Origin of the sequence: Micromonospora sp. NPDC057141 (assembly GCF_042670805.1) — a bacterium.
In the GTDB taxonomy this organism is placed as follows: domain Bacteria; phylum Actinomycetota; class Actinomycetes; order Mycobacteriales; family Micromonosporaceae; genus Micromonospora.
This window is the reverse complement of sequence record NZ_JBHUVA010000040.1, coordinates 1-55,503: the sequence shown is the minus strand read 5'-3', so window position 1 is coordinate 55,503 and position 55,503 is coordinate 1. Positions and strand designations below refer to the sequence as shown.

General features: G+C 75.2%; 55 protein-coding genes and 1 pseudogene. 9 read left to right on the top strand and 47 right to left on the bottom strand.

Going from position 1 to position 55,503, the window contains the following annotated elements:
- Positions 1-105: 105 nt before the first annotated feature.
- From ACFT41_RS20135 to trpC, 5 genes are all read right to left on the bottom strand, one after another.
- Positions 106-1,293 (bottom strand): FAD-dependent oxidoreductase, encoded by a 1,188-nt coding sequence (locus ACFT41_RS20135; RefSeq protein WP_377586405.1) that lies wholly within the window; start codon positions 1,291-1,293, stop codon positions 106-108.
- Between the two features lie 16 nt (positions 1,294-1,309).
- On the bottom strand, positions 1,310-2,473 hold the full coding sequence (gene lgt, locus ACFT41_RS20130) for a prolipoprotein diacylglyceryl transferase (protein ID WP_377586407.1): 1,164 nt from the start codon (positions 2,471-2,473) through the stop codon (positions 1,310-1,312).
- A 198-nt stretch (positions 2,474-2,671) separates the two neighbouring features.
- Complete coding sequence (trpA, locus tag ACFT41_RS20125) at positions 2,672-3,475, bottom strand: tryptophan synthase subunit alpha (protein WP_377586409.1); 804 nt, start codon at positions 3,473-3,475, stop codon at positions 2,672-2,674.
- 4 nt (positions 3,476-3,479) lie between these two features.
- Positions 3,480-4,715 (bottom strand): tryptophan synthase subunit beta, encoded by a 1,236-nt coding sequence (gene trpB / locus ACFT41_RS20120; protein WP_377586411.1) that lies wholly within the window; start codon positions 4,713-4,715, stop codon positions 3,480-3,482.
- Between the two features lie 71 nt (positions 4,716-4,786).
- Entirely contained in the window at positions 4,787-5,650 is an 864-nt protein-coding gene (gene trpC / locus ACFT41_RS20115) for an indole-3-glycerol phosphate synthase TrpC (protein ID WP_377586413.1), read from the bottom strand.
- A gap of 513 nt (positions 5,651-6,163) precedes the next feature.
- Here trpC and ACFT41_RS20110 point away from each other — a divergent pair.
- Entirely contained in the window at positions 6,164-6,421 is a 258-nt protein-coding gene (locus ACFT41_RS20110) for a hypothetical protein (protein WP_377586415.1), read from the top strand.
- A gap of 105 nt (positions 6,422-6,526) precedes the next feature.
- On the opposite strand, the gene ACFT41_RS20105 is transcribed toward ACFT41_RS20110, so the two are convergent.
- The 4 genes and pseudogenes from ACFT41_RS20105 to ACFT41_RS20090 all read right to left on the bottom strand — a co-directional run.
- Positions 6,527-7,111: a Trp biosynthesis-associated membrane protein gene (locus tag ACFT41_RS20105; protein WP_377586417.1), complete on the bottom strand. Its 585-nt coding sequence runs from the start codon at positions 7,109-7,111 to the stop codon at positions 6,527-6,529.
- On the bottom strand, positions 7,108-8,661 hold the full coding sequence (locus ACFT41_RS20100) for an anthranilate synthase component I (protein ID WP_377586419.1): 1,554 nt from the start codon (positions 8,659-8,661) through the stop codon (positions 7,108-7,110). The genes ACFT41_RS20105 and ACFT41_RS20100 overlap by 4 nt, the downstream gene beginning before the upstream one ends.
- On the bottom strand, positions 8,658-9,092 hold the full coding sequence (gene hisI, locus ACFT41_RS20095) for a phosphoribosyl-AMP cyclohydrolase (protein ID WP_377586503.1): 435 nt from the start codon (positions 9,090-9,092) through the stop codon (positions 8,658-8,660). Before hisI ends, ACFT41_RS20100 begins: the two co-directional genes overlap by 4 nt.
- A 228-nt stretch (positions 9,093-9,320) precedes the next feature.
- Positions 9,321-9,644, bottom strand: a pseudogene (locus ACFT41_RS20090) (phosphoribosyl-AMP cyclohydrolase); the annotation flags it as partial.
- A 659-nt stretch (positions 9,645-10,303) separates the two neighbouring features.
- Between ACFT41_RS20090 and ACFT41_RS20085 the strand changes: the two are divergent.
- The 3 genes from ACFT41_RS20085 to ACFT41_RS20075 are packed head-to-tail and all read left to right on the top strand — an operon-like array spanning position 10,304 to position 12,424.
- Positions 10,304-11,053 (top strand): ABC transporter ATP-binding protein, encoded by a 750-nt coding sequence (locus tag ACFT41_RS20085; RefSeq protein ID WP_377586421.1) that lies wholly within the window; start codon positions 10,304-10,306, stop codon positions 11,051-11,053.
- A complete protein-coding gene (locus ACFT41_RS20080) occupies positions 11,050-11,805 on the top strand; it encodes an ABC transporter permease (RefSeq protein WP_377586423.1) in 756 nt (251 codons plus the stop codon). Before ACFT41_RS20085 ends, ACFT41_RS20080 begins: the two co-directional genes overlap by 4 nt.
- A gap of 19 nt (positions 11,806-11,824) precedes the next feature.
- Entirely contained in the window at positions 11,825-12,424 is a 600-nt protein-coding gene (locus ACFT41_RS20075) for a TetR family transcriptional regulator (RefSeq protein ID WP_377586425.1), read from the top strand.
- A gap of 85 nt (positions 12,425-12,509) precedes the next feature.
- On the opposite strand, the gene ACFT41_RS20070 is transcribed toward ACFT41_RS20075, so the two are convergent.
- From ACFT41_RS20070 to ACFT41_RS20060, 3 genes are all read right to left on the bottom strand, one after another.
- On the bottom strand, positions 12,510-13,262 hold the full coding sequence (locus ACFT41_RS20070; protein WP_377586505.1) for a DUF2470 domain-containing protein: 753 nt from the start codon (positions 13,260-13,262) through the stop codon (positions 12,510-12,512).
- A gap of 115 nt (positions 13,263-13,377) precedes the next feature.
- Positions 13,378-15,153: an ABC transporter ATP-binding protein gene (locus ACFT41_RS20065; protein ID WP_377586427.1), complete on the bottom strand. Its 1,776-nt coding sequence runs from the start codon at positions 15,151-15,153 to the stop codon at positions 13,378-13,380.
- Positions 15,150-17,027 (bottom strand): ABC transporter ATP-binding protein, encoded by a 1,878-nt coding sequence (locus ACFT41_RS20060; RefSeq protein WP_377586429.1) that lies wholly within the window; start codon positions 17,025-17,027, stop codon positions 15,150-15,152. Before ACFT41_RS20060 ends, ACFT41_RS20065 begins: the two co-directional genes overlap by 4 nt.
- 149 nt (positions 17,028-17,176) lie before the next feature.
- On the opposite strand from ACFT41_RS20060, the gene ACFT41_RS20055 reads away from it, so the two are divergent.
- Positions 17,177-17,806 carry a TIGR03085 family metal-binding protein gene (locus ACFT41_RS20055; protein WP_377586431.1) on the top strand — a complete coding sequence of 210 codons (630 nt, stop codon included), beginning with the start codon at positions 17,177-17,179 and terminating at the stop codon, positions 17,804-17,806.
- Positions 17,807-17,964: 158 nt separating this feature from the next.
- Positions 17,965-19,791 (top strand): AMP-dependent synthetase/ligase, encoded by a 1,827-nt coding sequence (locus tag ACFT41_RS20050; protein WP_377586433.1) that lies wholly within the window; start codon positions 17,965-17,967, stop codon positions 19,789-19,791.
- Between the two features lie 172 nt (positions 19,792-19,963).
- Here ACFT41_RS20050 and ACFT41_RS20045 read toward each other — a convergent pair whose 3' ends face one another.
- Positions 19,964-21,421: a PLP-dependent aminotransferase family protein gene (locus ACFT41_RS20045; protein WP_377586435.1), complete on the bottom strand. Its 1,458-nt coding sequence runs from the start codon at positions 21,419-21,421 to the stop codon at positions 19,964-19,966.
- Positions 21,422-21,479: 58 nt separating this feature from the next.
- Here ACFT41_RS20045 and ACFT41_RS20040 point away from each other — a divergent pair, with 58 nt between their 5' ends.
- Both ACFT41_RS20040 and ACFT41_RS20035 read left to right on the top strand, forming a co-directional pair.
- Positions 21,480-22,148 carry a YitT family protein gene (locus ACFT41_RS20040; protein WP_377586437.1) on the top strand — a complete coding sequence of 223 codons (669 nt, stop codon included), beginning with the start codon at positions 21,480-21,482 and terminating at the stop codon, positions 22,146-22,148.
- A gap of 85 nt (positions 22,149-22,233) precedes the next feature.
- Positions 22,234-22,695 carry a hypothetical protein gene (locus tag ACFT41_RS20035; RefSeq protein ID WP_377586439.1) on the top strand — a complete coding sequence of 154 codons (462 nt, stop codon included), beginning with the start codon at positions 22,234-22,236 and terminating at the stop codon, positions 22,693-22,695.
- Between the two features lie 258 nt (positions 22,696-22,953).
- Here ACFT41_RS20035 and hisF read toward each other — a convergent pair whose 3' ends face one another.
- The 12 genes from hisF to hisD all read right to left on the bottom strand — a co-directional run bounded on the left by hisF (position 22,954) and on the right by hisD (position 31,127).
- Entirely contained in the window at positions 22,954-23,721 is a 768-nt protein-coding gene (gene hisF / locus ACFT41_RS20030; protein ID WP_377586441.1) for an imidazole glycerol phosphate synthase subunit HisF, read from the bottom strand.
- Between the two features lie 27 nt (positions 23,722-23,748).
- Complete coding sequence (locus ACFT41_RS20025; protein ID WP_377586443.1) at positions 23,749-24,747, bottom strand: NADP-dependent oxidoreductase; 999 nt, start codon at positions 24,745-24,747, stop codon at positions 23,749-23,751.
- Positions 24,748-24,839: 92 nt separating this feature from the next.
- Entirely contained in the window at positions 24,840-25,259 is a 420-nt protein-coding gene (locus ACFT41_RS20020) for an organic hydroperoxide resistance protein (RefSeq protein WP_377586507.1), read from the bottom strand.
- Between the two features lie 5 nt (positions 25,260-25,264).
- The gene (locus tag ACFT41_RS20015) at positions 25,265-25,711 is read right to left on the bottom strand and encodes a MarR family winged helix-turn-helix transcriptional regulator (RefSeq protein ID WP_377586445.1); all 447 of its coding nucleotides are present in this window, start codon (positions 25,709-25,711) and stop codon (positions 25,265-25,267) included.
- A gap of 89 nt (positions 25,712-25,800) precedes the next feature.
- Complete coding sequence (locus ACFT41_RS20010) at positions 25,801-26,190, bottom strand: RidA family protein (RefSeq protein ID WP_377586447.1); 390 nt, start codon at positions 26,188-26,190, stop codon at positions 25,801-25,803.
- Positions 26,187-26,912, bottom strand: a complete 726-nt coding sequence (gene priA / locus ACFT41_RS20005; protein WP_377586449.1) for a bifunctional 1-(5-phosphoribosyl)-5-((5-phosphoribosylamino)methylideneamino)imidazole-4-carboxamide isomerase/phosphoribosylanthranilate isomerase PriA — start codon at positions 26,910-26,912, stop codon at positions 26,187-26,189. Before priA ends, ACFT41_RS20010 begins: the two co-directional genes overlap by 4 nt.
- A gap of 31 nt (positions 26,913-26,943) precedes the next feature.
- Positions 26,944-27,267: a hypothetical protein gene (locus ACFT41_RS20000; protein WP_377586451.1), complete on the bottom strand. Its 324-nt coding sequence runs from the start codon at positions 27,265-27,267 to the stop codon at positions 26,944-26,946.
- A gap of 42 nt (positions 27,268-27,309) precedes the next feature.
- Positions 27,310-27,954, bottom strand: coding sequence for an imidazole glycerol phosphate synthase subunit HisH (gene hisH / locus ACFT41_RS19995; protein WP_377586453.1), 645 nt, complete (start codon positions 27,952-27,954; stop codon positions 27,310-27,312).
- Positions 27,954-28,124, bottom strand: a complete 171-nt coding sequence (locus tag ACFT41_RS19990; protein WP_377586455.1) for a hypothetical protein — start codon at positions 28,122-28,124, stop codon at positions 27,954-27,956. The genes hisH and ACFT41_RS19990 overlap by 1 nt, the downstream gene beginning before the upstream one ends.
- Positions 28,125-28,126: 2 nt before the next feature.
- Positions 28,127-28,738, bottom strand: a complete 612-nt coding sequence (hisB, locus tag ACFT41_RS19985; RefSeq protein WP_043967336.1) for an imidazoleglycerol-phosphate dehydratase HisB — start codon at positions 28,736-28,738, stop codon at positions 28,127-28,129.
- Positions 28,738-29,808, bottom strand: a complete 1,071-nt coding sequence (locus ACFT41_RS19980; protein ID WP_377586457.1) for a histidinol-phosphate transaminase — start codon at positions 29,806-29,808, stop codon at positions 28,738-28,740. The genes hisB and ACFT41_RS19980 overlap by 1 nt, the downstream gene beginning before the upstream one ends.
- Positions 29,805-31,127, bottom strand: a complete 1,323-nt coding sequence (gene hisD, locus ACFT41_RS19975) for a histidinol dehydrogenase (protein WP_377586459.1) — start codon at positions 31,125-31,127, stop codon at positions 29,805-29,807. The genes ACFT41_RS19980 and hisD overlap by 4 nt, the downstream gene beginning before the upstream one ends.
- Positions 31,128-31,264: 137 nt before the next feature.
- Here hisD and ACFT41_RS19970 point away from each other — a divergent pair, with 137 nt between their 5' ends.
- Positions 31,265-31,966, top strand: coding sequence for an LON peptidase substrate-binding domain-containing protein (locus ACFT41_RS19970; protein ID WP_377586461.1), 702 nt, complete (start codon positions 31,265-31,267; stop codon positions 31,964-31,966).
- Here ACFT41_RS19970 and ACFT41_RS19965 read toward each other — a convergent pair.
- The 22 genes from ACFT41_RS19965 to ACFT41_RS19860 form a co-directional block, all read right to left on the bottom strand.
- Positions 31,881-32,750: a DUF2567 domain-containing protein gene (locus tag ACFT41_RS19965; protein WP_377586463.1), complete on the bottom strand. Its 870-nt coding sequence runs from the start codon at positions 32,748-32,750 to the stop codon at positions 31,881-31,883. The genes ACFT41_RS19970 and ACFT41_RS19965 overlap by 86 nt on opposite strands.
- An 86-nt stretch (positions 32,751-32,836) precedes the next feature.
- A complete protein-coding gene (locus tag ACFT41_RS19960) occupies positions 32,837-34,456 on the bottom strand; it encodes an AAA family ATPase (protein ID WP_377613948.1) in 1,620 nt (539 codons plus the stop codon).
- Positions 34,457-34,532: 76 nt separating this feature from the next.
- Entirely contained in the window at positions 34,533-35,441 is a 909-nt protein-coding gene (locus tag ACFT41_RS19955; RefSeq protein WP_377586467.1) for a hypothetical protein, read from the bottom strand.
- A 3-nt stretch (positions 35,442-35,444) separates the two neighbouring features.
- Positions 35,445-36,389 (bottom strand): RluA family pseudouridine synthase, encoded by a 945-nt coding sequence (locus tag ACFT41_RS19950; RefSeq protein ID WP_377586469.1) that lies wholly within the window; start codon positions 36,387-36,389, stop codon positions 35,445-35,447.
- Positions 36,386-36,997: a signal peptidase II gene (gene lspA, locus ACFT41_RS19945; RefSeq protein ID WP_377586471.1), complete on the bottom strand. Its 612-nt coding sequence runs from the start codon at positions 36,995-36,997 to the stop codon at positions 36,386-36,388. Before lspA ends, ACFT41_RS19950 begins: the two co-directional genes overlap by 4 nt.
- Positions 36,998-37,059: 62 nt before the next feature.
- Positions 37,060-37,479: a TraR/DksA family transcriptional regulator gene (locus tag ACFT41_RS19940; protein ID WP_043969309.1), complete on the bottom strand. Its 420-nt coding sequence runs from the start codon at positions 37,477-37,479 to the stop codon at positions 37,060-37,062.
- Positions 37,480-37,701: 222 nt separating this feature from the next.
- Positions 37,702-39,207 carry a potassium/proton antiporter gene (locus ACFT41_RS19935; RefSeq protein ID WP_377586473.1) on the bottom strand — a complete coding sequence of 502 codons (1,506 nt, stop codon included), beginning with the start codon at positions 39,205-39,207 and terminating at the stop codon, positions 37,702-37,704.
- Positions 39,208-39,229: 22 nt separating this feature from the next.
- Entirely contained in the window at positions 39,230-39,529 is a 300-nt protein-coding gene (locus ACFT41_RS19930) for a DUF167 domain-containing protein (protein ID WP_377586475.1), read from the bottom strand.
- Positions 39,530-39,534: 5 nt separating this feature from the next.
- Positions 39,535-40,152: a hypothetical protein gene (locus ACFT41_RS19925; RefSeq protein ID WP_377586477.1), complete on the bottom strand. Its 618-nt coding sequence runs from the start codon at positions 40,150-40,152 to the stop codon at positions 39,535-39,537.
- 72 nt (positions 40,153-40,224) lie between these two features.
- Positions 40,225-41,028: a DivIVA domain-containing protein gene (locus tag ACFT41_RS19920; protein WP_377586479.1), complete on the bottom strand. Its 804-nt coding sequence runs from the start codon at positions 41,026-41,028 to the stop codon at positions 40,225-40,227.
- Between the two features lie 55 nt (positions 41,029-41,083).
- Entirely contained in the window at positions 41,084-41,383 is a 300-nt protein-coding gene (locus ACFT41_RS19915) for a YggT family protein (RefSeq protein ID WP_377586481.1), read from the bottom strand.
- Positions 41,384-41,412: 29 nt separating this feature from the next.
- Entirely contained in the window at positions 41,413-42,147 is a 735-nt protein-coding gene (locus tag ACFT41_RS19910) for a cell division protein SepF (RefSeq protein ID WP_377586483.1), read from the bottom strand.
- A 189-nt stretch (positions 42,148-42,336) separates the two neighbouring features.
- On the bottom strand, positions 42,337-43,098 hold the full coding sequence (locus ACFT41_RS19905) for a YggS family pyridoxal phosphate-dependent enzyme (RefSeq protein WP_377586485.1): 762 nt from the start codon (positions 43,096-43,098) through the stop codon (positions 42,337-42,339).
- Between the two features lie 9 nt (positions 43,099-43,107).
- Positions 43,108-44,220 (bottom strand): cell division protein FtsZ, encoded by a 1,113-nt coding sequence (gene ftsZ / locus ACFT41_RS19900; RefSeq protein WP_377586487.1) that lies wholly within the window; start codon positions 44,218-44,220, stop codon positions 43,108-43,110.
- A 321-nt stretch (positions 44,221-44,541) separates the two neighbouring features.
- Positions 44,542-45,360 carry a cell division protein FtsQ/DivIB gene (locus tag ACFT41_RS19895; protein ID WP_377586489.1) on the bottom strand — a complete coding sequence of 273 codons (819 nt, stop codon included), beginning with the start codon at positions 45,358-45,360 and terminating at the stop codon, positions 44,542-44,544.
- Complete coding sequence (gene murC / locus ACFT41_RS19890) at positions 45,357-46,823, bottom strand: UDP-N-acetylmuramate--L-alanine ligase (protein WP_377586491.1); 1,467 nt, start codon at positions 46,821-46,823, stop codon at positions 45,357-45,359. Before murC ends, ACFT41_RS19895 begins: the two co-directional genes overlap by 4 nt.
- 34 nt (positions 46,824-46,857) lie before the next feature.
- The gene (gene murG, locus ACFT41_RS19885) at positions 46,858-47,964 is read right to left on the bottom strand and encodes an undecaprenyldiphospho-muramoylpentapeptide beta-N-acetylglucosaminyltransferase (RefSeq protein ID WP_377586493.1); all 1,107 of its coding nucleotides are present in this window, start codon (positions 47,962-47,964) and stop codon (positions 46,858-46,860) included.
- A complete protein-coding gene (locus ACFT41_RS19880) occupies positions 47,964-49,370 on the bottom strand; it encodes an FtsW/RodA/SpoVE family cell cycle protein (protein ID WP_377586509.1) in 1,407 nt (468 codons plus the stop codon). Before ACFT41_RS19880 ends, murG begins: the two co-directional genes overlap by 1 nt.
- A 219-nt stretch (positions 49,371-49,589) precedes the next feature.
- Entirely contained in the window at positions 49,590-50,726 is a 1,137-nt protein-coding gene (gene mraY, locus ACFT41_RS19875) for a phospho-N-acetylmuramoyl-pentapeptide-transferase (protein WP_377586495.1), read from the bottom strand.
- Positions 50,723-52,123 carry a UDP-N-acetylmuramoyl-tripeptide--D-alanyl-D-alanine ligase gene (gene murF / locus ACFT41_RS19870; protein WP_377586497.1) on the bottom strand — a complete coding sequence of 467 codons (1,401 nt, stop codon included), beginning with the start codon at positions 52,121-52,123 and terminating at the stop codon, positions 50,723-50,725. The genes mraY and murF overlap by 4 nt, the downstream gene beginning before the upstream one ends.
- Positions 52,120-53,643 carry a UDP-N-acetylmuramoyl-L-alanyl-D-glutamate--2,6-diaminopimelate ligase gene (locus ACFT41_RS19865; protein ID WP_377586499.1) on the bottom strand — a complete coding sequence of 508 codons (1,524 nt, stop codon included), beginning with the start codon at positions 53,641-53,643 and terminating at the stop codon, positions 52,120-52,122. Before ACFT41_RS19865 ends, murF begins: the two co-directional genes overlap by 4 nt.
- Before the next feature lie 91 nt (positions 53,644-53,734).
- On the bottom strand, positions 53,735-55,503 hold a 1,769-nt coding region (locus ACFT41_RS19860), incomplete at its 5' end, for a peptidoglycan D,D-transpeptidase FtsI family protein (RefSeq protein ID WP_377613947.1).

The following is a 55,503-nucleotide window of genomic DNA, read 5'->3' as shown; positions in this document are numbered from 1 at the left end:
GGCGGTATCCGGGCGGCCGGATACCGCCATGTCGCCGACATGCTGCCCGGCCCGGCCCCGGCCGGCCCGGCCGGGCGAGCCCCGGACGCAGCCGGTGCCGGCCCGTCAGGACGGGGGACGCCACTGGGCGGCGGAGGCCGCGGCGCCGGAGAGCAGGCGGGGACTGATCGCGCCGAGGGCGGCGTCGCGCGCCCGCAGGGCGAGCCGGCCCCGGGCCTGGAGCACCGCCGACATCCGACGGGTCTGCCGCACCATCGTCGCCGCGCGGGGCCGGCGCAGCCGGTCGTACGCGACCACCGCGTCCGGCAGGCGGTGCTCGCGCAGCAGCGAGGCGAGGGTGGCGGCGTCCTCGAAGGCGAGGCAGGCGCCCTGGCCCAGGTGCGGGGGCATGGCGTGCGCGGCGTCGCCGAGCAGCACCACCCCGCCCGGCCCGGCCGGGAAGCCGTACGAGCGGGGCAGCGGGCGCAGCTCGCGGATCTCCTGCTGGACCAGGTCGGCCGGGTCGGTGGCGTCGAGCAGCTCGCCGACCGGCGCGGGCCAGCCGGCGTACCAGCGGCGCAGCAGGGTGAGCTGGGTCTCCGGCGGCTCCGGGCGGGGCGCGCCGGCGGCGGTGGCCACCCAGTAGATGCCGCCCCGGCTCGACCCGCCCGACGAGCCGCGCTCGCCCAGCGAGGCGGCCACGAAGCGGTAGCCGGCCCCCAGCGTCTCCCCGCCCACCGGCCGGTCGGCCGGCAGCCGGGGCGCCCGGTACCAGGGGATCACCGCCCGCCAGGCGGCGCAGCCGGAGCTGACCACCCGGGACTCGGGGGCCAACTGCCGGCGGATCTCGCTGTCGGTGCCGTCGGCCGCGACGATCAGGTCGGCCTCGAAGCGCTGCCGGCCGTCGCCGACCGACGGGCGCTGGCCCGCCTCGGCCCGCACCGTGCGCACGGCCACGCCGGTGCGCAGCTCCACCCGCTCGCCGAGGCCGGCGATCAGGGCGTCGTGCAGGTCCTCCCGGTGCACCACCACGGGCATCCGGTCCGCCGGGGTGGGTCGGGGCTGCACCAGCCACTGCCCGTCGGGGCGGCGCACGCCGCCGTCGGGCAGCGGCGTGGCGATCGCGTCGAGCCCCGCGCCGAGGTCGAGGGCGCGCAGCGCGCGTACCCCGTTGGGCCAGAGCACGACGGCCGTCGGGTCCGGGCGGACCCGGTCGGCGCGCTCCAGGAGGGTGACCTGCCAGCCGGACCGGGCCAGCGCGCCGGCGACCGCCAGGCCGCCGATCCCGGCGCCGACCACCACCGCGGTACGCATGCCGCCCCCTCCCCGCTCAGCTCTCGCGGTCGGCGGCGCGCGAGCCGGTGGCCCCGGCCGCCTCGTCGGCCGCCTCACCGGCCCCGTCGGTCCCGGCTTCGTCCCGGTCGGCGTCGCCGGCCACCTCGTCGCGGGTCGCGTCGGGGCCGGCGGCGTCCGGGTCGTCGGGGACGGCCCCGGTCTCCCGGTACGCGCGGAACTGCTCCTCGCTCACCACCCGGTAGCCCTCCGGAGCGACGGCCCGCGCGCCGGCCTCCCGCTCGGACAGGTCGAGCTGGGACACGTCGCCCCCGGTCGGGGCCGGCACGGGGGCGGGGCCGCCGATCGGGACGAGGTATTCCCGGGGCCCGCGCACGCGCAGGAAGTAGATCAGCGCGCCGACGAAGACCAGGGCCGCCGTCCAGACGTTGAGCCGGAGGCCGAGGATGTGGTTGGCCTCGTCGGTGCGCATCAGCTCGATCCAGAACCGGCCGGCCGTGTAGCCCATCACGTAGAGCGCGAACGCCCGCCCCCGGCCCAGCCGCAGCCGCCGGTCGAGGACGAGGACGAGGGCGGCGACGCCGACGTTCCACAGCGCCTCGTAGAGGAACGTCGGATGGTAGAGCCCGGGCAGCAGCACCGGCTCGCCGTCGACCGTCCTGGCGTGACCCGGGTTACGCGGATCCATGTCGTGCACCTGTAGCCCCCACGGCAGGGTCGTCAGGCCGCCGTAGAGCTCGTTGTTGAACCAGTTGCCGAGCCGGCCGACCGCCTGCGCGAGCGGAAGCCCCGGGGCGAGCGCGTCGGCCACCACCGCGAACGGGATGCCGAGCTGGCGGGCGGCGATCCACGCGCCGAGCGCCCCGCCGGCCACCGCGCCCCAGATGCCGAGGCCGCCCTCCCAGATGGCGAACGCCTTGAGCGGTTCGCCACCGTCGCCGAAGTATTTCTCCGGCGAGGTGATCACGTGGTAGATCCGGGCGCCGATGATGCCGGTCGGCACCGCCCAGACGGCGATGTCGAGCACCGCGCCGGGGGCGACGCCGCGCTGGCGCAGCCGGCGCTCGGTGACCACGCAGGCCACCGCGATGCCGGCGATGATGCAGAGCGCGTACGCCCGCAGCGGCAGCGGGCCGAGCTGCCAGACGGCAGTGCTGGGGCTCGGCAGGGCCGCCTGGGGGATCGTGGAGACGAGGGTCACGGGTGCACACGCTACCGCCGCCCACCGCCCCGGCGGCACCCCGGGCTGGATGCAAGGAAGGGCCCCTTGTTAAGGCCTACGGTAGAGAAGGCCCCCTTCTCACCCCGCGCCCCGCGAGGCGGGTGCGCACGGGGCGCGCACGGGAGGCGAGCCGGAGAAGGCGGGAGCGGGCCGGAGCGAAGAGGGCCGGCGGGAGGGTCAGCGCCGCGGCTGGCGGACGCCCTCGGCCAGCTCGGCGCTCAGCGCCCGCAGGGCGGTCAGGCCGGCGGCCGGGTCGGGCGTGTCGAGCAGGCAGCGGATCAGCGCGCTCCCGACGATCACCCCGTCGGCGTACCCGGCGACGGTGCCGGCCTGCGCGCCCGTGCCGACGCCGAGCCCGACGCCGACCGGCAGGTCGGTGACCTCGCGCAGCCGGGAGACCAGGATCGGCGCGGCCTCCGAGGTCTGCGACCGGGCGCCGGTGACGCCCATGATCGCGGTGGCGTAGACGAAGCCCCGGCAGTGCTCCACGGTCATCCTCAGCCGCGCGTCCGTCGAGGACGGGGAGACCAGGAAGGTGCGGTCCAGCCCGTGCGCGTCCGACGCGGCCAGCCACTCGTCGGCCTCGTCGGGGATCAGGTCGGGGGTGATCAGGCCCGTGCCGCCGGCCGCCGCGAGGTCCCGGGCGAACGCGTCGACGCCGTACTGCTCGATGGGGTTCCAGTAGGTCATGGTGACCACCGGCGCGCCGGTGGCCGCGACCGCCTCGACGATGCGCAGCGTGTCGGCGGTGCGTACGCCGCCGGCCAGGGCGATGTCGCTGGCCTTCTGGATGACCGGGCCGTCCATCACCGGGTCGGAGTAGGGGATCTCCACCTCGATGACGTCCACGCCGGCGTCGACCATGGCGGTCATCGCGGCGATGCTGCCCTCGACGGTCGGGAAGCCGGCCGGCATGCAGCCCACCAGCACGGCCCGCCCGTCGGCACGGGCCTTGTCGAACGCGACCCCGATGCGGCTCACGGTCTCACTGCTCCTTGTCGAGGATGCCGAAGTATTCGCCGGCGGTGTGCACGTCCTTGTCGCCCCGGCCGGAGAGGTTGACCAGGATGACCGGCTCCCGGCCCAGCTCCTCGGCGAGCCCCGGGGCGATCTTGCGCGCGCCGGCGAGGGCGTGTGCGCTCTCGATCGCCGGGATGATCCCCTCGGTGCGGCAGAGCAGCTCGAACGCGGCCATCGCCTCGGCGTCGGTCACCGGCAGATAGGTCGCCCGGCCGCTGTCGTGCAGCCACGCGTGCTCCGGCCCGACGCCCGGGTAGTCCAGGCCGGCCGAGATCGAGTGCGACTCGATGGTCTGCCCGTCGGCGTTCTGGAGCACGTACGTGCGGGCGCCGTGCAGCACCCCGGAGGAGCCGCCGGTGATGCTGGCCGCGTGCCGGTCGGTGTCCACGCCCTCCCCGCCGGCCTCGAAGCCGTACAGCCGCACGCCCTCGTCGGGCACGAAGGCGTGGAAGATGCCCAGCGCGTTGGAGCCGCCGCCGACGCAGGCCGCGACGGCGTCCGGCAGCGCGCCGGTCAGGTCGAGGCACTGCGCGCGGGCCTCGACGCCGATGCCCCGGACGAAGTCCCGGACCAGCTCCGGGAACGGGTGCGGGCCGGCGGCCGTGCCGATGAGGTAGTGCGTCTCGTCGACGTTGGCGACCCAGTCCCGCATCGCCTCGTTCATCGCGTCCTTGAGGGTGCGCGAACCGGTGGTGACCGGGACGACGGTGGCGCCGAGCATCCGCATCCGGGCCACGTTGAGCGCCTGCCGCTCGGTGTCGACCTCGCCCATGTAGACCACGCAGTCGAGGTCGAACAGGGCGGCGGCGGTCGCGGTGGCCACGCCGTGCTGGCCGGCACCGGTCTCGGCGATCACCCGCCGCTTGCCCATCCGCTTGGTCAGCAGCGCCTGGCCGAGCACGTTGCGCACCTTGTGCGCGCCGGTGTGGTTGAGGTCCTCCCGCTTGAGCAGCACCCGCGCGCCGATCTGGGCGGAGTATCGGTGCGCCGGATAGAGCAGCGAGGGGGTGCCGGCGTAGTCGCGCAGCAGCGCGCCGAACTCGGCGAGGAACGACTCGTCGGACATCGCCTTGCGGTACGCGGCGTCCAACTCGTCGAGCGCCGCGACCAGCGCCTCCGGGACGAACCGGCCGCCGAACCGGCCGAAGTGACCGGCGGCGTCGGGAAGCTGACCGGCCGGGGCCGGTTCGGTGGCGCTCATGGCGGTGTCCTCTCGCTGCTGACTTCTCGCCCCGGGTTGCCCAGCGCGCCGGGCGGGACGCCCGGCGTGGCTCAGCGCGCCGGGCGGGGCGTCGCCGGGTGGTTGCCTGCGTTGACCAGGGCGGCCACCGCCTCGCGGGGGCTGGACTGGGTGACCAGGCCCTCGCCGACGAGCACGGCGTCGGCGCCGGCCGAGGCGTACCGGATCAGGTCGTGGGGGCCGCGCACGCCGGACTCGGCGATCTTGACGACGTTGCTGGGCAGGCCGGGGGCGATCCGCTCGAACACCGACCGGTCGACCTCCAGGGTACGCAGGTCGCGGGCGTTGACCCCGATCACCTGCGCCCCGGCCTCCATGGCCCGGTCGGCCTCCTCCTCGGTGTGCACCTCGACCAGCGCGCACATGCCGAGGGACTCGATCCGCTCCAGCAGCCCGACCAGCGCGTTCTGCTCCAGCGCCGCCACGATCAGCAGGACCAGGTCTGCGCCGTGCGCGCGGGCCTCGTGCACCTGGTAGCTGGAGACGACGAAGTCCTTGCGCAGCACGGGGACCTTGACCGCGGCCCGGACGGCGGCCAGGTCGTCCAGCGAGCCGCCGAACCAGCGCCCCTCGGTGAGCACGCTGATCACCCGCGCGCCCCCGGCGGCGTAGTCGGCCGCGAGGACGGCCGGATCGGCGATCTCGGCCAGCTGGCCCCTGGACGGCGACGAGCGCTTCACCTCGGCGATCACCGCCACGCCGGGTCGACGCAGGGCCGCGTACGCGTCCAGCGGCGGCGGCGCGGCGGCGGCGAGCTCCCGGATCCGCTCCAGCGGAACCTGCTCCTGCCGCCGGGCGACGTCCTCGCGGACGCCGGCCAGGATCTCGTCGAGGACGCTTCCGGACGCCGCCGGACCGACCCCGTCCCCCTCCGCGTGCGCATGCTCAGCAGTCACCAACGGACTCCCCTCTCCGGGTGTCATGGGCCGATGCTAGGGGGCGCCACCTGGCAGCACGTGCCGGGGGTATGGCGCTCCTCACGAAATGGGCTGCGGCATAATGGCCGACTTCCGGTGAACAGTGGATCACCGAGCGCGATCACCCCCATCGATCGCGGTGACGCCACCGCAGACCAATCCATCGACGACCACCCATCTCCATCGGAGCATTGTCCGCCGGAGCCGCGCTTCGCGCACGCCCGGTCGGTGCCCGCGCACGTCGGCCGATGCCGCGTACCGGTCGATCCCGCGCGCACGCCGGTCGATGTTGTGACGAAGCTCAAGGCTGAACGGCCCTGCCCAGGTGGCCGGGCCCGGCGGACAGTTGACGTGGCGGTGACCACGGCGAAACGTGAGCCGGGCATCGTGGGACTCGGGCAGACTCGACGAGGGGCCTGCCCGCAGCCCATCGGGCGGTCGCGGCGAGCAGCCGCCCGAGCCGTCGGAACGATCTTCGTGCGGGGTGACCAGATGAGCACTGCCGGGCCCAACCCGACCATCGGACTGACCACCATCTCCCGGACCGTGGCGTCGCTCGCCGTCGGGGTGGTGCACACCCTGGAGCGGGCCGTCGTGGGCGACGCCCGGGTGCGCACCGCGCGCGGCAACGCCTGGGAGGCCGTCTGCGCCGACCGGGCCCGCGCCGACCAGCGCGCCGAGCTGGACCGCCTGGTGGCCGAGCTGGCCGCCGCCCGCGCCACGACGCGGGACCGCCAGCCGGTCGGCTGACCCGACCGCCCGTCCATCCCGCAGCCCTGCCCGCCGGCCAAGCGGGGCCGCCGGCCAAGCGGGGCCGCCGGCCAAGCGGGGCCGTCAGCCGGCCCGCTCCGCTGGTCAGTCGGCCGTCGGGTCCTCGCCCCGGTCCAGCGCGTCCCACACCTCGGTGGTGCGCCGCCCGGTCACCGGGCCGGCCTGGGCCGCTCCCGGGGTGCCGGCGCCGCCCCGGGCCGGCCGCTCGTAACGCGCCCCCATCGCCGGCCAGCCCGCGCCGCGCAGCGCGACGAGCCCGCCGCCGACGGCGACGATCAGGCCGCCGACCAGGCAGAACGCCGGCCACTGCCGGTTCACCGCGCCGTCGAACGCGGCCACCAAGCCATAGCCGCCGCCGGCCGCCACGGCCGCCCCGAGCGCCAGCAGCAGGACACCGACCAGCCGGCGCGGCACCCCCCGGGTGGCCAGCACCACGCCGCCCCCGGCCAGCCCGACCACCGCGAGCGCGGGCAGCCAGGGCAGCAGGCCCGCCCCGGTGCGGGCCGCGCGCACCGGGGGCAGCGGCGTCGGCCGGGCGGCCAGCTCCACCGCCCAGGTCCGGGTCGAGGCCCACAGCGCCAGGCCCGCGCCGGCCAGGCAGAGCAGCACCGCGTACGTCAGCTCGCGCCGCCCCCGCGCGGCCGGCGCACCGGCCCCGGGCGAACTCACCGGGCCGGCCGCAGCGTCTCGGCGGCGGCGATGGCGGCGAGCACGGCGGCGGCCTTGCTGCGGGTCTCCTGGTCCTCGGCGGCCGGGTCGGAGTCGGCCACCACTCCTGCGCCGGCCTGCACGTACGCGCGACCGTCGCGGATCAGCGCGGTGCGGATGGCGATCGCCATGTCCAGGTCCCCGCCGAAGCCGAAGTAGCCGACCGTGCCACCGTAGAGGCCGCGCCGGACCGGCTCCAGCTCCTCGATGATCTCCATGGCCCGGACCTTCGGCGCCCCGGACAGGGTGCCGGCCGGAAAGGTCGCGGCCAGCGCGTCGAACGCCGTCTGCTCCGGGCGCAGCTCCCCGACCACGGTCGAGACGATGTGCATGACGTGGCTGTACCGCTCGATGGTGGCGAACTCCGGCACCTCCACGGTGCCGGGCCGGCAGACCCGGCCCAGGTCGTTGCGGCCCAGGTCGACCAGCATGACGTGCTCGGAGCGCTCCTTCGGGTCGGCGAGCAGCTCGGCGGCGAGCCGGGCGTCTGCCTCCGGGGTGCCGCCGCGCGGGCGGGTACCGGCGATCGGGTGCAGCAGCGCCCGGCGCCGCCCGTCGGGGCCGGCGCTGACCTTCAGGTGCGCCTCCGGCGACGAGCCGACGACGTCGAAGCCGTCGAAGCGCAGCAGGTACATGTACGGGCTCGGGTTGGTCGTGCGCAACACCCGGTAGACGTCCAGCGGGTCGGCGCCGGTGGGCCGCTCGAAGCGCTGGGCCAGCACGATCTGGAAGCACTCCCCGGCCCGGATCGCCTCCTTGGCCGCCTCGACGGCCTTCGGGTAGCCGCCGGGGTCGGTGCGGCTGACCACGTCGCCGACGGCCGGCCGACCGACCGTGGAGATCATCGGCGGGATGGGCCGGGACAGCGCCGTGGTCATCGCGTCCAGCCGGCCCACCGCGTGGTGGTACGCGGCGGCGACCAGGGCCCCGCGATCCGGCTCGTCAGCCGGCGGGAGCACCGCGTTGGCGATCAGGATCGCCGAGCCGTCGTAGTGGTCGAGGACCACCAGGTCGGTGGCGAGCATCATGCCCAGCTCGGGCAGGCCGAGGTCGTCCTCGGTCAGCTCGGGCAGCCGCTCGAAGCGGCGGACCAGGTCGTACCCCAGGTAGCCGACCATGCCGCCGGTCAGCGGCGGCATGCCGCTGGCCGGGTCCCACGCCGGGCCGGCGAGGGCCTCGACGGTCTCGCGCAGCACCCGGACCGGGTCGCCACCGGCGGGCAGCCCGGCCGGCGGCTGGCCGGTCCAGCACGCCGACCCGTCGCGCTCGGTGAGGGTGGCGCTGCTGCGCACCCCGATGAACGAGTATCGCGACCAGGCCATCCCGGCCGAGCCGGCCCCCTGCTCGGCGGACTCCAGCAGGAACGTGCCCGGACCGCCGGCCAGCTTGCGGTAGACGCCCACCGGGGTCTCCGCGTCGGCGAGCAGCCGCCGGGTGACCGGGACGACCCGCCAGCGGGCCGCCAGGTCGGCGAAGGTGGCCTGGTCGGGGCTGACGACGCCGTCGGTCATGCGGGCTCCCCCGTGGCGGCGACCGGCAGTTCGGTGAAGAAGCAGGTGCGCTCGCCGGTGTGGCAGGCCGCGCCGACCTGGTCGACGCTGACCAGCAGCGCATCGCCGTCGCAGTCCAGCGCGACCGAGCGGACGTGCTGGAGGTGGCCGGAGGTGGCCCCCTTGACCCAGTATTCCTGCCGGCTGCGCGACCAGTAGGTGGCCCGGCCGGTGGTGAGGGTGCGGTGCAGCGCCTCGTCGTCCATCCAGGCGACCATCAGCACCTCGCCCGTGTCGTGCTGGCGCACCACGGCGGCCACCAGACCGTCGGGGGTGCGGCGCAGCCGCGCGGCGACGGCCGGGTCGAGCCGGGACGGTCGGGCCGGGCCGGGCGTCGCCGGCGGGGTCGGGCGGGCGTGGGCACCGGTCACCGGCGCGTCAGGTACGGGCACAGTAACCCATTCTCCCGCACGCGGCGAGGGCACCGGCGACGGCTCCCGCCGGAGGGCCGGCGCCGACACGGACGCTGCGGCCCGCACCGGCTCGGGCACGGCGGCCGGCATCGGCTCCCGTCCGCCGGTGAGCTGCGCGAGGTAGCGGTCCAGCCGCCCGTCGGACAGGGCCTCGGCGAGGTCCGCGCCGGCGACGGCGGCGATCTCGTCGGCGTACGGGCGGATCAGCGGGACGGTGCCGGTGACCAGCCGCCCGGCGGCGGCCCAGAGCTGCCCGGCGGAGCCGGGGCGCACGCCGAGGCAGAGCAGCATGTCGTCGCGGTATCCGGGCGGGGCGACCGGCAGGTCGAGGGCGGCGGCGAACGCCGCCCGCCGGGACACCACCCGCACCGACGGGTTGGCCAGCCGCAGCACGGACGGGCAGAGCCGGGCCAGGTCGGCGGCGGCCAGCCGGACGCCGAGGTGGTCGCCCCGGGCCCGGGCCCCAGCGACCTTACCGAGCGTGGCGATCAGCTCCTCCAGCCGCGGCTCGTCGGCGGGCTGGCAGAGCACCGGCAGGTCGATGCGGGGACGCCACTGCTCGTCGGCCCAGAGCAGCCGGATCGGCGCGGTGACCGGCAGCCCGAACGCCCAGTCGGCCGGCTGGGCGAGCCGGTCCAGCCAGGAGCGGACGTCACGGACGGCCACCGAGACGTGGGTGAGCCGGCCGCCGGTCGCGGCCAGGTAGGCGCGGCGGGCGGCGTACGGGGCGTCGATCGGCGGGTCGGGCGGGCGGGCCGGCGTGGCGTCGGTGACGAGCACGTCGAGGTCGACGTCGCTGTGCGCCGTGGCGGCCCGGCGGGCGTGGCTGCCCCGCAGCAGGATGCCGACGACGGGGCGCTCGGCCCCCTGCCGCAGCCGGGCGGCCCAGTCGTCGAGGAACCCATTTTCCGGTAACGCAGCGTGACCCACCGCGCCATCGTGCCGTACGCCCGATCGGGGCGCAATGCCCGATGCCGAACGCGCTGTCCGGTCAGAAGGCTGACGCCCGGTCCGAAGGCTAGTGCCCGAGGGTTCTCTTTCCTATCCCGGAGCCCCTTTCGCCGGGTCTCGGGCCCCGCCCCGCCCGGTCCCCACCCGGGCCGACCGGTCCACCCGGCGACCCCTTGCGGTGGGCCGGAAACTCATCTAGCGTTGAGTTCATCGGTTGATGAATTCTTTCGGAGGTGAAGATGGACCACGCGATCGCGGTCCGCGACCTGGTCGTGGACCGGGGCCGGCGGCGGGTGCTGCACGGCGTGACGTGCGCGGTGCCGCGCGGCGCGGTCACCGGCCTGCTCGGGCCCAGCGGCAGCGGCAAGACCACCCTCATGCGGGCGGTCGTCGGGGTGCAGACGGTCCGCTCGGGCTCGGTGACCGTGCTCGGCCGGCCGGCGGGCTCCCCCGCGCTGCGCGCCCGGGTGGGCTACCTGACCCAGGCCCCCAGCGTCTACGCCGACCTCACCGTCGCCGAGAACGCCCGCTACTTCGCCGCCCTGCACGGCCGGGGCCGGGCCGAGGCGGACCGGGCCGTGGCCGACGTCGGGCTGACCGACGCTGCCCGCCAGCTCGTCGGCTCCCTCTCCGGCGGGCAGCGCAGCCGGGCGTCGCTGGCCTGCGCCCTGGTCGGCGAGCCGGAGCTGGTCGTCCTCGACGAGCCGACGGTGGGGCAGGACCCGGTGCTGCGGGCCGACCTGTGGGCCCGGTTCCACGCCCTCGCCGCCGCCGGGACGACCCTGCTGGTGTCCAGCCACGTGATGGACGAGGCGGCCCGCTGCGACCGGCTGCTGCTGATCCGGCAGGGCCGGCTCATCGCCGACGACACCCCCGACGCGGTCCGCGCCGCGGCCGGCGTCGACGACCTCGACGAGGCGTTCCTGCGCCTGATCCGGGCCAGCGAGGCAGCCGCCGGGGAGACCGCCGCCGCCGGGGAGGCGTCGTGAACCCGCGATTCCTGGCCGCCACCACCGGCCGCGTCCTGCGCCAGCTGCGCCACGACCGGCGCACCATCGCCCTGCTCGTGCTGGTGCCGGCCCTGCTGCTCACCCTCGTCTACTACATGTACGCCGACCAGCCCACCCCACCCGGCCAGCCGAGCATGTTCGACCGGGTGGCCCTGGTGATGCTCGGCGTCTTCCCCTTCGTGATCATGTTCCTGGTGACCAGCATCGCGATGCTGCGCGAGCGCACCTCCGGCACCCTGGAACGGCTGCTCACCACCCCGCTCGGCCGGCTCGACCTGCTCTTCGGCTACGGCATCGCGTTCGGCCTCGCCGCCGCCGGCCAGGCGGCGATCGCCTCGGCGGTGGCGTACTGGGTGTTCGGGCTGACCACCGCCGGCAGCAGCGCCCTGGTGATCGCGATCGCCGTGGTCAACGCCGTGCTCGGCGTCGCCCTCGGCCTGCTCTGCAGCGCGTTCGCCCGCACCGAGTTCCAGGCCGTGCAGTTCATGCCGGTCGTGGTGCTCCCCCAGCTGCTGCTGTGCGGGCTGTTCGTCGCCCGCGACGAGATGGCCGGCTGGTTGCGGGCGGTCAGCGACGCGCTGCCGCTGTCGTACGCCGTCGAGGCGCTGCAGGAGGTCGGCGCGCACGCCGAGCCGACGGCCACCATGTGGCGCGACCTCGGGGTGGTGGCCGGGGCGGTGCTGCTGGCACTGGCGCTCGCCGCGGCCACCCTGCGCCGCCGCAGCGGCTGACGCGCGGACGGGGGCGCGGATGGCGACGACGCGACGCACCGGACGGCGGCCCGGCAATCCGGGCACCCGCGAAGCGATCCTCGACGCGGCGCGCGCCGCGTTCGCCCAGCGGGGCTTCGACGCGGCCTCGATCCGGTCGATCGCCGCGGCGGCCGGGGTCGACCCGGCGCTGGTGCACCACTACTTCGGCAGCAAGGACCAGCTCTTCGTGGCCGCGATGGGTGCCCCGCTCGACCCGGGCGAGTTGCTGCCCCAGGTGCTGGCCGGCGACGCCGACGGCGTCGGCGAGCGGCTGGTGCGCACCTTCCTCGGGGTCTGGGACTCCCCGGCCGGCACCGCAGGGGTCGCCCTGCTGCGCTCCGCCGTGAGCAACGAGTGGACGGCCCGGCTGCTGCGCGAGTTCCTGGTCACCCAGGTGCTGCGCCGGGTCCTGCACCACCTCGACGTCGACCCGGCGGAGCTGCCGCTGCGCGGGTCGCTGGTGGCCAGCCAGCTGATCGGCCTGGCGCTGATGCGGCACGTCGTCCGGCTGGAACCGGTCGCCTCCGCCCCGCCGGAGACCCTGGTCGCGGCGGTGGGCCCCACGATCCAGCGCTACCTGCGCGGGGAGCTGGGGTAAGGACGGGCCCCTTGTCAACGCATCCGGTAGCCAGGGGTACCCCACTCACCCATGGTGCGCGGCTCGCACCCCCGGGGCACGGTTCTCACCCGCGGGGCGCGGCGGAACGCGGGTGCTGGCAGAGCATCGGGTGCAGCAGCCGGGCCAGCTCCCGGTGGTCGGCCACCGGGCGCGGGAAGGCCAGCCGGGCCCGCCGCCGGGCGCCGGGCCGGCCGAGGGAGACCAGCAGCCCGTACCGGTCGACGCGAACCACGCGCGGCGAACCGTCGGGGCCGGACTCGACCAGGCCGAGCTGACGCCGGACGTACGCGGCCATCTCCCGGCCGTGGTGCACCGCCAGCTCGGTCAGCAGCTCCGTCTCCACCGGGTGCAGGGGGTCCGGCTCCGCCTCGGCGTAGTCGACGGGGTCGATCCGCAGCAGCCCGTCGGGGCGCTCCAGGCGGGCCTCGGCCACCTCGAAGCGGTACAGCCGGAAGCGGGTGCCCACGTCGAGCAGGTCGCCGGTCGGGTCAATCTCGGCGAAGTCCAGGGCGGCCCGGCGGGCCGCGTCGCCGTGCAGCGCGGCGGCCCACCCGGAGACCCAGGCGCGGCCGAGCGACGGGGCACCGGTGGCCGGCGGCAGGTCCAGCACGTCGAGCGCCACGGCGACGTCGGAGCCCGCGCCCCGGGGCAGCGCCGCCGCCAGGTCGCTGTGCACCCCGACGAGGAGCAGCACCCGCCCGTCGGCGTCGGTGGCGTGCCGGACGTGGAACGGGCCGGGCCGTTGGGCCAGGTGGACCATGGCCGGGAGTCGGCCGGCGACCAGCGTCCGGACGGTCTCGGCGGGCGTGGGGCGCAGGGCGGGACTGGGGCGCATGACCCACCTCCGAAGGTTAGGCTTACCTAAGCAGCACGGTAGACCATGCGCGCCCCCGCGTCCACCGGCTCGCCGGTTGTCCCCACGCGCTGCCCGATCAGCGGGTCTGCTCCAGCCAGGAGGCGTGCAGCAGGCCGTAGACCGAGTCGGGGTCGCGGATCAGCTCGTCGTGCGGCCCGCGCTGCACGATCCGGCCCCGGTCCACCACGACCACCTCGTCGGCGGCCTCGGCGGTGGAGAGCCGGTGGGCGATCGCGAGGGTGGTCCGGCCCCGGGTCACCGCGTCCAGGGTGCGCTGGAGGCGCACCTCCGTCGCCGGGTCCACCGCGCTGGTCGCCTCATCCAGCACCAGCAGGTCCGGGTCCGCCACGTACGCCCGCGCCAGCGCCACGAGCTGCCGCTCCCCCACGCTCAGCGCCTCGCCCCGCTCGCCGACCGGAGTGTCCAGCCCGGCCGGCAGTCCGGCCAGCCAGTCCGCCAACCCCAGCTCGGTGAACGCGGCCGTCAGCTCCGCGTCGGTCAGCTCCGGCCGGGCGAAACGGACGTTCTGCCCGACCGTGGCGTCGAACAGGAAGCCGTCCTGCGGCACCATCACCACCCGGGAGCGCAGCGAGGCGAACCGGACCTCGGTCAGCGGCACGCCGGAGAGCAGCACCGCCCCGCCGGTCGGGTCCATCAGCCGGGTGAGCAGCTTCGCGAACGTGGTCTTGCCGCTGCCGGTCTCGCCCACCACGGCGACCCGGCTCTTCGCCGCGATGTCCAGGGTCACCTCGTGCAGCACCGGCGGCCCGCCCGGGTAGGCGAAGCCGACCCCGGCGAAGCGGATGTCCAGCGGCCCCGCAGGCAGGTCCCGCCCCTGCTCGCCGGGGTCGGCCACGTCCGGGGCGACGTCCAGCACGTCGAGCACCCGCCGCCAGCCGGCGATCGCGTTCTGCGCCTCGTTGAGCACCTCGGTGGCGATCTGCACCGGCTGGATGAACAGGGTGACCAGGAACAGGAACGCGGTGAGCTGGCCGATCGACAGGGTGCCGTCGACCCCGAGCAGCACCCCGAGCACCACGACGCCGGCCAGGGCCAGCCCGGCGGCCAGCTCCCCCACCGAGCTGCCCAGAATGCTGATCCGGATGGCCCGCTGCTGGGCCCGCTGCTGCCCCTCGATCGCCGCGTCCAGCCGGCGGGCCGTCCGCCCGGCGATCCCGTACGCCCGGATCACCGGCGCGCCGACGACGCTCTCGCCGATGGTGCCGAGCAGGGCGCCCATCCGCTGCCGGACCACCCCGTACGCCCCGGCGAGGCGGCGCTGGAGCTGCCGGATCACCAGCACCGCCGGCGCGAACGCGCCGAGCACCACGAGGGTCAACTGCCAGGAGTACGCGAGCATGACGGCCGTCGTCACCACGAGCTGGCCGAGGTTGACGATCAGGATCACGCCGCCCCACTGGAGGAACTGGGTGATCTGGTCGACGTCGCTGGTGACCCGGGAGACCAACGAACCGCGCCGCTCGGACTGCTGGTGCAGCATCGACAGGTCGTGCACGTGCCGGAACGCCCGGGTGCGCACGTTGGCCAGGGCCGTCTCGCTGACCGTGAACAGCCGGCGCATCATCAGGTACCCGCAGGTCGTGGTCACCACCAGCACGGCGGCGGTCGCCGCGACGACATTCCACACCACGCCCAGGTCGGGCCCGTCGACGATGCCCTTGTCGATGCCCTGCTGCACGGCGACCGGGACGGCGACCCGGCCCACCATGTAGACCAGGGCCAGCGCCAGGGTGCCGGCCAGGCCGGTGCGCAGCTCCGGCGAGAGGGCCAGGCCCCGCCGCAGCGTGCGCCAGGTGTTCTCCGCCGGCCGCTCGGCCTCCACCACACTCACCGGTCCACCTCGACTTCCAGGCCGGAGGTCAGCGGGGCGACCTCGTCGTACGGGCGGGGCGGCTGCTCTCCGTCGGTCTCGGCCTGCTCGTAGGCGGTGACCAGGTCGGCGTAGCCGGAGACGGTGGCGAGCAGCTCGGCGTGGGTGCCCCGGGCGACCACCCGCCCCTGCTCGAGGTAGATCACCTCGTCGGCGAGCGCGATGGTGGCCCGCCGGTAGGCCACCACGAGGATCGAGGCGGCGGGGCCACCGGCGGCCGGCGCGCGCAGCCCGGCGAGGATGGCCGCCTCCACCCTCGGGTCGACCGCGCTGGTGGCGTCGTCGAGGACCAGCAGCCGGGGCCGCCCGGCCAGGGCCCGGGCCAGGGTGAGCCGCTGCCGCTGCCCGCCGGAGAGCGAGGTGCCCCGCTCGCCGACCATGGTGTCGAGCCCCTCGGGGAGCGCGGCGACGAAGCCGTCGGCCTCGGCGAGCCGCAGCGCGGCCCAGACGTCGTCGTCGGTGACGCCGGGCCGGTCCAGCGCGATGTTCGCCCGGACCGTGTCGTCGAAGACGAACGGCACCTGGGCGACCAGGGCGGCGGTGCCGGCCAGCGAGGCGGCGGTGAGCCGGCGGACGTCGACGCCGTCGAGGCTGACCGTGCCGGCGCGCGGGTCGACCAGCCGCACGGCCAGCGCGGCGACGGTGGACTTGCCCGAGCCGGTGGGCCCGACCAGGGCCACGGTCTTCCCGGCTGGAACGGTGAAGGTGACCTCGCCGAGCACCTCGGTGCCGGGCAGGTGCGCCTCGGCGGGCTCGTACGCGAAGCCGACGCCGGCGAAGGTGAGCGTGGCCGGCGTGGGGTCGGCCGGATCGAGCGCGGCGTCCCCGTACGGCATCTCGCCGGTGGCGTCGAGCACCCGGCGCACCCGGTCCCAGCCGGCGACGCTGCGCGGCAGCTCGGCCAGCACCCAGCCGATGGCCCGCACGGGGAAGGCCAGCACGGTGAACAGGAAGGCCACGCTGACCAGCTCGGTGACGGTGATGGCGCCCTGCCGGAGCCGGAACGCGCCGACCACCAGCACCGCGAGGGTGCCGAGGCTGGGCAGGGTCTCCAGCATCGGGTCGAAGACGCCGCGCAGCCGGCCGACGGAGATCAGCGCGTCGCGCAGCTCACCGGCCCGGGCGGCGAACCGGGCGGTCTCCTGCGCCTCACGGCCCATGGTCTTGACCACCAGGGCGCCGTCGAAACTCTCGTGGGCGATGCCACTGACCTCGGCGCGCAGCCGCTGGGCGCGGGCCTGACGGGGCGCCATCCGGCGGGAGTAGACCACGTTGAGGGCGAACAGGGCGGGGAAGACCGCGAGCCCGACCAGGGCCAGCGCCCAGTCGGTGGCGAACAGGGAGGCGATCGCGCCGACCAGCATGACCACGGTGCCGACGGCGAAGGGCAGCGGGGCGATCGGGTACCAGGCCGCCTCGACGTCGGAGTTGGCGTTGGACAGCAGGGTGCCGGTGGCGTTGCGCTGGTGCCAGGACAGCGGCAGGTCCAGGTAGCGGCGGGTGACCTGCCGGCGGTAGGCGGCCTGGAGCCGGAACTGCATGTAGCCCGCGCCGAGCCGGCGGCCGAAGATGCCGACCACCCGCAGCACGCTGATGCCGAACAGCGCGCCGGCGGCGAGGGCGAGGGCCGCGACGCCCACCGACCCGCGCGCGATCGCCGGCACCACGACGTCGCCGACCACCGCCCCGACGACGTACGCGCTGGCGATCACCAGCCCGCCGAACAGCACGCTGCCGCTGACCGCCACCGCGAAGATCCGGGGCTGTTCCCGGATCGCCCGGCCGAGCACGGACAGCCCCCTGCGGAGCACGTCCCGACTTGTCCTGCTGGTCACGCTCTCCCCCGCCGTAAGTTGCAATTATCTCCCTCATCCTTACCGGACGGGCCCCACCCCGCTGTCCGCAAACCCTATGTCGGCCATCACGTCGACCGTTGTCGTCGCCGTGACGGGCCGACCGCGGCGGACCGGCCTACGATCGGGCCATGCCGCGGTATGCCCGGTCGGAGCGCGAGGCGCTCGCCGACCTCATGCAGGAACTGGGTCCGGACGCGCCGACCGTCAACGAGGGCTGGTCGGTCCGGGACCTCGCCGCCCACCTCGTCGTGCGGGAGCGGCGGCCGGACGCCGCCGGGGGGATCGCGCTGCCACCGCTGCGCGGGTACGCCGAACGGGTGCGCCTGCGGCTCGCGGCGCGGCCCTTCGACGAGCTGGTGGCGCTGGTGCGCCGGCCGCCACTGTGGAGCCCGCTGAGCAACCCCGTCACCGACGAGCTGGTCAACACGATGGAGTTCTACATCCACCACGAGGACGTCCGGCGGGCCCGGGCGGGGTGGCGGCCGCGCGACCTGCCAGCGGGGCTGGACGCCGTGCTGTGGCGCCGGGCCGCGGTGCTGGGGCGGCTGGCACTGCGCCGCTTCCCGGCCGACCTGCTGGTGCAGGCCCCCGGGCGCGGCGAGCTGTCGGCGGGGCGGGGCGGGCAGCGCGTCCGCGTGGTCGGCGCGCCGGGCGAGCTGGTGCTCTTCCTCACCGGCCGGCAGCGGGTCGCCCGGGTGCAGCTGGAGGGGGCGGCTGCGGTCATCGACCGGCTCCGGGCCGCCCGGCTCGGCATCTGACCCGCCGCCGGCAGGGGTGTTGAGCCCCGAAGCAGCCCCGCTCGGGTACGGTGTGCCGCCGCGAGGGCTAGCCGATGCGCGGTGCAGGCAATACTCTTCGGTAACCGCAAACGACGTGACCCCCGTCACGCCTCCACCCCCCGAAGGCGGCTACAACGATGGCTCTCGATGTACCGTACCGTTCCATCCCCGACATGTTCCTCAGGCGCGTGGCGGCCACCCCCGACCGTCCCGCGTTCGCCCATCCCGCCCCCGACGACTCCGGGCCGGTCTGGCTGACCTGGGCCCAGGTCGGGCAGCGGGCCCGGGCGGTCGCGGCGGGGCTGCACGGGCTCGGTGTCGGCCGCGAGGACCCGGTGGCGATCCTGTCGGGGACCCGGCTCGACTGGGTGATCGCCGACTTCGGCATCATGTGCGCGGGCGGCGCCACCACCACCGTCTACCCGACCACCGAGCCCGACGACGCGACGTACATCGTCGCCGACTCCGGCTCCCGGGTGCTCTTCGCCGAGAACCCGGCCCAGGCCGCGAAGATCGCCGGCGCGCACCTGCCTGCGCTGACCCACGTGGTGCTCTTCGACGGCACGCCCGACCCGGCGGCGGCCGTGCCGCAGCTGACCCTCGCCGAGCTGGAGCAGCGGGGCAGCCGGGCGCTGACCGACGACCCGGAGCTGGTCGAGCGCCTGACCGCCGACCTCGGGCCGGAGCACCTGGCCACCCTCATCTACACCTCCGGCACCACCGGCCGACCCAAGGGCGTGGAGCTGCTGCACGGCGGCTGGTGCTGGGAGGGGGTCGCGCAGGCCGAGATGGGGCTGCTGCGCGACGACGACCTGCAATACCTCTGGCTCCCGCTGTCCCACTCGTTCGGCAAGACCCTGCTCTGCGGGGCGACCCACGTCGGCCTCCCCACCTACGTCGACGGCCGGGTCGAGAAGCTGGTCGAGCTGCTGGCCATCGTGCGGCCGACGCTGATGTGCGGGGCGCCCCGGGTCTTCGAGAAGGTCTACAACAAGGCGGTCACCACCGCGCAGGACGCCGGTGGCGCGAAGGCGAAGATCTTCGCCTGGGGCGTGCGGGTCGGCAAGGAGAAGGTCGCGCTGGAGCAGACCGGCCGGCCCGTCCCGGCCGGGCTGAGGCTGCGGTACGCGCTGGCCGAGAAGCTGGTGTTCAGCAAGCTCCAGGCCCGCCTCGGCGGGCAGATCCGGGTGCTGGTCTCCGGCGCCGCGCCGCTGAGCAAGGAGATCGCCACCTTCTTCGCCGCCGCCAACCTGCCGATCTCCGAGGGGTACGGCCTCACCGAGACCAGCGCCGGCAACTTCGTCAACCCGCCCGACGGCCTGCGCATCGGCACCGTCGGCCGGGCGATGGGCGACCTGGAGTGCCGGATCGACACCGACGGGGAGATCCTGGTCCGGGGCCGGCCGGTCATGCGCGGATACCACAACCTCCCCGAGGAGACGGCCGCCGCGTTCACCGACGACGGCTTCTTCCGCACCGGCGACATCGGCAGCCTCGACGACGACGGCTACCTGCGCATCACCGACCGGAAGAAGGACCTGGTCAAGACCTCCGGCGGCAAGTACGTCGCCCCCTCGCACATCGAGGGCATGTTCAAGGCGCTGTGCCCGTACACGTCGCAGGCGGTCGTCATCGGCCAGGCCCGCAACTACTGCACCATGCTGGTCAGCCTCGACCCGGACGCGATCCGGGGCTGGGCGGCCGGCGGCCCCCTGGAGGGCCGCGACTACGCCGAGATCGCCGCGTCCGACGAGGCCCAGGCCATGGTCGAGGAGTACGTCGCCCAGCTCAACGCCAAGCTCAACCGCTGGGAGACGATCAAGAAGGTGACCGTCCTGCCCCGCGACCTGACCATCGAGGACGGCGAGATGACCCCGTCGCTCAAGATCAAGCGTCGGGGCGTGGAGAGCAACTTCGCGGCCGAGATCGACCGGATGTACGAGGGCAGCCTCGCCGAGATCTGATCCCCGACCGACCGACGGCCCCCGACCCACCGACGGCCGTGCCCCACCGTCCCGGGGCACGGCCGCCGGTCCCTCAAGGTGCTCGCCGCGCCACCTGCTCGCCGCACCCCGCCCGCCCGGCCCCGCCGCCCACCCCGCAGTCTCCCAACTCGGGCGGCCGGGTTCGGCCGGATCAGGCGATGACCGCCGGTTCCTGCCAGCGCGGGCGGCCGGCGCGGTCCAGGTCGTACCGGACCGCGGCCAGCCGGCCCACCGCCTCCGCCAGGTCCGTGGCGGGCAGGGTGAACGGCAGCCGCAGGAAGCGTTCGAGGGTGCCGTCCAGGCCGAACCGGGGGCCGGGCGCCAGCCGTACGCCGACCTCCTCGGCGGCGCGGGCCAGCGCGCTGGAGATCGGGCCGTCCAGCTCCACCCAGAGCGTCACGCCGCCGCGCGGCGCGGTGACCCGCCAGTCGGGCAGACGCCGCGCGAGCGCGTCGGTCAGGGCGTCGCGCTGGGCGGCGAGCTGGGTGCGGCGGGCGGCCACGATGGCCGGCGCCTGGGCGAGCAGGTGGACCGCGACGAGCTGGTCGAGCACCGGGCTGGCCATGTCCACCCCGACCCGGGCGGCGGCCAGCCGCTGCACCTGCGGGGCGGACGCGCGGACCCAGCCGATGCGCAGGCCGCCCCAGTAGGGCTTGCTCATCCCGCCGATGGAGATCACCCGGGAGTGCCGGTCGAAGGTGGCGACGGGCGGGGGCAGCTCGGTGCCGTCCAGCGGCAGGTCCACGAACGACTCGTCGATCACCAGGTCGGTGCCGGCGGCATGGGCCGCGCCGACCACCCGCTCGCGCAGCTCGACCGGCATCAGGTGCCCGGTCGGGTTCTGGAACTCGGGGATCAGGTACGCCAGCTTCGGCCGCCCCTGACGCAGGCTGCCCAGCAGCAGGTCGGCGTCCCAGCCGGCGGCGTCGGTGGCCAGGCCGTGGGTGGTGATCCGGGCCCGGCGGGCGGCCAGGGCGGCGAGGGCGTTCGGGTACGTCGGTGACTCGACCAGGACGTTGCCCCCGGGTGCGAGGGCCAGCCGCAGCACCAGGTCCAGCGCGTGCTGGGTGCCGCTGGTGACCATGATCTGGTCGGGTGAGGTGGGCAGGCCCCGCGCCGTGTAACCGGCGGCGACCGCCTCGCGCAGCTCGATGATGCCGGTCGGGTGGTAGCCGGCCCCGCCCAGGTAGCGGGGCAGGTCCTCGGCGGCGGCCCGGGCGGCGGGCAGCAGCTCGGGCGGCGCGGCCAGCGCGGCCACCCCGAGGTCGATCATGTCGCGGTCGTCCAGCGGGGTCCACAGGCCGGTGCTGGCCACCCGGTGGGTGCCCGGGAGCATGGTCCAGCTGCCCGCCCCCCGGCGGCTGGCCAGGTGGCCGCTCTCCCGCAGCTGCCGGTACGCGGCGGTCACCGTGGTCCGGCTGATCCGCAGCGCCTCGGCCAGCTCCCGCTCCGCCGGCAGGCGTACCCCCAGGGGCAGGCGACCGTCGGCGAGCAGCCCTCGGACGGCGCCGGCGAGCGCGGCGTAGTCCGGGCTGCGCCGGCGGCCCGGCAGCGCGTGCCACTGCCCAAGCAGCCGAGCCAATTGGCCCCCACGCACCTGACTCGTCATAGCCACCCTCCCGATATTGGCTCTCCCGCCCGCCGGATTGGCACCTAGGGTGGCATGCATGGTGGCAATTGGCAATCTACGACACCGGCCCGCCCGGCGGCTGGTCCAGCTCTACACGGGGCTGGTCCTCTACGGCGTCAGCATGGGGCTGATGATCCGCTCCGGTCTGGGCCTGGACCCGTGGGACGTCTTCCACCAGGGCGTCGCCCGGCGGACCGGGCTGTCGTTCGGCACCGTCACCATCGCCGTCGGCGCGCTCGTGCTCCTGCTGTGGGTCCCGCTACGGCAACGCCCGGGCCTCGGCACGGTCAGCAACGTGCTGGTGATCGGCCTGGTGGTCGACGCTACCCTGGCCGTGCTGCCCGGTGGCGCTCCGCTGGTCGGGCGGGCGGCGCTGCTGGTCGTCGGGATCGTCGCCAACGGCGCCGCCACCGCCCTCTACCTGGGCGCGCGGCTCGGCCCCGGCCCCCGCGACGGCCTGATGACCGGGTACGTGGCACGTCGCCCCGGGCGGTCCGTCCGGCTGGTCCGCACCGTCATCGAGGTCACCGTGCTGGCCCTCGGCTGGCTGCTCGGCGGCACCGTCGGCGTCGGCACCGTCGCGTACGCCCTCGCCATCGGGCCGCTGGCCCAGCTGTTCCTGCCCCTGTTCACGGTCGGGGCGGGGTCGGTCGAGGTGGGGCCGGTCGAGGTGGGGGTCGCCGAGCCGCGCCCCGCCGCTCCGTAACCGCACAGCCGCGCTGAGCTGCGGCGATGCCCCTATCGAAAAAGTAGGTGTTTCCTCCGGGGGCGGCGCACGGCATCATTCCTGCATGGGGGAGAGCGGATGGCACTGGACCGACGCCTGGATCTTCGTTTCACTGGTGATCGCCAACGGCGCGGGCCGGCACCGCAGGTCGGCGTCCACCCGGCGTCCCGAGGGCGTCCGGCTCGCTGACGTGCTCTCCACAGCCGACCATCTCAACCACGCCATCCCCGAGCGGCACGACGTGGAGACCGCGGTCCGCCGGCTCGTCGGCGCCGGCCTGGTCAGCGTCACCGACGGCTGGTTCCGGCTCACCCCCGACGGGGAGAAGCTCTGGCGCACCCGCCCGAGCGCCGGCCTGGCCACGGCGGTCGACACGGTGCAGGGCGTGCTGAGCCGACGACACACCCCGGGCAGCGCCGACTGGACCCTCCCCGAGGACGAGCACGCCGCCGCCGTGCAGGAGTACACCGTCCGCTCGATCCCGGCCCCGCGCCGCTCCCCGGAGGGCCACTCCGGGCGCCCCTGACGGGGCCCGGCCGGACGGGGGGTGCGCAGCCAGCGCGACCGCCGCCCAACCAGCGCGACCGCCGCCAAGAGGTGATCGAGCAGGTCCTTGGCAGCTGCCCCGTTCATGCGCCCGGCTCACCACCCGGCCGTGCCGCCGTCGTGCTCGCGTTCGTGCTCGCGGCAGCGCCCCGCTGTGCGGGCGGCTGCCCAGGGGCCCCCGGACCGCACCGGCACCGACAGGGCCAGACCGGATCGCCCGGAGCAGCACCGGGCGGGGTCAGCGCACGGGGTGACCCGAGCCGCGCAGGGCGTCCTTGACCTCGGCGACGGTCAGCTCGCCGAAGTGGAAGACGCTGGCGGCGAGCACCGCGTCGGCCCCGGCGGCGATGGCCGGCGGGAAGTGGGCCACCTCGCCCGCACCGCCGCTGGCCACCACCGGCACGTCGACGACGGCACGGACCGCGCCGATCAGCTCCAGGTCGAAGCCGGCCTTGGTGCCGTCGGCGTCCATCGAGTTGAGCAGGATCTCTCCCGCGCCCAGCTCCGCGCCGCGCCGCGCCCACTCGACGGCGTCGATCCCGGTGCCCCGGCGCCCCCCGTGGGTGGTCACCTCGAAGCCGCTCGCGGTGGTGCCGGCCGGCGCCCGGCGTACGTCGAGGGAGAGCACCAGCACCTGCCGGCCGAACCGGTCGGCGATCTCGGCGATCAGCTCGGGCCGGGCGATGGCGGCGGTGTTCACCCCGACCTTGTCGGCGCCGGCCCGCAGCAGCGTGTCGACGTCGGCGACCTGCCGCACGCCGCCGCCCACGGTGAGCGGGATGAACACCGACTCGGCGGTGCGCCGCACCACGTCGAGCATGGTGCCCCGGTCGCTGGAGGAGGCGGTCACGTCCAGGAACGTGAGCTCGTCCGCGCCCGCCCGGTCGTACGCCGCCGCCAGCTCCACCGGGTCGCCGGCGTCGCGCAGGTCGAGGAAGTTGACCCCTTTGACCACCCGCCCGGCGTCCACGTCCAGACACGGGATCACCCGCACCGCCACCGTCATGCCGCGAAGCCTATCGCCCCTACCCGCCTACAAGCGCACCAGCATCTTGCCGAGGTTCTCGCCGCGCAGCAGGCCGAGGAACGCCTCCGGGGCGGCGGCTATGCCGTCGACGACCGTCTCGTCGTACGAGAGCCTGCCGTCGCGCAGCCAGCCGGCGACCTCCTGGACGAACTGGTCGCGCAGGTGGCCGTGGTCGCCGACGAGGAAGCCGCGCAGGGTGAGCCGCTTGCCGATGAGCAGCGCCAGGTTGCGCGGCGCGGCCGGCGGCTCGGTGGCGTTGTATTGCGCGATCATGCCGCAGACGGCGGCCCGGCCGTGCAGCCGCAGCGCGCCGATGGCGGCCTCCAGGTGCTCGCCGCCGACGTTGTCGAAGTAGACGTCGATCCCGTTCGGGGCGGCGGCCTTCAACTGGTCCCGCACGGGGCCGTCGTGGTAGTCGAACGCGGCGTCGAAGCCGAGCGCCCTGAGCCGCTCGACCTTGGCCGGCGAGCCGGCGCTGCCGACCACGTGGGCGGCGCCCCGCAGCTTGGCGATCTGGCCGACCATGCTGCCCACCGCGCCGGCCGCGCCGGAGACGAAGACGCTCTCGCCCGGCTGCATGGCCGCCACGTCGAGCAGGCCGGCGTACGCGGTCAGCCCGGTCATGCCGAGCACGCCCAGGTATGCGCTCACCGGGGCCAGCGACGGGTCGACCTTGCGGGCGCCCCGGGCGTCGAGCAGGGCGTACTCCCGCCAGCCGAGGCCGTGCAGAACGGTGTCACCCGGGACGATCCCGTTGCCCTCGCCGGCCACCACCTCGCCGACCGCGCCGCCGTCGAGCGGGGCGTCGAGGGCGAACGGCGGCACGTACGACTTGACGTCGTTCATCCGCCCCCGCATGTACGGGTCGACGGACATGAACTGGTTGCGGACCACGAGCTGGCCGGGGCCCGGGGTCGGCACCTCGGTCTCCACGAGGCGGAAGTTGTCGGCGGTCGGCCACCCCTCGGGGCGGGCGGCCAGGTGGATCTCACGGTTGACGGTCATGGTGTCGTCGTCCTCTCGGTCGCTGGTCGGGGCTGCACGGTGGAGCGGCGCGCGGCGGCACGCGGGTGCGGGACGCCGCGCGCGACGCGTGCTCAGGCGGCGAGGGCCTCGCGGACGGTGAGGGTGACCTCGATGTTGCCCCGGGTCGCGTTCGAGTAGGGGCAGACCTGGTGGGCCTGGGCGACGAGCTGCTCGGCGACGGACCGGGGGACGGTCGGCAGGTCCACCACGAGGGCGGCGGTCAGGCCGAAGCCGCCGCTGCCGTTCGCGCCGATGCCCACCTCGGCCTCGACGACCGAGCCGGTCACGTCGGCCTTGGCCGCCCGGGCCACCCTGCGCAGGGCCGAGTGGAAGCAGGCGGCGTACCCGGCGGCGAAGAGCTGCTCCGGGTTCGCGGCGCCGCCCGCGCCGCCCAGCTCCTTCGGGATCGCGAGGTCGAGCTCGAAGGTGCGGACGTGGCCGTCGCGGCCGTCGCCGGTGGCGCGGGCGTTGGCGGTGTAGAGGACCTGCATGGTGATCATTTCTCCTTCTGTCGGTGGATCGTCTCGGTGACCCGGGTGAGGGTGTCGCGCAGCCCGATCAGCTCGGCCTCGGTGAGCCCGGTGGCCAGGGCCACCCGCAGCGGCACCCCGCACATCCGCTCGCGCAGCCCGCGGCCGGCGTCGGTGAGGCGCACCTCCACCCGCCGCTCGTCGGCCGCCGACCGGGACCGGACCAGCGCCCCGGCGGCCTCCAGCCGCTTGAGCAGCGGGGAGAGCGTGCCGGAGTCCAGCCGCAGGGCGGCGCCCAGCTCGGAGACCGCAGGCGCGTCGTCGCCGCGCTCCCAGAGCACCAGCAGCACCAGGTACTGCGGGTAGGTGAGGCCGAACTCGTCGAGGATCGGCCGGTAGACGTCGGTGACGGCGCGCGACGCCGCGTAGAGCGCGAAGCACACCTGCCGTCCCAGCACCAGATCGTCGGTCACGGAAGAAACGTAGTGCGCGATTAAATTGCGCACAACCTAATCGGCCGCACTGTGCCCCGACTCACCCCGCCCGGCGGCGGGGCGAGGGTTCAGCGGTCGCCGAGGTACGCCTCCAGCTCCACCTCGACCAGGTGTTCGGGGTCGAGCAGGGCAGCCACCACGACCAGGGTCGCCGCCGGCCGCACCGCCCCGAACACCGCGCTGTGGGCCCGGCCCACCTCGTCGGCGTACGCGCGGTCCGTCACGTACATCCGGGTGCGCACCACGTCACCGGGCTCCGCGCCGACCTCGGCGAGGGCCGCCAGGCCGATCCGCAGCGCCTGGGCGGTCTGCGCGGCGGCGTCCCCCACGTGCACCACCCGGCCGTCGACCGTCGCCGTGCAGCCGGCCGTGACGGCCCGGTCGCCGGCCCGGACGACCCGGGAGTAGCCGTACCGCGCCTCCCAGGGGCCGCCCGAGCCCAGCCGGGTGACGGTCACGCGGCGGCGAGCACGTCGAGGGCCTGCCGCACGGTGAACGCGCCCGCGTACAACGCCTTGCCGGCGATCACACCCTCCACGCCGACCGGCTCCAGGGTCGCCAGGGCGCGCAGGTCGTCCAGCGTCGAGACGCCGCCCGAGGCGATCACCGGGGCGTCGGTGCAGGCGCAGACCTCGCGCAGCAGGTCCAGGTTCGGCCCGCGCATGGTGCCGTCCTTGGTGATGTCGGTCACCACATACCGGGAGGCGCCCGCCTTGTCGAGCCGCTCCAGCACCTCGTACAGGTCGCCGCCGTCGCGGGTCCAGCCCCGCGCCGAGAGGGTACGGCCCCGCACGTCCAGCCCGATGGCGACCCGGTCGCCGAACTCGCCGCAGACCCGGTCACACCACTCGGGGTCCTCCAGCGCGGCGGTGCCGATGTTGACCCGCGCCGCGCCGGTGCCCAGGGCGGCCCGCAGCGACGCGTCGTCCCGGATCCCGCCGGACAGCTCCACCCGCACGTCGAGCCGGCCGACCACGTCGGCCAGCAGCGCGGCGTTGGAACCCCGGCCGAACGCGGCGTCCAGGTCCACCAGGTGGATCCACTCCGCGCCGTCGCGCTGCCAGGCCAGCGCCGCCTCCAGGGGGTCGCCGTAGGCGGTCTCGCTGCCGGCGGCGCCCTGCACGAGCCGGACGGCCTGGCCGTCGGCGACGTCCACGGCGGGCAACAGGGTGAGGCTCAACGCTCTTCTCCTCGCATCGATAACTTGCGCGTCAGGACCGGCGGCCCAGGGCGATCACCACGGCCGCCGGCAGCACCAGCAGCAACAGCACGACCAGCACCACCCGCAGCGCCAGGTCGTCGACGAAACTCCAGATGGCGACCACCGCCACCCCGGTCAGGCCGACGATCGCGGCCCGCTCGCCCCGGGAATGGCGGGCCAGCCGGCCGGTGCGGCGGCGCGGCCAGCGGGGCGTCAGCCGGCGTACCACCGCGCGGCGGCGCTCCCGGCGGGCCACCCGGCGGCGGCGCGCGGCCCGCTCCCGCTCCAGCTGGGCCTCGCGGGCCTGGCGCCGGCGGGCCCGCTCCTTGCTCACGCCGCGCCTCCCGGCCCGGTGCCCCGGCCGCGCGGGCCCCGCTCAGCCACCGGCGGGCACGGTGCCGAGCCAGTTGCGCAGCAGCGCCGCGCCGGTGTCGGCCGACTTCTCCGGGTGGAACTGGGCGGCCGAGAGCACGCCCCGCTCCACCGCCGCCACGAAGTCCGCCTCGTGGTGCGCGGTGGTCACCGCCGCGCCCGTAGCCGTCAGCAACGCCGGGTCCACCACCCCGTAGGAGTGGACGAAGTAGAAGCGGCTGCCGGCGGGCAGGCCCGCGAAGAGCACCGACGACGCCGGGGGCCGCACCGTGTTCCAGCCCATGTGCGGCAGCCGGGCGGCGGGCAGCCGCGTCACCGCGCCCGGCAGCAGCCCGAGCCCCTTGGTGACCACGCCGTGCTCGTCGCCGTGCTCGAAGAGCACCTGCATGCCCACGCAGATGCCCAGCACGGGCCGGCCGGCGGCGACCCGCTCGGCGATGACCGGGCCCGCGCCGAGCGCCTCGATCCCGGCCATGCAGGCGGCGTACGCGCCCACGCCCGGCACCACCAGGCCGTCCGCCCCGGCGGCGGCGGCCAGGTCGTCGGTCACGGTCACGTCGGCGCCGGCCCGCGCCAGGGCCCGCTCGGCCGAGCGCAGGTTGCCCGAGCCGTAGTCGAGCACCACGATCCGCTTGGTCCGATCGCTCATCAGCCCTCCCCGGGCAGCAGCCAGAGCACCCCACCGGCCGTGGCCAGCACCGCGAGCAACGCGGCGACCACCACCGCGCCGCGCGACGCGCCCTGGCGGTGCAGCGAGAACGCCCCGCCGACCAGCACCCCGGCGAGGATCAGCAGCAGGGTCGGCAGCACCCCGCCCACGGCTACAACGCGCCCTTCGTGCTGGGGATCGCGCCGGCCGACCGGGGGTCGAGCGCCGTGGCCTCGCGCAGGGCGCGGGAGACCGCCTTGAACTGGGCCTCCACCACGTGGTGGGCGTCGGGGTGGCCGCCGGGGCGGGCCGCGCGCAGCACGTCCACGTGCAGGGTGATCCGGGCCGCCTGGCCGAAGGACTCCCAGATGTGCCGGGTCATGCTGGTCGGGTAGACCGGCCCGATGTACGGGGCGAGCGCCGGCTCGTCGTGCACCACGTACGGGCGGCCGGACAGGTCGACGGCCGCCCGGACGAGGACCTCGTCCATCGGTACGGTCGCCGAGCCGTACCGCCGGATGCCGGCCTTGTCGCCCAGCGCCTGGTCGAACGCGGCGCCCAGGGCGAGCGCCGTGTCCTCCATCGTGTGGTGGGCGTCGATCTCCAGGTCGCCGACGGTGCGCACGGTCAGGTCGAAGCCGCCGTGCCGGGCGATCTGGTGCAGCATGTGGTCGTAGAAGCCGACGCCGGTGCCGATCTCGGCCCGGCCGGTGCCGTCGAGGTCGATCTCGACGAGGACCTTGGTCTCCTTGGTGATCCGCTCGACCCGGGCGGTGCGGCTCATCACAGACTCTCCATCGCGGTGAGGAAGGCGTCGGTCTCGGCGGGGGTGCCGGCGGTGACCCGCAGCCAGCCGGGCAGCCCGACGTCGCGGACGAGCACCCCGTGCTCCAGCAGGGCACGCCAGGCCACCGCCTGGTCGCCGCCCACCTGGAACAGGACGAAGTTGGCGTCGCTGTCGGCGACCCGGTGGCCCCGGGCGCGCAGCTCGGCCACGATCCGGTCCCGCTGCACCATGATCGCCTCGACCGTGGCCAGCAGGGCGTCGCGGTGCGCCAGGGCCGCGCGGGCGGCGGCCTGGGTGAGCGCCGACAGGTGGTAGGGCAGCCGCACCAGCTGCACCGCCGCTACCACGGCCGGGTCGGCCGCGAGGTAGCCCAGCCGGCCCCCGGCGAAGCCGAACGCCTTGCTCATCGTGCGGGTCACCACCAGCCTCGGGTGGCCGGGCAGCACCGCGAGGGCGCTGACCGTGCCGGGACGGGCGAACTCGGCGTACGCCTCGTCGACCACCACCATGCCGGGCGCGGCGTCGAGGACGGCGGCGACCACCGCCGGGTCCAGCGCCGTGCCCGTCGGGTTGTTCGGCGAGCAGAGGAACACCACGTCGGGGCGGTGCGCGCGGACCTGGGCCACCGCCTCGTCGGCGGGCAGCCCGAAGTCGGCCCCGCGCGCCGCCGGCACCCACCCGGTGCCGGTGCCGAGCGCCAGCAGCGGGTGCATCGAGTACGCCGGCGTGAAGCCGAGCGCCGTGCGCCCCGGCCCGCCGAACGCCTGCAACAGCTGCTGCTGGATCTCGTTGGAGCCGTTGGCCGCCCACACCTGCCCGACGGTGAGCCCGTGCCCCAGGTAGGCCGCCAGGTCGGCGCGCAGCGCCACGGCATCGCGGTCCGGGTAGCGGTTGAGGTCACGAAGCTCGGCGGCGAGGGCCTTGCCGATCGCGTCGGCCACCGCCTCGGGCACCGGGTAGGAGTTCTCGTTGGTGTTCAGCCGCACCGGCACGTCCAGCTGCGGCGCCCCGTACGCCGACAGGCCGCGCAGGTCGTCGCGGATCGGCAGGTCGTCCAGCGTCGTCACCGCGCCTCCCCCGGGAAGCGGACGGCGACCGCCTGGCCGTGGGCCGGCAGGTCCTCGACCCCGGCCAGGGTCACCACGTGCGGGGCCACCTCACGCAACGCCTCCTGCGAGTATTCCACCAGGTGGATGCCGCGCAGGAAGGACTGCACGGACAGCCCGGAGGAGTGCCGGGCGCAGCCGCCGGTGGGCAACACGTGGTTGGAGCCGGCGCAGTAGTCGCCGAGCGACACCGGCGACCACGCGCCGACGAAGATCGCCCCGGCGTTGCGTACCCGCAGCGCCCACTCGCGGGCGTTCTCGGTCTGGATCTCCAGGTGCTCGGCCGCGTACGCGTCGACCACCCGCAGGCCGTCCGCCAGGTCGTCGACCAGCACCACGCCGCTCTGCTCGCCGGTCAACGCGGTGGTGACCCGGTCGGCGTGCTTGGTCGCCGGGACCTGCCGGCCCAGCTCGGCCTCGACCGCGTCGGCCAGCGCGACCGAGCAGGTGACCAGCACGCTCGCCGCGAGGGGATCGTGCTCGGCCTGGCTGATCAGGTCGGCGGCCACGTGCGCCGGGTCGGCGGTGTCGTCGGCCAGGATCGCGATCTCGGTGGGGCCGGCCTCGGCGTCGATGCCGACCACGCCACGCAGCAGCCGCTTCGCGGCGGTGACCCAGATGTTGCCCGGACCGGTGATCATGTCGACGGGATCGCAGCGCTGCTCGCCGTCGGGGTCGACCGTCGCGCCGTAGGCCAGCATCGCCACCGCCTGCGCGCCGCCGACGGCGTAGACCTCGTCGACGCCGAGCAGCGCGCAGGCCGCGAGGACCCGGGCGTCGGGCAGGCCACCGTTCTCCTGCTGCGGCGGGCTGGCCACGACCAGCGACCGGACGCCGGCCGCCTGGGCGGGGACCACGTTCATCACCACGGTCGACGGGTACATCGCCAGGCCACCGGGGACGTAGAGGCCGACCCGGTCCACCGGCACCCAGCGCTCGGTGACGGTGCCGCCGGGCACCACCCGGGTGGTGTGGTCGACGCGGCGCTGGTCGTCGTGCACCCGCCGGGCCCGGCTGATCGACTCCAGCAGGGCGGCGCGGACCTGCGGGTCGAGCGTCCCCTCGGCCTCGGCGATCGCCTCGACCGGCACCCGCAGCCGCTCCGGCGAGACGCCGTCGAACCGCTCGCTCGCCTCGCGGATCGCCGGGTACCCATGCTCGCGGACCGCCTCCACGAGGGGGCGGATCCGCTCGACCGCCACGGAGACGTCGAGCTGGGCACGGGGCAGCAGGCGGCGGGGGTCACGGACGCCGCCGCGCAGGTCGATCCGATTCAACACGCCTGCGAGTCTAGGCGGCCGGGCCGGCGGCGGCCCGCGCCGCCCGCACGCCGGGACGGTGAGCCGAGCCACGCCGGCCAACGAGCGGGCCGAAACGGGCTCCGCCGGGACGGCGCGGGCGGGCTAGGCTCGGTCCCGTGACTGCACGGTTGCCGATCTTCCCCCTCGGGACGGTGCTCTTCCCCGGCCTGGTGCTGCCGCTGCACATTTTCGAGGAGCGCTACCGGGCCCTGGTGCGCCACCTCACGGGCCTGCCCGAGGGCGCCCCCCGGGAGTTCGGCGTGGTGGCCATCCGGGCCGGCTGGGAGGTGGCCCCCGGCACGCCGGGGCGGCCCGTCCCCGGGGTCGGCGGCGTCACGCTGCACGAGGTCGGCTGCACCGCCGAGCTGCGGCAGGTGACCGAGCTGGACGACGGCGGCTTCGACATCGTCACCGTGGGGCGGCGACGGTTCCGCGTCGCGCAGCTCGACGAGACCACCGAGCCCTACCTGACGGCCGAGGTGCAGTGGCTGCCCGAGCCGGGCGGCCCGGACGAGGCCGCCGCCCTGCTCGCGGCGCGGGTGATCTCGGTCTTCCGGCAATATCTCGGGCTGATCCGCCCCGACCCGGAGGACATCTCCGAGCAGCTGCCGGAGGACCCGACGGTGCTGTCCCACCTGGTCGCCGCGACCGCCATGCTGACCGTCGACGACCGGCAGCGGCTGCTCGCGGTCGACGACACCGCCGCCCGGCTCCGGGCCGAGCTGCGGCTGCTCAACCGCGAGGCGGCTCTGCTGCGCCAGGTGCGGGCGGTTCCGGTGCCGCTGTCGGAGCTGGCGAACCCGCCGGCTCCGAACTGACCCCCGGCCCTGCGGCGGGCGGGGCGGCGTAGACCCAGGACAGGTCGGGCTCGGGCTCGGGCTCCGGGCGCAGCGACGGCCAGCGCGACCAGCCGGCCAGCAGGGTGTACGTCACGGCCACGCCGAACGTCGGCAGCAGCAGGTTCCCGTACGGCAGGGGCAGCACGTCGAGGAGTCGGTGCAGGCCCCCGGCGCGCAGGTCGGCGGGCTTGGTGAACGCCTGCCCGTCCGGCGCGGCCGCCAGCAGCCGCTCGTACGTCGACAGGCCGACCCGCCGGCCCACCTGCCAGGCCACCAGCGCGGCGCCGAGGCCACCGGCCGCCCCGGCGAGCAGCCCGACCGGGCCGCGCCGCCGCCGCAGCAGCACCCACAGGCCCAGCGCGGCGAGCACGCCGAAGCCGAGCCCGAGCAGGCTGAACCAGCCGTCGGCGGCGATCGGCTGCTCCGGCTGCGGCTGGGCGTAGACGGCCCCTTCGGCGGTCTTGACCACCGGCGTGTCGGGGGCGACGGCCGCCCAGAGCAGGCCCAGCGGGACGCCCAGCGCGGTCAGGACGGCCGCCGCGCCCAGCGCCACCCCGGCCACCCGGCCCCGGCGGCGCTCGGGCCGGGTCACGTCGGCGGGGACCGGCGCGGTGGGCAGCTCAGCGGGCAGGTGGTGGGGCGGCCCGGCGAACGGACCGGCAGGCGGCACGGGGACCGGACCGGCAGGCGGCACGGGGACCGGCCCGGCGGGCGGGTCGGGACGGGGCGCGGGGCGGTCGGCGTCGGAGGTGTCCGGGCTCACCCGATGATCCTTACAGACCGGGGGCGTCCCCGGGTCGTCGGTGCCGCCGCCACAGCCGCTCGGTCGGCGCAGCGGGCTCGGCCGCCTCAGCGGGCGAAGGGTTCCAGCATGACCGACGCCGCGCGCAGCCACGCCTGCCGGGTCTCCGGCTGGAGCTGGTGGTATTCGATCGAGGAGCCGGTCTCCAGCGCCGGGTCGTAGGGCACCACGGCCACCGCCCGGGTGCGGGTGGCGAAGTGCCGCTCCAGGTCGTTCTGCAAGGGTGAGCGGCCCGGCGTCGGGCAGGAGATCAGGGTGACCGCGTTGTCGGCCAGCTCGCCCATGCCGACCTCGTGCAGCAGATCGAGCATCCAGTCGGCGCTGAACGCGGCGTCCTCCCGGGGCACCGTGGTGACCACGAGCTGGTCGGCGGCCTGCATCACCGTGCGCCAGTTGGGGCTCTCCACGTTGTTGCCGGTGTCCACGCAGACCACGTCGTGGGTGCGCCGCAGCAACTCCAGCACCCGCTTGACGGTGAACTGGTCGAGCCGCTGGGCGAACCGGGGGCTCTCCTCCCCGGCCAGCACGTCGTACGAGCCGTCGGCGGCGTGCCGCAGGTAGTCGTCGAGGCTGCCCAACAGGGAGGAGCCCTCCAGGATCTCGATCTGGGCGAGGTCGTGGATCAGGTGCCGGATCGTCCGGGCGTGCCGGGCACTGCCGGCGCGCAGCCCGAGGGTGCCGCGCAGCTCGTTGTCGTCCCAGGCGAGCACGCCCCGGCCGCGCACGCTGCCGACGGTGGCGGCGGCCAGCACCGTGGCGGTGGTCTTGTGCACCCCGCCCTTGGGGTTGGCGAAGGCGAGCACCCGGGGGGTGCCCAGGTCGCGGCGGAGCACCCCGGCGGCGCGTTCCAGCTCGCTCTCGGCGCTCTGCGCCCGCCACTCGATGCGGGCCGGATAGCCCCGCTCGACCACCGCAGGCGGCCCCGGCGGTGGCTGGTAGACCGGCTCAGCCACGGGCTGGTACGCCGCCTCGGCCCGGTAGACCGGCTCCGCCTGGGGCGGCGGGTAGGCCGGCTCGGGACGGTAGCCGCCGTTGTCGAGCAGCGAGTAGCGCGACTCGACCGGCGACGGCTCGGGACGGTAGCCGCCGTTGTCGAGCAGCGAGTAGCGCGACTGGGCGGGCGGGGCCGGGTCGGCGCGGCGCGGCGGCTCCGGGTCGAGGTGCCCGGGACCGGGCCGCCACGACGGCTCGGCCTGATAGGTCGGCTCGGGCGGGTAGCCGGCAGGCGCGGGCTGGTAGCCCAGCGGCTCCGGCTGATAGCCCGGCGGCTCCGGCTGATAGCCCGGCGGCTCCGGCTGATAGCCCGGCGGCTCCGGCTGGTGACCCGGGTCGATCCGGCGGGCCGGGTCCACCCGGTAGCTGGCCCCGGACCGGTAGCCGCCGCGCGCCGGCTCGGCCGGGTAGCCGGGCTCCGCGCCGTACGACTGCTCGCCCGGCGGGCCGATCGCCGCCGCCCGCCCGGCGTAGCCGTTGCCGGACGCGCGCCGGGGCAACGGCTCCGGCGCCGCGCGGGGCGCTTCCTCGGCGTTGCGGTCGACCTCGGCCTGCTCCGCGGTGCGACCGCCGAGCCGAGCCCGGTCGAGCAGCGCCCGCCACCGCGGTGCTGGTTCGGCCGGCCGACCCCAGCTGGTCTCCGTGCCGTCCAAGGCTCGCCCTCCCAGCGCCATCGATCTCCGCCTGACAGGCTACGAACGAAACCCTATTCGGACCACACCGGTCTGCGCACATCCTGATTCGGCTTTGTCACTTCTCCACCACCGTTCGGCTGCTCCTGGACGCGTCCGGGGAGGTCGCAGCGGCCGACGGGGCGGCACCGGGCACCGTCGAGGCTACGCCGGGTGCGGGTCCCGTCGCCGTCGGTGCCGCTTCCGACGTTTCGCCCACCCCCGGCGTCGGGCCGGCGTCGGCCGGCGGCCGGGCCACGTCGCGCTGCTCGGGCAGCGGCGGGGTCACCACCGCCCGGTCCAGCCGACGCAGCTCCGGGGCCGGGTCGACGGCGCGGACCCCGGGCCGGGCGGCCAGGGCCCGCAGCGCCTCGGGCGCGGCCCGCACGAGCGCCGCGTAGGCGCAGCCACACCCCGCCCGGTACGCCGCCGCCTCCCCCGCCGCGACCAGCGCCCCGGTCTCGTACGCCCGGCGCAGCTCGGTGTCGTCGGCGGCGGCGGCCCGGGCCCGCTGGTCGGCGGCCTCGCGGTCCTTGCGCCCCGCCACCCCGGCCATCCCCGCGACCACGTCCTGCGGGAGCCGCTGGGCCGACAGCCGGACGATCTCGGTCTGCCGGCCGGGCAGCGGCGCCCGCACCACCACCTCGGCCACCGCGACGCCGGCGAGGGCTTCGGCCAGCCGGCCCGGCGCGAGGTAGTCCGCGAACGACACCAGCGCGTACGTGTCGGACGGCGACCCGCCCGCCGGCAGGGCCGCGAGCTCGGCGGCGGCGGCACGCAGGTAGCCGGGGATCGGCTCGCCGGGGAGCACCCCGAGCCGGGTCACCTCGCCCACCGTGCGGTCGCCCACCGGCCGGTCGTGGCGACCGGCCCAGCCCGCCGTGACCAGCACCGCCGCCACCGACAGCAGCGCGGCGACCGTGAGCGCGCGGGGCCGCTGCCACGTCGGCGCGGGCCTCCCCGCCTGCCCGGAATCTCGGCTGGTCACCGGTCAGTCGCGGAGGATCCGCAGCGCCCGGTCCAGGTCGTCCGGATAGTCGCTGACGAAGGTGACCTCGTCGCCCGTGCGCGGATGCTGGAAGCTCAACGACCGGGCGTGCAGCCACTGCCGGGCCAGGCCGAGCCGGGCCGACAGGGTCGGGTCCGCGCCGTAGGTGACATCGCCCACGCAGGGGTGGCGCAACGAGGAGAAGTGCACCCGGATCTGGTGGGTACGGCCGGTCTCCAGCCGGACGTCGAGCAGGCTCGCCGCCGGGAACGCCTCCAGCGTGTCGTAATGGGTGATGCTCGGCTTTCCGCCGGAGACCACCGCCCACCGGTAGTCGTGGTGCGGGTGCCGGTCGATCGGGGCGTCGATGGTGCCGCGCGACGGGTCCGGGTGCCCCTGCACCACGGCGTGGTAGCGCTTCTCCACCTCGCGGTACTTGAAGGCCCGCTTCAGCGCCGTGTACGCCTGCTCGCTCTTGGCCACCACCATGATCCCGGTGGTGCCCACGTCGAGCCGGTGCACCACGCCCTGCCGCTCGGCCGCGCCGCTAGTGGAGATGCGGTGCCCGATCCCGGCCAGCCCACCGATGACGGTCGGCCCGGTCCAGCCGGGGCTGGGGTGGGCGGCGACGCCGACCGGCTTGTCCACCACCACGATGTCGTCGTCGGCGTACACGACGGTGAGGCCGGGCGCCGCCTGCGGCACCACGGTCGGCGGGGCGACCGGGGCGGGCAGCGTCACCTCCAGCCAGGAGCCGGCCTTGACCTTGTGCGAGTTCGGCCGGACGACGCCGTCGACGAGCGCGTCCCCGGCGTCGACCAGGTTCGCGGCGGCGGTGCGGGAGAGCCCGAACAGCCGGGACACGGCCTGGTCGAGCCGCATCCCGTCCAGGCCGTCGGGGACCGGCAGGGAACGGTGGTCGCCGGCGGCGGCGAACGCGGCCGTCACGCCCGCTCCCGCTGCTCGACCGGGGCTGCCTCGGCGGCGGCCTTGTCCCGGCCGAGCCGGGAACCGTCGCGCTGGCGGCCCGTCAGCTCCAGGAACACGGCCAGCACCACGCCGCAGACCAGCGCGCTGTCTGCCAGGTTGAACACCGGCCACACCTGCCCGTACGGGTCGAAGAGGCTGATCATGTCGACCACGTGGCCCACGAAGTGGCCGGGGGCGCGGAAGATCCGGTCGGCCAGGTTGCCCAGCGCCCCGCCCAGCACCAGGCCGAGTGAGACCGCCCACGGCACCGAGCGCAGCCGCAGGGCCATCCAGCCGATCCAGCCGATCACCGCCATGGTGATCAGCGGGAAGATCCAGGTGTGGTCGCTGCCGATGCTCCACGCCGCCCCGCTGTTGCGGGTGAGGCTGAGGTAGACCGCTCCCCCGAGCAGCTTCACCGGCTCCCGGTCGCTGAGCGCCTGGAGCGCGAGGTGCTTGGTGAGCAGGTCGGCCAGGAAGGCGAACAGGCCGACGCCGGCGAGGATCACGATCGCCCGGCGTCGGGGCCTGCCCCCGCCCGGCTCGGCGGTGCCGGTTTCGGTTCCGGCGGGCGGTGTAGCCGTCATCTGCTCCCCATCGACGCTCTCGGCGGTGATCGCTCACCGTCCTGATCGGCCGGGGAGCGAGGTCAGCGCCGCTCCTCCAGCTGCTTGCACTTCACGCAGAGGGTCGCCGACGGGAAGGCGGCGAGCCGCTCCACCGGGATCGGGTCGCCGCACTTCTCGCACCAGCCGTAGCCGCCCTCGTCGAGCCGCTCCAAGGCCCGCTCGACCTGCGTGATCCGTTCCCGGATGCTGTTGGCGAGTGAGATCTCCTGCTCCCGCTCGAACGTCTTGGTGCCGGTGTCGGCCTGGTCGTCCCCGGCCGAGTCGGTCAGCCGGTCGCGCTGCAGCTCGGTGATCTCGCTCAGCGTCTGATCGTACTCGGCGCTCAGCTCGTCACGGCGGGCCGCCAGCGCCGCCCGGATCTTCTCGGTCTCCGCCGCGCTGCGGGTGGTCCTGGCCACCGGCTTGCGCCCGGCGGTCCTGGTGTCGGCTGGCTTCACCATCGTCACTCCCTCGCGCCACGGGACCGCGGCGTGCCACGGCCTCTGGACAGGGGTCACCGGCCTGGCGCCCCCAGGTAACAAAACGGGCGCGCGGCAAGGATCGCCGCGCACTCCGGAGGTTGGCAAGAATACGGAACGTACAGGCGTCCGACAACGTGCCGCACCGCCGCACCACTATTCCGCCCCGAAAGCCCTCAAATGGGCAAAAGGAACGCTAGCAGATCAGTTGTCGCGGTCGTCGCCGTACTCGCCAAACCACCGGGCCAGGCGGCCCCGGCGGCTGACCGCCCGCAGCCGGCGCTCGGCGGCGTCCCGCACCCCGGTGGTGGCCACGATCAGCAGGCTGTCGCCCGTCTTCAGCCGGGTGTCCAGGCCGGGCACGAAGCCCACCCCGTCGCGCAGCACCAGCGTCACCGACGCGCCCACCGGCAGCCGCAGCTCGTCCACGTGCACCCCGCCCAGCCGCGAACCCGGCGGCACCTCCAGCTGGAGCAGGTCGGCCCGCATCCGCTCCAGGGGCGCGGTCTCCACCCGAATCTCGGCCAGCTCGGCGGGCGCGGTGACCCGCAGCCGGCGCGCGGCCGGGGCGAGCGTGCCCGCCTGGAGCACCGTGAAGATCACCACCAGCACGAAGACCGCGTCGAAGAGCTGCTCCGCCCCCGGCACCCGCTGCGACAGCGGGATGGTCGCCAGCACGATCGGCACCGCCCCGCGCAGCCCCGCCCAGGACAGGAACGCCTGCTCGCGCGGGCCGATGCGGAACGGGGTGGCCGACACCGCCACCGACAGCGGCCGGGCCAGCAGCAGCAGCGCCAGCCCGGCGACGACCGCCGGCAGCACCGCCGCCTCCAGCCGGCCCGGCGAGACCAGCAGCCCGAGCAGCACGAACAGGCCGATCTGGGCCAGCCAGGCCAGCCCGTCGGCGAAACCGAGGATGGCCTGCCGGTGCGGCAGCCGGGCGTTGCCCAGCAGCACCCCCGCCACGTACACGGCGAGGAAGCCCGACGCGTGCAACACCGCGCCGGCGGCATACGCGAGCACGGTGAAGCCGACCACCGCGATCGGGTACAGCCCCGCCGAGGGCAGCGCCGCCCGGCGCAGCGCCGCCCGGCCGGCGAGCCCCGCGCCCGCCCCGACGGCGGCACCCACGCCCAACTCGTAGCCGAGCAGCAGCACCTCGTACCACCAGGGGTGGCCGGCCTCGGTGGCCGAGCGGGACAGCAGCACCACCAGGAGCACCACCGGGGCGTCGTTCATCCCCGACTCGGCCTCCAGGGTGGCGACCAGCCGGGGCGGCAGGCGCAGCCGGCGCAGGGTGGCGAAGACGGCGGCGGCGTCGGTGGACGAGAGCACCGCGCCGTAGAGCATCGCCAGCCGCCAGTCCAGCCCGAGCAGCAGATGCACCGCCAGGCCGACCACCAGGATATTCACCACCACCCCGACGGTGGACAGTGCCGAGGCCAGGCCGAGCACCGGCCGCAGGGTGTTCCACCGGGCGGTCAGCCCGCCCTCTGCGATGATCACGATCAGGGCGCAGAAGCCCAGGGTGCGGGTCAGCTCGACGTCGTCGAAACGGATGCCCAGCCCGGACTCGCCGATCGCCACCCCGAGGGCCAGGTAGACCAGCAGGCTGGGCACGCCGAGGCGGGTGGAGAAGCGGACCGCGCCGACCGCCACCAGCAGCACCCCGGCGCCGAGCAGCAGCGCCAGCTCGAACCCGGGGGTCATGCCGACCCGGGGCGGCCAGCCGTCACCGGCCGGCCCCGTCGCGCAGCCGGCACAGCGTCTCCGCCAGCTCCGGCGTCGGGCGCTCGACGACGAAGAGCTTGTCCCGACTCGCCGCGCCGGCCCGCAGCGCCACGGTCGACGGCCGGACGCCGAGCGCGTCGGCGAGGGCCCGGCGGGCCGCCTCGGTGGCCCGGCCGTCGACCGGCGGGGCGTTCACGGCGATCACCAGGGCCGGCCCGTGCGGGCCGTCGTGCCGGCCGCCGACGCGCGCCCGGGCGGCCCCCGGCTTGACCCGTACGGCGACGGTGAGCGTGTCGTCCACCGGCGTCAGAGCGGCCGGGCGTCGGCGAGGAGGGCGGTGTCCGGCGCGCAGCGGGCGCACGGGCTGAAACCCAGGCGCACCGCCTCGGCCACCGGCAGCGGCTCGGCCTCCCGCCCGTAGAGGTGGGGGCAGTCGGACAGGTGGTAGCGGGGCCGGCCGTCCACCACCAGGACCTCCGCGTCGAGTGCGGCGACCAGCGCCGCGTCGGCCGGCGACACCCGCAGCGCGGGCGGCTCGTCCGAGGGCGCGGCGGCCTCGCCCGCCGCGTCGGCGTGCGGATCGGCTGCGGCGGCCGGCGACCCGGGCGGTTGCCGCCACCCGGGGTCGTCGGCGCCGATCGTGGACGAAACGCGCTGGGCCGGAATGTCCGGCCCGACCGGAGGACCCGCCGCGTCCCACGGGTCAGGGCCCGTCGGTGGCCGGCGCGCCCCGGACGTGTCGGGGTCGACCCGCGCGGCTGCCGCCCGGGTGGCGGCCGCCTGGCGGGCACCCACCACCAACGCGACGGCGGCCAGCAGGCTGGCCGCGATGGACGCGGTCAGCAGCACGCTGGAGCCACCGGTGAGGCCGACCACCAGAAGCACGACCGCGACGAGGATGAGCAACAGGCTTGCGACTATCACGGCTCACCCCCGCCGCGTCGGATTCAGCTGGCACGTCGGCGGCAGTCCCCACGACGGCCGCCGCACCGAAGATCAGCGGCCGGACTCCAGCGCGCCGGAGCGCCCGCCACCGTACGAGCCGGCGAGGCCGGCTGCCGCGAGGCCGTTGCTGCCCCCGACTGCCCGACTGCCCTCGGCCCGGGTCATCTCGGCCTCCAGGCCCTGGCCACGGCCGTCGAGGTCGCGCAGCTGGCTCTCCAGGTAGGCCTTGAGCCGGGTGCGGTACTCCCGCTCGAACTGCTTGAGCTCCTCGATGTGCTTCTGCAGCGCGGTGCGCTTGGCGTCCAGGCCGCCCATGGCCTCCTGGTGCCGCTGGCGCGCGTCGCGCTCCAGGGCGTCGGCCTTGGCGCGCGCCTCGCGGGTGACCTCCTCGGCCTTGGAACGGGCCTCGGAGAGCAGCTGGTCGGCCTCGCGACGGGCGTCGGAGACGTGGTCGTCGGCGGTGCGCTGGGCCATCATCAGCACCCGCAGGGCCTGCTGCTCGCCGTCGCCGGCCACGGCCGGGCCCCCCTGGGCGCGGACCTGCTCCAGCTCGGCCTGCATTGCCCGGGCGGCCTGCTCGGCGGCCACCTTGTCGCGCTGCACCCGGTCGAGCTGGGCCTTGACGTCGTTGAGCTCCGCGGCGAGCCGGGCGTCGCCGCCCGGACCGGCGGGGGCACCGCCGCGACCGCCGCGCTCCACCTGGGCGCGCAGCTCGTTGTTCTCCTCGATCAGACGGGCAAGCTCGCGCTCGACCTCGTCCAGGAAGGCGTCGACCTCCTCCTCGTCGTACCCCCGCTTGCCGATCGGCGGCTTTTTGAAGGCGACGTTGTGGACGTCGGCCGGGGTCAGCGGCATCGAAACTCCTCGGGTCAGTTGCGGCCGCGCAGCGGGCTGGATCTGCGGGTCTTTCTCACCCGAGGATCAGCCGCTTCAACACGAACTCCATCAGCACGAACAGGATAACCAGGAGCACAAGGGAGGCCAGGTCGATGCTCACGGTACCAATTCGCAGCGGAGGGATCACACGCCTCAACGCCTTGAGAGGCGGATCAGTGACGCTCCACACGGATTCCAGCCCCACCGTCGCTCCCCGGCCTGGCTGCCAGCGACGCCCGTAGGCGAGGACCGCGCTGAGGACAAACCGGGCCAGAAGAACGATCAGGAAGACATACAGAATCAGGTACAGCACTTGCAGCAGGATCGACAACACAGCAGGCGACGTCCCTCGGTCGGGCGGGGCTAACTCAGGCTGAAGAACCCACCCTCAGCGATCTTGGCCTTGTCCTCCGCGGTGACCTGGACGTTGGCCGGTGAGAGCAGGAACACCCGGTTGGTCACGCGCTCGATCGTACCGCGCAGCCCGAAGGCCAGCCCGGCGGCGAAGTCAACCAACCGGCGGGCATCGGCCTCGTCCATCTCGGTGAGGTTGATGATCACCGGAACGCCGTCGCGGAAGTGCTCCCCGATCGTGCGGGCCTCCCGGTAGGTGGTGGGGTGCAGCGTGGTGATCTGGTAACGCTGTTCCTCCTCCACCGGGGCCACCCGCTCCCTCGGCTGGGCCTGCGGCGCCAGGGCGAGGTTGTCCCGCGTGTGGTAGGTCAACGCGCCGGAGCCGTCACCGCCGGAGCTGCGGGTGATCGACCGGACGCTGGACCGGTCGGGGCGCTCGACCCGCTCGACCCGCTCGACCCGCTCGCCGCGCTCCGGCCGGTCGGAGTCCGTCCGGTCCCGGTCGGAGTCCAGCGGGCGGGTGGCGGAGCGCTCGGTCAGCCGACCCCGCTCACCGGCCCGGGGCCGCGGCGCCGGTGGCTCGTCGGCATCGTCATCGTCGTCGAACTCCTCGGCGTACCGGCCCTGCCGGTAGCGCGACGACTCGCGGTAGCCACTCTTGTCGTAGCCACCGTCGTCGTACGCCCGCTCGTCGTCCTCCTCGACCAGGCCGAGCCAGACCCCCGCCTTGCGCAGTGCACCCATCCCGCGCCCTTCCGTCCGCCGTGCGGCACGCGCCCCCGTGCCGTGTCGCTTCTCGCGAGTGGACAACTGCCCACCGGACCGGAACAGCAATCCCCGGCCCACGATTCGCGGTCGCGGGCCGCGCCCCCTGACGACGGGACGCCGCTCCTGAAACAACACTGATGTAATTTGCTTCTCTCGCGGGTCAGGCTACCGCAGCGTGGAACGCATTCCGAGCAACGCGCTGCCGACGCGGACATGTGTCGCGCCGTATCGGATCGCGACCTCCAGGTCCCCGCTCATCCCGGCGGAGAGCGCGACCGCCTCCGGATGGGCCACGCGGAACGCCTGAGCCACCTCCGCGAGCCGGGCGAACGCCCGCTGCGGCTCCCAGCCCAGCGGGGCCACCGCCATCAGCCCGGCCAGCCGCAGCCCCGCCGCGCCGGCCACCGCCTCGGCCACCGGGTCGAGCCCGGCGTCCGGGTCGGCCGAGCCCGGCAGCACCCCACCCCGGGCCGGGTCGGCATCGACGCTGACCTGCACCAACACGTCGACGGGACGGTCCCTGCCCGCCAGGGCCGCGGCGTCGAGGGCCCGGGCCAGCCGGACGCTGTCGACCGACTGGACGACCTCGGCGTAACGGACCACCGACCGGCACTTGTTGCGCTGCAACTGCCCGATGAAGTGCCAGCGGGGCGTCACCCCGGCGGCGGTCACCTCGGCGGCCTTGCCGGCGGCCTCCTGGTCACGGTTCTCCCCCATGTCGACCACGCCGAGCCCGGCCAGGGCCAGCACGTCGGAGGCCGGATAGGTCTTGGTCACCGCGACCATGGTGACGTCGGCGCGGTCCCGCCCCGCCGCCGCGCAGGCGTCGGCGATGCGGGACCGGACCCGGGCCAGCCCGGCCGCCAACTCGGCCCGGCGGTCGGGGTGCCCCGGACCAGGGTGCACCGTCGGGTTCACGTCGGTCATCTCGGGCGGTCAGGATCCGTTCTTGAGGAAGTCCGGCACGTCCACGTCGTCGAAGAGCACCCGCCGCGGCGACTGGGACGGCGCGGGCATCGTGGTCGGGGGCGGCGTCGGCGTGGTCGGCTGGGTCGGCTGGTTCTGGTTGCTCTTGCGGCTCGGCTCGGGCTTGTACGCCGGCGTCCCGCCGTCGAACCCGGCGGCGATCACGGTGACCCGCACCTCGTCGCCGAGGGCGTCGTCGATGACCGCGCCGAAGATGATGTTGGCGTCCGGGTGGGCCGCGTCGGTGACCAGCTGGGCCGCGTCGTTGATCTCGAACAGGCCGAGGTCGGAGCCGCCGGCGATGGAGAGCAGCACGCCGCGCGCGCCGTCCATGCTCTGCTCCAGCAGCGGGCTGGAGATGGCCGCCTCCGCCGCCTCGACCGCGCGGTTCTCGCCCCGGGCGCTGCCGATGCCCATGAGCGCGCTGCCCGCGCCGCTCATCACGCTCTTGACGTCGGCGAAGTCCAGGTTGATCAGACCCGGGGTGGTGATCAGGTCGGTGATGCCCTGGACGCCGGAGAGGAGCACCTGGTCGGCCGTGCGGAACGCGTCCATCATGCTGATGTTCCGGTCGCCGAGTGCCAGCAGCCGGTCGTTGGGGATGACGATCAGCGTGTCGCACTGGTTGCGCAGCTCGTCTATTCCCGCCTCGGCCTGCACCTGGCGGCGCTTGCCCTCGAACGAGAACGGCCGGGTGACCACGCCGATGGTCAGCGCGCCGAGCTTGCGGGCGATGTTCGCCACCACGGGCGCGCCGCCGGTGCCGGTGCCGCCGCCCTCGCCGCAGGTCACGAAGACCATGTCGGCGCCCTTGAGCACCTCCTCGATCTCGTCGCGGTGGTCCTCGGCGGCGTTCTTGCCGACGTCGGGGTTGGCGCCGGCGCCGAGCCCCCGGGTCAGCTCGCGCCCCACGTCCAGCTTGACATCGGCGTCGCTCATCAGCAGCGCCTGCGCGTCGGTGTTGATCGCGATGAACTCGACGCCCTTGAGCCCAACCTCGATCATCCGGTTGACGGCGTTGACGCCGCCGCCCCCGATGCCGACGACCTTGATGACCGCCAGGTAGTTGTGCGGAGGTGTCATCTCCGGTCCTTTCCCTTCGAGATTGGCATGGGCCGACCCCACACGGCTTGGCCAGACCAGCGCCGACACGGCCCGGCCCCCACGAGGCGAGAGGTGAACCCTAACCCTCTACTAGAGGCTTACTGTTATGTCAACTACTGATCCTCTTCGGGGCAACGTAAGCGGCCCCACGCCCGGAGCCAAGGACCCGCCCGGCGTGTCGCCGCCGGAGAGGGCCACGCCTCACCTTCCGGGCCCCCGGGCGGGCCCCCGGGCCGGCCCGCGCCGCCGCCCGACCCGCGCCACGGGCCACCCGGCACGGGCGGACCGCTGACCGGTCGGTCACTTGAAGGTGACCACGTCCGGCGCGCTCACATCGATCGTGTCGGCCTTCCGACCGAGCAGGGCGGTGGCCACCCGGGCCTTGTCCGCGCCCCGGGTGGCGTCCCCCCAGACGACGGTCCGGTCGCCGCGCAGCCGCAGGCTGATCCGGGCCAGTCCCTCGACGCCGACCTCCACCAGCTGCCCGCGCAGCTCCGGGGTCAGCGCGCCCAGCACCTCCAGCCCGGCCAGGGTGCCCGGATCCGCCGGCCCCGGCCGACCGACCCGCACCACCGGCAGGCCGTCCGGCTGCCGGGGCACCGACCGGAACACCACCCCGGAGCCGTCGACCACGGCGAACCGCTCGCCCTGCGGCACCGCCGCCACCGGCGTGCGCTCCACCACCCGCACCACCAGCGCGCCCGGCCAGTCCCGGGTGACCGTCGCCCGCTGCACCGGGGCGAGGGTGCCGATCCGCCGGGCGACGGCGGCCAGGTCGACCCGCGCCAGCGGCTGGTCGTCCGGCACCGCGGCGGCCTCGCGGACCTCCACCGCGGTGACCAGCTCGGCGCCCTCCACCCGCACCTCGCGCACCCCGAGCAGCCCGGTGCCGAGCACCGTCCAGGCCACCAGCGCGGCCACGGTCAGCACCCCGGCGGTCACCGCCCAGGGCAGCGCCGCGCGCATCCGGCGCTGCCGGGCCCGGGCCATGAACCGCCGGGTCGACGGCGGCACCGCGTCCGAACCGGCCCGCACCAGCTGCCAGCGTCGCACCGGCCCCCGCCGGCCGCCGCCGGGGTCCGCGCCGGCCGTCCGGCCGCGCGCCGGACCGGGGCTCATCCGGCGGTGGCCGCCGAGCCGCCCGCTGGGCCGGCGGTGTCACCGGCGCGGGCCGACAGGGCCGCCAGCAGCTCGTCGCCCATCAGCGAGATCGGCGGGGCGCCCATCGTCACCACCACGTCGCCCGGACGCGCCCGGCGGGCCACCTCGACCGGCGCGTCCTCCCAGGAGCCGACGAAGACCTTCCGGTCGGCCGGCAGCGGCACCGCCTCGACCAGCGCCGCCGATCCCTCCCCGGGCTCGCGCAGCTCGCCGGGGCCGAAGACCTCCAGCAGCACCAGCTCGTCGGCGAGGCCCAGGGCGGCGGCGATCTCCGCCTGGAGGTCGCGGGTGCGGTAGAGCCGGTAGGGCTGGAACACCACGATCAGCCGCCCGTCGCCGGCCACCTCGCGCAGCGTCCGCATCGCCAGCGTCATCGAGGTCGGGTGGTAGGCGTACTCGTCGTAGACCAGCACCCCGTCGGCGACGCCCTTGCGCTCGAAGCGCCGCCGCACCCCGGGAAACGCCGCGAGCGCGGCCTCCGCCGCCTCGACGGGCAACCCCAGCAGGTACGCGGTGAGCACCGCCGACGCGCTGTTGAGCCCCATGTGCCGCCCCGGCACCGGCAGCCGGAACTCGCCCAGCGAACGCCCGTCGACCTCGGCGAGGTAGCGCACCCCCCGCGCGGAGGAGACGACCTCGCTCAGCCGCAGATCGGCGTCGGCCGCCTCCCCGTACGTGTGCACCCGGCGCCCCTCGGCGCGCAGCGTCTGCGCCAGCCGCCGCCCGCCCGGGTCGTCGGCGCAGGTGACGATGAACCCGTCCGGGTCGGTGAGCCGGGCGAACTCGGCGAACGCCGCCTCCAGCGTGGCCAGGTCCCCGTACGTGTTGAGGTGGTCGGCCTCGATGTTGGTGATCACCGAGACGTACGGGCGGTAGATCAGGAACGACCGGTCGCTCTCGTCGGCCTCGACCACGAAGTGCTCGCCCGTGCCGTGGTGCGCCCCGGAGCCCACCTCGGAGATCTCCCCACCGATCACGAAGGACGGATCGGTGCCGGCCTGCTGGAGCACCATCGTCACCATCGAGGTGGTGGTGGTCTTGCCGTGGGTGCCGGCGATCGCCACCGTGCGCCGGCCGGTCATCGCCGCCGCGAGGGCCTCGGAGCGGTGCAGCACCCGCAGCCCGCGCCGGCGCGCCTCCACCATCTCCACGTGGTCCTGCGGAATCGCCGAGGAGTAGACGACCGTGTCGACGCCGTCGAGGTTGGCCGGCTCGTGGGTCATCTGGATCGTCCCGCCCAGCGCCCGCATCCCGGCCAGCGACGGCCACTCCCGCAGCTCGCTGCCGGAGACCGGCAGGCCCCGGGTGAGGAAGAGCCGGGCCAGTCCGCTCATGCCGACGCCGCCGACCCCGATCAGGTGGATCCGGCCCAGGTCCTCGGCGGTCAGCGTGCCGGCCGGGGTGAACTGCGCGGTGTTCATGACGGGCACCTTCCGGTCGCGACGGCCCGGCCCCTCATCGGGCCACCGCCTCGTAGACGAAGTTCAGCAGCGCCTCGTCGCCGTCGCGTCGCCCGTACGCCGCCGCGGCGGCACCCATCGCGGCGAGCCGGTGCGGGTCGCGGATCAGCGGGATGACGGTGCGCTCCACCCAGGCCGGGGTCAGCTCGGCGTCGTCCACGAGCAACCCGCCACCGGCCTCCACCACGGGCAGCGCGTTGCGCTTCTGCTCCTGGTTGCTGTGCGGGTACGGCACGTAGACGGTGGGCAGCCCGATCGCGGCGACCTCGGCGCAGGTCATCGCCCCGCCCCGGGCGAGCATCAGGTCGGCGGCGGCGTAGCCGATCTCCATCTGGGACAGGTACGGCAGCGTCACGTACGGCACCGGCAGGTCGGTGGGAACCGGCACCGGCTCGTTGCGGGCGCCCATCACGTGCAGCACCTGCACGCCGTGCCGGGCCAGCTCCTTGGCCGCGCCCGCGACGGCGAGGTTGATCGACCGGGCGCCCTGCGAGCCACCGGCGACGAAGAGCACCGGCAGGTCCGGCCGGAGTCCGAAGTGGGCGCGGGCGGCGGCGGCGTTGGCGGCCCGGTCCAGCCCGGCGATGCCCCGGCGCAGCGGCACGCCGACCACCCGGGCGTCGCGCAGCGCCTCGGCCTGCACCGGCTGGTGCGGGAAGCCCACCGCGACGTTGCTCGTGAACTTCATGCCGAGCCGGTTGGCCACCCCCGGTGGCACGTTCACCTCGTGGATGACGATCGGCAGCTCGCGCCGCCAGGCGGCCAGGTAGCCGGGCACCGAGACGTACCCGCCGAAGCCGACGACCACGTCGGCCTGGACCTCGTCGATCACCTTGCCCGCCGCGCGGGCCGCCTTCCACATCCGGTCCGGGGTGCGGACCAGGCTCATGTTGACCGACCGGGGCAGCTGGTAGGCCGGGATCTGCCGCAGGTCGTAGCCGGCCGGCGGGATCAGCTCGTTCTCCAGGCCCTTGGGTGTGCCGAGGCAGGTGATCCGGACGCCCGGGTCGTGTCGGCGCAGGCAGTCGGCGAAGGCGAGCAGCGGGTAGATGTGGCCACCCGTGCCCCCTCCGCAGAGCACCACCGAACGCAGCGGACCCATCAGCGTCTCCTCTCGCTCGCCGTGCCGCCCCGGGCCCGGTCCGGCCGGGCGCCACGGGATGCGGCCTGGTCGTCCTCGCGCCGCGCCCGCGACCGGGGTACGGACCCACGGTCCGCCGGTGGCGGCGCCGGGCGACGGCGCCGGCCGGGAAGCGGCGGCAACGGGGCCCAGAGTAGTCGGACCCATCGGGCGGGCGGACGGGCATGCAGGGCTCGGGCCGCGTCGGGTTCGCAGCGGGCGAACGAGGCGAGCATGCCGACCGCCGCCATGGTCACCACCAGGGCGCTTCCGCCGTCGGAGATGAACGGCAGCGGCACACCGGTCAGCGGCATCAGGCCGACGACCCCGCCGATGTTGATGATCGCCTGGCCGACCAGCCAGGTGGTGGCCCCGGCGGCGGCGAGTCGGCGGAACGGGTCCTCCACCCGCCGGGCGATGCGCAGCCCGGTGTAGCCGAGCACCGCGAAGAGGGTGATCAGCACGACGCTGCCGACCACGCCCAGCTCCTCGGCGAGCACGGCGAAGATGAAGTCGTTGTGCGCCTCGGGCAGCCAGCCGAACTTGAAGCTGCTCTTGCCCAGCCCGACACCGAACCAGCCGCCGTGCTCGATGGCGTTGCGGGCCTGGGCGACCTGGTAGCACTGCTCGGCGAAGCACTCCTGCGGCGGCGGCGGGTTGACGAAGGTGGTGAGCCGGGCCAGCCGGTAGTTCTCCTCACCCTTCGCGCCCGAGCCCGCGCCCAGCGAGGCCGCGGCGACGAGCAGCCCGATGCCGACCAGCCCGATCACCGACAGCACGGCGAAGACCTTGGTGCGCACCCCGGCCGCCCAGAGCAGGCCGACGACGAGGGCCAACAGGCAGAGCATCGTGCCGACGTCGTTGTAGCCGACCAGCACGAACAGCAGCGCGACCACGGGGAACAGCGGGGTGGCCAGCTCCTTCCACCAGCCGAGCCGGGCGCCCTTGCGGGCCAGCACGTCGGCGCCCCACAGCACCAGCGCGAACTTCGCCAGCTCGGAGGGCTGGAGCTGGACGCCGCCGACGAACAGCCACAGCAGGTTGGCCTCCAGCGGCCCCACCCGCGTCACCCCGAAGAACGAGTCCAGCGCGAGCAACAGGTTGAGCACCAGCAGCAGCACCACGGCGACGCCGAGCGCCGTACCGGCCACGGACCGGTAGGTGCTCGCCGGCAGCCGCTGGCACACCCAGAACGCCACCACCCCGATCACCGCGAAGATCGCCTGCTGGGTGGCGTCGGCGAAGGCGTTGCCCTCCTCGGCGTAGTTCTTCACGCTGGTGGCCGAGAAGACCATCGTCAGGCCGATGACCAGCAGCAGGCCGGCGCTGGAGATCAGCAGGTAGTACGAGGCCAGGGGCCGGGACAGCAGGCCGCGCAGCGCGGCCAGCCCGCCGGCGGCGTCCAGGCCGAACGCCGGGGCGGCGGCCGGCGGGTCGGCACCCCGCCCGCCCCCCGGGCTGCGCCGCCCGGGCGTGTCGGTCGTTGTCGCGCTGGTGCCTCGGTCCTCCCCCACCCGCCCATCATCGCGAATGCGAGCGGCCCGTTCCCGCCGAACGCCGTGGTCGGCGTGTCGCCGGGGTGGAAGGAGGGGGCGGGAGGCGGCGGCTCAGCCCATCGCGGCCAGGAAGTCGCTGTAGAACAGGCCGAGCGCGATGGCCACGCCGATCCCCGCGATGATCCAGAACCGGACCACGATGTTGACCTCGCTCCACCCGGCGAGCTCGAAGTGGTGCTGCAGCGGCGACATCCGGAACACCCGCTTGCCGGTGGTGCGGAACGAGATGATCTGGATGACCACCGACATCGTGATGATCACGAACAGCCCGCCGATGATCGGCAGCAGCAGGATGGTGCGGGTGGACATCGCCATGCCGGCGATCAGGCCGCCCAGGCCGAGCGCGCCGGTGTCGCCCATGAAGATCCGGGCCGGCGAGGTGTTCCACCACAGGAAGCCCACGCAGGCCCCGGCCGCCGCCCCGGCGATCAGCGCGATCTCCAGCGGGTCCCGCACCGTGTAGCAGTAGTTCTCCGGGTTCGCCGTGTACGACGGGTCGGCGCACCAGTGCCGGTACTGCCAGAACGCGATCAGCGCGTACGCGGCGAGGACCATCACCGACGCGCCGGTGGCCAGGCCGTCCAGGCCGTCGGTGAGGTTCACGCCGTTGGTCGCCGCCATCACCACGAAGATGAAGATGACCACCGCGCCGATCTTGGTGACGTCCAGCGCGGGGATGTCCCGGATGAAGCTCAGCGTGCTGGCGCCGACGGTCTCGGTGTTGGTCGCCGCGCCGCTGGCGTCGGTCATGCTGCTCGGGAAGTAGAGCGCGACGACGCCGAAGGCCGCCCCGACCAGGATCTGGCCGGCCAGCTTGCCCCGCTTGTTGAGGCCGCCGCTGTGCCGCTTGCGGACCTTCAGGAAGTCGTCGATGAAGCCGACCGCGCCGGAGAACACCATCAGGCCCAGCAGCACCAGCGCGGTGATCGTCGGCTCGACCTGGGCGATCTGGGCGTCCGGCAGGGTGGTCAGGGCGAGGTGCCCCGCGACGTACGCGATGACCGTGGCCAGGATGAAGACCACGCCGCCCATCGTCGGCGTGCCCTTCTTGCCCTCGTTGCTGGCGAGCCCGAGGTTCGATCGGATCGGCTGGCCGGCCTTCAGCCGGGCGAACACCTTGATCGCGATCGGTGTGCAGAACAGCGAGACGAGGAACGCCACCCCGATGGCGACGATCACCGCCCTCATGCGGCGGCACCCCCGTCCGCGGCGTCGGCGCGCAGCGCGTCGGCCACCTCCCAGGTGCGGTACCGCGAGCCCTTCACCAGGACGACGTCACCCGCCCGTAGTTCACTGCGCAGCACCTCGACGGCCGCCGCCTGATCGGTGAGCAGCACCGATCCTCCTCCCCAGTCCGCTACCGCTGTCGCGCCCTCATGGATCGGCGCCGCCGGCTCGCCCACCACGAGCAGCCGGTCCACACCCAGCTCAGCCGCGAGCCGGCCGACCTCCAGGTGCCCCTGTCGTTCGTACTCCCCCAGCTCCGCCATGTAGCCGAGCACCGCGACCGCCCGCCCCACCCCACGCATCCCCGCGAGGGCCCGCAGCGCCACCGCCGTGGACGCCGGGTTCGCGTTGTACGAGTCGTCGATCACCGTCACGCCGTCGGGTCGCTCGAAGACGTCCATCCGGCGGGTGGAGACCAGGCCCAGCTCGCCCAGCGCGGCGGCCAGCTCGGCCAGCGGCATGCCCAGCTCCCGGGCGACCGCCGCGGCGGCCAGCGAGTTCGACACCTGGTGCCGGCCGGTGAGCCCGAGCCGCACGGCCGCGGTCCCCTCCGGTGTGACCAGGGTGTACGCGGCGCGGCCCCGCCCGTCCAGCGTCACGTCCACGGCCCGCACGTCGGCGTGCGCGGCCTCGCCGTAGCGCACGACGCGGGCGGCGGTGCGGGCGGCCATCGCGTCGACGAGGGGGTCGTCGGCGTTGAGCACGGCCAGCCCGGCGGCGGGCAGCGACTCGACCAGCTCCCCCTTGGCCAGCGCGATGTTCTCCACCGAGCCGAACTCGCCGAGATGTGCCACGCCGACGTTGAGCACCACCGAGATGCGCGGCGGCACCACCTCGCACAGGTAGCGCACGTGCCCCACCCCCCGGGCGCCCTTCTCCAGCACCAGGAAGCGGGTGTCCGGGCCGGCCTGCAACGCCGTCCACGGGTGCCCCAGCTCGTTGTTGAACGACCCGGGCGGGGCCACCGTGGGGCCGAGCCGCGCGGTGAGCTGGGCGATCAGGTCCTTCGTGGTGGTCTTGCCCGACGATCCGGTCAGCCCGATCACGGTCAGCGCGGGCAGCCGGTCCACGACCGCGCGGGCCAGCCGGCCCATCGCGTCGAGGGCGTCGCCGACGAGCACCATCGGCACCCCGGGCACCTCGCGGGTGCCGAGCACCGCCACCGCGCCGGCGGCCACGGCACCGGCGGCGTAGTCGTGGCCGTCGACCTTCTCGCCGGGGAACGCGACGAACAGCGCGCCCGGCCCGGCCTTGCGCGAGTCGAACTCCACCGGGCCGGTCACCCGGGCGGCGGGGTCGGCGGCGGCCAGCCGGCCGCCGACGGCCTCGGCCACCTCGGCCAGCGTCAGCGGGATCATCGCCGGGCCGCCAGGTCCCCGAAGCGGGCGCGCAGCGCGTCGGCCAGCTCCGTGCGGTCGTCGAAGGGCAGCACCTCGCCGCCCACCTCCTGCCCGCGTTCGTGGCCCTTGCCGAGCACGGCGACCACGTCCCCCGGGGCGGCCAGCCGGACCGCCTCGTCGATCGCCGCGCGCCGACCAGCCACCTCGACGACCCGGGCCGGCGTGGCGACGGCGTACGCCCCGGCCAGCACCTCCGCCCGGATCGCCGCCGGCTCCTCGGTGCGCGGGTTGTCGTCGGTCACCAGCACCACGTCGGCCCCCCGGGCGGCGGCGGCGCCCATCTCCGGCCGCTTGCCGCGGTCGCGGTCGCCGCCGGCGCCGATGACGCAGATCAGCCGCCCGGCGCTCAGCTCGCGCAGCGCGGCCAGGGCCGCCACGATCGCGTCGGTCTTGTGCGCGTAGTCGACCACCCCGCGCACCGGGCCGGCCGCCGAGACCAGCTCCAGCCGGCCGGGCACCCCGCCGCAGGCGGCCACCCCGGCGGCGGCGGTGGACGCGTCCACGCCCGCGCCGACCAGCGCGGCGATGGCCAGCAGCGCGTTGGCGACGTTGTGCCGTCCGGGCAGCGCCACCCCGGCCGGCACGGTCAGCCCGTCGGGGCCGTGCGCGGTGAACCGCTGCGCGTAGCCCTCGCCGTCGACGTCGGTGGCGTACCAGGTGGCGGTGGGGTCGCCGGCGGCCGAGTAGCTGACCGTGGCGGGGGTGAACAGCGGGCGCAGCGCCGGGTCGTCGTGGTTGAGCACCTCGACGGCGCAGCGCCCGTCGAACAGCTGCGCCTTCGCCGCGAAGTAGTCCGCCGAGTCGGCGTGGAAGTCCAGGTGGTCGGAGCCGAAGTTGGTGTAGCCGCCGACGGTGAACCGCACCCCGCCGACCCGGCCCATGGCCAGGGCATGGCTGGAGACCTCCATGACCAGCGCGGTGACCCCGCGCTCCCGGGCGGCGGCGAGCATGGCGTGCAGGTCGGTGGCCTCCGGGGTGGTCCGCACGCTGTCGACGACCAGGTCGCCCAGCCGGGTCTCCACCGTGCCGATCAGGCCGGTGACGTGGCCGGCGGCGCGCAGCCCCGACTCCACCAGGTAGGCCGTGGAGGTCTTGCCGGCGGTGCCGGTGATCCCGATGACCGTCAGGCCGGCCGTGGGGTCGCCGTAGACGGCGGAGGCGAGCGCGCCGAGCGCCGCGCGGGGGTCGGGCACCACCAGTGCCGGCAGGCCCGCCAGCGCCACCGCCGGCGCGCCGGCCGGGTCGGTGAGGGCGGCCACCGCGCCGGCCGCCGCCGCGGCGGCGGCGAACTCCGCGCCGTGGCGGCGGGCGCCGGGCAGCGCGGCGTACAGGTCGCCGGGGCGGACCGCCTGGCTGGCGTGGGTCACCCCGGTCACCGCCTGGTCGGCGGCCCCCGCAGGGGCCTCGACGGCGAGCCGGTCGGCGAGTTCGCCGAGCCGGATTCCGGTCACGGTACGGGGGCGTGGATTGCCGGGCACGGCGTCAGACCCTACCCGGTCGTCCGGTTCCGACCGTACAGCCGCCCCGGTGGTTCGTCCCCACCAACCGATGATGTCCCGCCGCGCCTGGTCAGCGCGGAAAGACCTCGAACTTGGGCGCCGGCGCGCCGGACGGGGGGACCCGGTTACGGCTGAGCGTGAAGCCCATGATGTCGCGGAAGGCCGGCGCGGCGACCGCCCCGCCCCCGCCGCCGGGGCTCCACACGAAGACCGCCACCACGAAACGCGGATCGTCCGCCGGGGCCATCCCGATGAACGAGCCGACCTCGCCGGGCTGCTGCTTGCCGTCGACGTAGCGGATGCCGGTGCCGGTCTTGCCGGCCACCCGGTAGCCGGGCACCGCCGCGGCGAGCCCGGTGGCCCCGTCGACGGTGGTGACCGCCTCCAGCATGGTGCGCAGCGCCGCCGCGTTGGCCGGGCTGAGCACCGACCGGGTGACCGGCGCCTTGCCCGGCGTACGGCTGCCGTCCTTGCCGCTGATCACCTCCTTGATCAGGTGCGGCTGGACGTACGTGCCGTTGTTGGCGATCGCGGCGTACGCGGCGGCCATCTGCAGCGGCGTGGCGTCGACGCTGTGCCCGATCGGCACCGACCCGTACGACGACCCGCTCCACGCCTGGGCCGGCAGCAGCCGGCCGCTGGCCTCCCCCGGCATGCCCTCGCCGGTGGGCTGGCCGAGCCCGAAACGCTTCTGGTAGTCGATCAGCCGGTCCGGGCCGAGCTTGTCGGCGATCTCGATGGTGCCGACGTTCGACGAGTACGCGAGCATCCCGGGCAGGCTCATCCGCCGCCCGTTCGCCGGGTGGGTGTCGCGGAAGGTGGTGTCGCCCCTGACGATGCTGTCGGGGACCGGCAGCGCGGTGTCGGGGGTGATCACGCCCTCCTGGAGCGCCGCGCCGAACGTGATCGCCTTGTGGATGGAGCCGGGGTCGACCACGAAGCTGGTGGCCGCGTCCTCCCGGTCGGTCGGCTCGCTCTCCTGCGGCTTCGCCGCGTTGTAGGTGGGGTGGCTGGCCTGGGCCAGCACCTCGCCGGTGGGCACGTCGAGGACGATGGCGACGCCGACGCTGCCCTGCACCTTGGCCATCTGGCTCTTGAGCACCTGCTGCGACTTGAACTGGAGGTCCCGGTCGACGGTCAGTTGCAGGGAGTTGCCCGGCTTGGCCGGGGTGGTGCTGCTGTAGCCACCGGGGATCGGCGCGTCCAGCTTGCCCTGGCCGGCCTCGTAGACCTTGCGGCCGTTCTCGCCGCGCAGCAGGTCGTCGTAGCGGGCCTCCAGCCCCTCCAGGCCGACCATGTCCTGGCTGGTGAAGCCGATCAGGTTGGCGGCCAGGTCGCCGCCGGGCACCTCGCGCCGCTCGTCGCGGTGCACGCCGATGCCGAACAGGTCGAGCGCCACGATCTTCTTGGCGGTGGGGACGTCGACGCCCCGGGCCAGGTACTCGAACTGGGAGGGCACCCCGTTCTCCAGGGCGCGCGGCTTCATCCGCTCGGCCAGCTCGGAGGCCGGCAGGCCGAGCAGGGGCGACAGCGCCCGCGCGGTCGCCGCGCGGTCCCTGACCCGGGTCGGGTCGGCGAAGACGTACCGGGCCTCCACGCTGTTGGCCAGCGGGGCGCCGGTGCGATCGTAGATCGCCCCCCGGGGGGCGGGCAGGTCGACCCGGATCACCCGGTCGGCCAGGCCGCCCCCGGCGTACGCCGGGGTGTCGACCGCCTGGAGGAAGACCAGCCGGATGCCGATGGTGACGAACAGCGCGAGGACGAGCAGCATGCCCAGGCGCAGCCGGCGGCGCGGGTCGGCCAACCGGGGCGGCTTGCGGGGCTTGCGCGGCGACCGCC

What these genes read in the sequence shown, in the direction of transcription:
- murF (WP_377586497.1), bottom strand. Translation starts at nt 52,123, where the DNA reads ATGATCCCGCTGACGCTGGCCGAGGTGGCCGAGGCCGTCGGCGGCCGG.
- ACFT41_RS19920 (WP_377586479.1), bottom strand. Translation starts at nt 41,028, where the DNA reads ATGCCGCTGACCCCGGCCGACGTCCACAACGTCGCCTTCAAAAAGCCG.
- ACFT41_RS19960 (WP_377613948.1), bottom strand. Translation starts at nt 34,456, where the DNA reads ATGGCGCTGGGAGGGCGAGCCTTGGACGGCACGGAGACCAGCTGGGGT.
- ACFT41_RS19910 (WP_377586483.1), bottom strand. Translation starts at nt 42,147, where the DNA reads ATGGGTGCACTGCGCAAGGCGGGGGTCTGGCTCGGCCTGGTCGAGGAG.
- ACFT41_RS20050 (WP_377586433.1), top strand. Translation starts at nt 17,965, where the DNA reads ATGGCTCTCGATGTACCGTACCGTTCCATCCCCGACATGTTCCTCAGG.
- ACFT41_RS20045 (WP_377586435.1), bottom strand. Translation starts at nt 21,421, where the DNA reads ATGACGAGTCAGGTGCGTGGGGGCCAATTGGCTCGGCTGCTTGGGCAG.
- trpB (WP_377586411.1), bottom strand. Translation starts at nt 4,715, where the DNA reads ATGAGCGCCACCGAACCGGCCCCGGCCGGTCAGCTTCCCGACGCCGCC.
- ACFT41_RS20075 (WP_377586425.1), top strand. Translation starts at nt 11,825, where the DNA reads ATGGCGACGACGCGACGCACCGGACGGCGGCCCGGCAATCCGGGCACC.
- ACFT41_RS20110 (WP_377586415.1), top strand. Translation starts at nt 6,164, where the DNA reads ATGAGCACTGCCGGGCCCAACCCGACCATCGGACTGACCACCATCTCC.
- ACFT41_RS19895 (WP_377586489.1), bottom strand. Translation starts at nt 45,360, where the DNA reads ATGAGCCCCGGTCCGGCGCGCGGCCGGACGGCCGGCGCGGACCCCGGC.
- ACFT41_RS20085 (WP_377586421.1), top strand. Translation starts at nt 10,304, where the DNA reads ATGGACCACGCGATCGCGGTCCGCGACCTGGTCGTGGACCGGGGCCGG.
- ftsZ (WP_377586487.1), bottom strand. Translation starts at nt 44,220, where the DNA reads ATGACACCTCCGCACAACTACCTGGCGGTCATCAAGGTCGTCGGCATC.
- lspA (WP_377586471.1), bottom strand. Translation starts at nt 36,997, where the DNA reads ATGACGGCTACACCGCCCGCCGGAACCGAAACCGGCACCGCCGAGCCG.
- ACFT41_RS20055 (WP_377586431.1), top strand. Translation starts at nt 17,177, where the DNA reads ATGCCGCGGTATGCCCGGTCGGAGCGCGAGGCGCTCGCCGACCTCATG.
- ACFT41_RS19935 (WP_377586473.1), bottom strand. Translation starts at nt 39,207, where the DNA reads ATGACCCCCGGGTTCGAGCTGGCGCTGCTGCTCGGCGCCGGGGTGCTG.
- ACFT41_RS20100 (WP_377586419.1), bottom strand. Translation starts at nt 8,661, where the DNA reads ATGACCGACGGCGTCGTCAGCCCCGACCAGGCCACCTTCGCCGACCTG.
- hisB (WP_043967336.1), bottom strand. Translation starts at nt 28,738, where the DNA reads ATGAGCCGCACCGCCCGGGTCGAGCGGATCACCAAGGAGACCAAGGTC.
- ACFT41_RS19940 (WP_043969309.1), bottom strand. Translation starts at nt 37,479, where the DNA reads ATGGTGAAGCCAGCCGACACCAGGACCGCCGGGCGCAAGCCGGTGGCC.
- ACFT41_RS20135 (WP_377586405.1), bottom strand. Translation starts at nt 1,293, where the DNA reads ATGCGTACCGCGGTGGTGGTCGGCGCCGGGATCGGCGGCCTGGCGGTC.
- ACFT41_RS20035 (WP_377586439.1), top strand. Translation starts at nt 22,234, where the DNA reads ATGGGGGAGAGCGGATGGCACTGGACCGACGCCTGGATCTTCGTTTCA.
- ACFT41_RS20025 (WP_377586443.1), bottom strand. Translation starts at nt 24,747, where the DNA reads ATGACCGTCAACCGTGAGATCCACCTGGCCGCCCGCCCCGAGGGGTGG.
- murC (WP_377586491.1), bottom strand. Translation starts at nt 46,823, where the DNA reads ATGAACACCGCGCAGTTCACCCCGGCCGGCACGCTGACCGCCGAGGAC.
- ACFT41_RS19905 (WP_377586485.1), bottom strand. Translation starts at nt 43,098, where the DNA reads ATGACCGACGTGAACCCGACGGTGCACCCTGGTCCGGGGCACCCCGAC.
- hisH (WP_377586453.1), bottom strand. Translation starts at nt 27,954, where the DNA reads ATGAGCGATCGGACCAAGCGGATCGTGGTGCTCGACTACGGCTCGGGC.
- mraY (WP_377586495.1), bottom strand. Translation starts at nt 50,726, where the DNA reads ATGAGGGCGGTGATCGTCGCCATCGGGGTGGCGTTCCTCGTCTCGCTG.
- ACFT41_RS20040 (WP_377586437.1), top strand. Translation starts at nt 21,480, where the DNA reads ATGGTGGCAATTGGCAATCTACGACACCGGCCCGCCCGGCGGCTGGTC.
- ACFT41_RS20020 (WP_377586507.1), bottom strand. Translation starts at nt 25,259, where the DNA reads ATGCAGGTCCTCTACACCGCCAACGCCCGCGCCACCGGCGACGGCCGC.
- hisF (WP_377586441.1), bottom strand. Translation starts at nt 23,721, where the DNA reads ATGACGGTGGCGGTGCGGGTGATCCCGTGTCTGGACGTGGACGCCGGG.
- murG (WP_377586493.1), bottom strand. Translation starts at nt 47,964, where the DNA reads ATGGGTCCGCTGCGTTCGGTGGTGCTCTGCGGAGGGGGCACGGGTGGC.